Source organism: Nocardia elegans NBRC 108235, from assembly GCF_001612845.1.
In the GTDB taxonomy this organism is placed as follows: Bacteria; Actinomycetota; Actinomycetes; order Mycobacteriales; family Mycobacteriaceae; genus Nocardia; species Nocardia nova.
Genome location: NZ_BDBF01000006.1, coordinates 230,687 through 288,357, shown reverse-complemented (window position 1 = coordinate 288,357; position 57,671 = coordinate 230,687). Strand labels below are relative to the sequence as shown.

Below are 57,671 nucleotides of genomic sequence, written 5' to 3'. Positions count from 1 at the left end.
GTGCTCGACGACGCCGCATTCGACGACGAGACGATCGGCAGTCTCGTAACCGGCGTGATGGGCAACAACGGGCAGGTGTGCATGGCGCAGACCCGGATCCTGGTCCCAGCCACGCGCTACGCGGAGTTCGTCGACATCTTCGGCAAGGCCGTGTCGGCGCTGCGGGTCGGTGATCCCGCCGATTCCTCGACCGATGTCGGCCCGCTGATCAACCGGGCCGCGCTGGAACGGGTCGAATCGATGGTGTCCGCCGCGGTCGGTGAGGGTGCGCGAGTAGTCACCGGCGGCGCGCGAACCGACGGATTCGGCACCGGCTGGTACTACCAGCCGACCGTGCTGGCCGATGTGGACAACGACATGGCCATCGCCCGTGACGAGATCTTCGGACCCGTCGCGGTGGTCATTCCGTACACCGACGACAGCGATGCCGTGCGCATCGCCAACGATTCCGACTACGGCCTCGCCGCCGCGGTGTGGTCCGGCGATCGATCGCGCGCGGCCCGGGTCGCGGCCCGGCTGCGAGTCGGATCGGTCTCGGTGAACTCCGCGGCCCCGCTCGATCTCGGCAGCCCGTTCGGCGGTTTCAAGCAATCGGGAATCGGCCGCGAGGGCGGTCCGGAAGGGATCGCTGGTTTCTTGGAAACCCAGTCGATCATTCGCTGATCAAAAAAGTTGTCGCCGTTGTCGTTTCGGTCACGGCGGAAGAAGGGAACATGATGGAGACCACTGCCGCCGTGCTCTGGGAGCGCAACACGCCCTGGTCGGTCGAGACGATCGAACTCGATCCGCCGAAGGCCGAGGAGGTGCTGGTCGAGTTGCACGCCTCGGGAATGTGCCACTCCGACGAGCACATCGTCACCGGCGACATGCCGTTTCACCTGCCGTGTATCGGGGGCCACGAGGGCGCGGGCGTGGTGAAGCAGGTCGGTTCGAGTGTGTCCTGGCTGCGAGAGGGTGACCATGTGGTCTTCGGATTCATCCCCTCGTGCGGGCGGTGCCCGTCCTGCGCGACCGGCCATCAGAGCCTGTGCGATCTGGGCGCGAAGATCTATAGCGGTCGCCAGATCTTCGACGACACCGCGCGCCACCACGCGAGGGGCCAGGATCTCGCGCTGGCGTGCGGGGTCGGCTCGTTCGCGCACCACACCGTCGTGAACGAGGCCAGCTGTATCAAGATCGATCCGCAGCACCCGCTGGACCGGGCCTGCCTGCTGGGCTGCGGTTTCATCACCGGCTGGGGGTCAGCGGTCTACGCCGCCGGTATCCGGCCCGGCCACAACGTGGTGGTTGCCGGGGTGGGCGGCATCGGCGCCGCGGCGGTGCAGGGCGCGCGACTGTCCGGGGCACGAAACATCATCGCTATCGATCCGTCGGAGTCCAAACGGGAGGCTGCGCTGCGGATGGGGGCCACCCACGTGGCGGCGTCCTGGGACGAGGCTCCCGAGGTTGTGCGCGAGGCGACCTGGCACCGCGGCGCCGACCGGTTCATCTGCACGATGGGGGTAGGTGAGGGCCGCCTGATCGCGCAGGCGCTGGCGATGGTCGCCAAGCGCGGCGAATTGATCGTGACCAATATCCATCCCATGGCCGAGAACGAGGTTTCGGTCAACATGATGGATCTGACGCTGACCGAGAAGCGAATCATCGGCAGTCTCTACGGGTCGGCCAATCCGCGCGCGGACATCCCGAAGATCCTCGAACTCTGGAGCAACGGCCAGGTCGACCTGGACGCCGTGGTGAGCCGCGCCTATCCGCTGGAGAAGATCAACGACGGTTACGAGGACATGCGCGGCGGCCGCAACCTGCGCGGCGTACTGCGCTATCCGGCCGCCGACGCCGTGGCTTAGGCGACGCGGTGGGGGACTGCCCGCACGCGTCCCCCACGTTCGCCCCGGTCAGAAGTTCGTGCCGCCGTCGATATTGATCAGCGCGCCGGTGAGGAATCCGGCCCGCGGCGAGAGCAGAAAGGCGATGAGCTCGCCCACCTCGTGCGGCTGGCCCGGCCGGCCCAGTGCCGCGCTGAAGCCCCACTCCTCGACCATGACGCGTTCGAGTGCCTCCTCGCGGGGGTAGCCGCGCTCTGCGGCGAGGTAGTCGCGTATCGCGCTCAGCGCGTCGGTTTCGACCGCACCCGGGCAGATGCAGTTCGCCCGAATGCCCTGTTTCCCATACTCTTTCGCGATCCCCTTGGTGAATACCGCTACGGCGCCCTTGAGTCCGGCGAAAGGCAGGCGCGCGATCTCGGGTGACCTGATCGAATAGGCGGCCGTGGTGACGATGGTGCCCTTGGTCGCGATCAGATGCGGCAGTGCCGCCTCGACTGTGCGACTGGTGCCCAGTACGACATCGCGGAAGGCAGCGGTCCATTGCTCGTCGGTTGCCGAGATCGGATCGTGGCCGGTGGTGCCGGTGGTGATCGCGACACCGTCGAGCCGGCCCAGAAATTCCACCGCATGCTCCACCGCTTGCGCGGCCTGGCCCGGCTGCGCGGCGTCGAACGACAGACTGGTCACCCCGGCGGCCCCGGCCTCGCCCAGTTCGGCGGCCGCTTTCACGCCGCGTTCGCGATCGCGCCCGACGATCGCGATCCTCGCGCCGTCCTCGGCGAGTGATCGCGCGGTGGCCAGCCCGATGCCCGCGGTTCCCCCGAGCACCAGATAACCCTTGTCGCGCACTGCCAGATCCATGTGTCGATGTCCTTCCCGAAATGTTGTGGATAGTGACGATGATGTCAGAATAGTCTCTTTGGTGACCTGTTGGAGATCGATGCGTCACGGTCGCAAGCCCGAGGTATGCGGCTGAACGCCTCAATCGAACTGGTAGTTGACGGCTGTGACTGCAGTCACTAGATTACACAGTGTCAGATAGTGGACACGAACGGTGGCCTGCATACGCGGTCCGGGTCGGTCAGCCAGTTATTTCTCCGAGGAGGCGTTGTGCCGCTTCAAGATTCCATGCAGATGATTTCCGTCGATGACCATCTGATCGAGCCGCCATCGGTGTGGGTCGACCGGTTGCCGAAGAAGTTCGTCGAGGATGGTCCCCGAATCGTCGAGATGGATATGTCGCAGAACGCCGGCGACGAGGAACTGTCCAAGGCGCTGCTCGATGCGGCGCGGGGCGGAGGGCGGGGGGCCGAGCGGCTCGCCGAGGTCTGGGTCTACGAGGGGCGGGTGTATCCGAACATCGGCCTGAACGCCGTGGCGGGGAAGAAGCCGCAGGAATATGGCATGGACCCCACCCGCTACTCCGATATGCTGCCCGGCTGCTACGACCCGGTGGCCCGAATCGCCGATATGGATGTCGACGGCGTTCAGGCGGCGCTGTGCTTCCCGTCGTTCCCTCGCTTCTCCGGCACCGTGTTCCTCGAAGGCAAGGACAAGGAACTGGCGCTGTTGTCGGTGCGGGCGTGGAACGACTTCCACCTCGACGAGTGGGCGGCGGCAGCGCCGGATCGTTTCATTCCGCTGATCATCCTGCCGCTGTGGGATCCGGCCGCCGCGGCCGCCGAGATCTACCGCTGCGCCGCCAAGGGCGCAAAGGCTATTACTTTCCCGGAATGCACTGTGCCGCTAGGACTTCCGTCGTTCTACACCGATCACTGGGATCCGGTCTTCGCGGCCGCGCAGGAGACCGGCCTGCCGCTGTGCATGCACTTCGGCTCGTCGGGCCGCCCGCCGATCACCTCCCCGGAGGCCCCCATGGCGGTGATGATCTCGCTGTTCGGTACCAACTCGATGTATGCGACCGCGGATCTGCTGTTCTCCCCGGTGTTCTACAAGTTCCCCAACCTGAAGGTCGCCCTCTCCGAGGGGGGCGTCGGCTGGGTGCCGTATCTGCTCGAGCGCATCGACCAGGTCTGGGAGAAGCATCGCTGGTACCAGAACGTGAACAAGGAGGTGCGGCCGTCGGATCTGTTCCGCGAGCACATCTGGGGCTGCTTCATCGACGACAGCGAGGGCATTGTGCGCCGCGAGGCGATCGGCGTGGACAACATCCTGTGGGAGTGCGACTACCCGCACTCGGATTCGAACTGGCCCAACAGCCGCGAGTTCACCGGCAAGCTCCTGCAGAACGTTCCCGACGACGAGGCGCACAAGATCGTCGAGCTCAATGCCCGCAAACTCTTCAACTTCCCCCGCGCCAACTGAAGGGCGAAACATCGTGGCCGAGAAGGACATTGACGCCGCCGATTGGGTCGAGCAGGACTTGCTCACCAAGCAGGAGGCGGGCGAACGCCTGGCCGAGGAGATCGTCCGGGTGCGGGCACGTCTGGGCGAATTCCGGGCTGGGGCCGGGGACGTCGCTGCGATGACGATGGTCGCCCGGCGGCTGGCGGCGATGGAGGCGATCCGCGATTCGCTCCAGACCGCATCAAGTGGGGATTGACGCGGAATCATTCAGCTATACAACGTGTTGTGTGGCGGTTCCTGGCGCACCTGTGGGCTCCTGGAGGGGGTTGAGGGCGGCGGCCCGGCGGTGACTCGCCGCGATCTGGTCGAGGCTGCTCGGGCAGCCCTCGATCTCTTCTCGAAGTAGACCCACTTTAGTGACACTCATGGCCATTTATAGGCGAATCGTATGCCATATTTTTGCAGAATGTCCAGGTAGACGTAGTTGCAATATAGTGACACTAGTGCCAGAATCGGATGGCAATGGGGATTTCGGCCGCGTACCGGTGCCGTCCGGGGGCTGCTGAAGATGTGACGACGACGAGCGAGGAACAGCCGATGATCGGAGCCGATGAGGCCGCGGACGTGCTGGTTGATTTCGACTGGTGGCAACAGACCGGCCAGGCCGAACGAGACGCGCGATTCGACGCCCTGCGCAGGGAGAATCCGCGGCCGTTCGTCCCGCTCGGCGGCGGGCCGGACCGGAGCAGGGGGTTCTGGGCGTTGACACGCCATGCCGACATACTCGAGGTTAGCCGCCGTCCCGAGGATTTCGCCTCGGGGGAGGGCACGCAGATTTTCGACCAGCCGCGCGCGTTGCGTGACTATCGCGGGTCGATCATCGATATGGACAATCCCGAACATTCCCGGGTCCGCAAGATCGTATCCCGGGGGTTCACCAACAAGAGCCTCGAATCGATTCGCGGGCTGGTCGAATCGACCACTCACGAAATCCTCGATGCGATGCCGGCCACGGGTGAATGCGATTTCGTCGACAATTTCGCCGCGCTGCTCCCGCTGCGGATCATCAGCACCATGCTCGGCATTCCGCAGGAGCACGAGGCCGATATCCTCGCGGCGACGAACACGATTCTGGGTGCCTCGGACGCGGAATACATCCCCGACCAGTCCGGGGCGGGGATCGCGGGTGCGGTCACCGAGGCCAGCGAACGGCTCATCGGGCTGCTGCAGAATTTGTCCGAGGAGCGGATAGCCGATCCGCGCGACGATGTCATCAGCATGCTGGTCGCCGCGAAGGAGGGCGACAACCTGACTCCGCAGGAGATGGCGAAGTTCTTCATCCTGCTGGTCGGCGCCGGAAATGAGACCACGCGCAACGCCCTGACTCACGGGGTGTACGCCCTGAGTCGCCACCCCGATCAGCGCGAGGCCTGGCTGGCCGACTACCGCGCGTCGGCACCCACCGCGATCGAGGAAATCCTGCGCTGGGCGAGTCCGGTGATCCACATGCGCCGCACGGTGACCCATGACGGCGTTCAACTCGGTGATCAGGTGTTCTCTCGCGGCGAGAAGGTTGTGCTCTGGTACACCTCAGCCAATCGCGATGATGCCGTTTTCGAGGACCCCTACGTTTTCGATATCGCCCGAAATCCGAACCCGCACTTGGCATTCGGTGCGCCGGGGCCGCACTTCTGCCTGGGCGCGCATCTGGCGCGGCTGGAGCTGAATATCGCGTTCGAGGCACTGTATTCGCGTTTTCCCGACCTCGAGGCCGTCGGCGAGCCGACACTGCTGCGGTCGAATTTCGTGAACGGCATCAAACATCTCAACGTGAGGTATACGCACCGATGACCGATGCCCTCCTGCAGAAGATCGACAGCGGAATTCTCACGATCACGCTCAACCGGCCCGAGGCGGCCAATGCCATCCGGCCCGACGATCGCGACGCCCTGATCGAACTGTTCGCCGCGGCGGACGCCGACCCCGACGTCCGGGTGGTCCTCCTGCGGGCGAACGGCAAACATTTCTGCTCCGGCGCGGACGTGGTGAAGTTGGCGGACGGTCACGCGAAGAACGTCAAGCGGGTCACCGATCCGATGCGGCGCATCATGACCGGTGCACAGCGCCTCATCGCCGCGGTATTGGATTGCGGAAAGCCGGTCGTCAGCGTGGTGCACGGCGCCGCCGCCGGCATCGGCGCCCACCTGGCCTACGCCTCGGACCTGGTGATCGCGACCGAGGCGGCCTACTTCAGCGAGTCGTTCGTCAAACGCGGACTCGTGGTCGACGGCGGCGGCGCCTATCTGTTACCTCGGCTGATCGGCATGCAGCGCGCGAAGGAATTGGTGTTCTTCGGTGACAAGCTCCGGGCCTCGGAAGCCCTCGGTCTCGGTGTGGTGAATCGGGTTGTGGCCGAGGAGGACCTGGAATCGGTACTCACCGAACTGACCGGCCGGCTCGCGACCGCCCCGACCAGCTCGATCGCATTGACGAAACGATTGTTCAACAGCTCTCTCGACGGCGATCGTGCGGCCGCATTTCTCGCCGAGGCGATGGCGCAGGAGATCCAGTCGTATTCGGCCGATGCTAAAGAGGGCGTGCGCTCGTTCGTCGAACGCAGGCCCGCCGAATATCGCGGTTGGTGATGCGCCGAACATCCGTGCAGTCAGATCAGGAGGAGCGATAATGGCCGGCCGTGCCGATATTCCCGTCGTCGAAGGAAACAGCGCGCAGTATTGGGATGCCGCGCGCGACGGAAAACTGCTGATCGCGAAATGCCAGGACTGTGGACGCGTCCATCATTACCCGCGGATGTTCTGCCCGTTCTGCTGGAGCGAATCGGTCATCGCGGTCGAAGCCAAGGGCACCGGGTCGGTCTATTCGTTCTCCACGGTGTACGTCAACGACCTCGAGCCGTTCGCGGCGCGGTTGCCGTATATCGCCGCCCTCGTCGAGTTGGACGAGGGTCCGCGGGTGGTGACCAATATCGAGGGAATCAAGCCCGCCGATGTGCGTATCGGCATGCCGGTGCGGGCCGTATTCCGCGAAATCGTCGACCCGGCCTACGCGGTCGTGTTCACGCCGATCGAGGCATGACGACCATTATCGAACAATGAGGAGAGGATCGCCCAGATGAGCGGATTGCTCGACGGAAAGGTCGCGTTGGTGACCGGAGCCGGACACGGCATCGGGCGCGGGCACGCCCTGGAATTGGCCAAACACGGCGCCACGGTGATCATCAACGATCTGGGAACGTCGGTTTCCGGTGAGGGAACCGGCAAGGTGGCCGACGAGGTCGTGCGCCTGATCGAGGACCGGGGTGGCAAGGCGATCTCCGATTTCAGCGATGTCGGCGACGAGGAACAGATCGACCTGCTCGTCGAGCGGGCGTATTCCCAGCTCGGCCGGCTCGACATCGTGGTCAACAATGCCGGCATCGTCCGCGACCGCGCGATCTGGAATATGAGTGCCGACGACTTCGACTCGGTGATGCGAGTTCATGTGCGCGGCACCTGGCTCACCAGCCGGGCAGCGGCGCGCAAGTGGCGGGAGGAATCGAAGTCGACCGGCGCGAAGGTGTACGGCCGCATTATCAATACGACCTCCGGTGCGGGGTTGCACGGACACTTCGGCCAGACCAACTACAGCGCCGCCAAGGCGGCCATCGTGGGCCTCACCCAGACGCTGAGCCTCGAGCTCGCCTCGATCGGCGCCACGGTCAACGCGATCAGCCCCGGCGGCCGCACTCGCATGTCGGCGACCATGTCCGGGGCCGCGGCGCCGATCGAGCCGGGGGAACTCGGCGAGGACGAATTCGATCCCAAGGACCCGTCGCTGGGCTCGCCCGTGGTCGCGTGGCTGGCCAGTCCCGAGGCCGCCCACGTCAGCGGGCAGGTCGTGCGGGCGCTGGGTGACACCATCCAGCTGATGCGCGGCTGGACCTCGGCGGCGTCGGTGTCCAGTGACGGAAAACGCTGGGACGCAAATAGACTCGGCGTCGTCCTAGGTACCGACATCTTCGGCACCCGGGCTCCCGGCCTGCGCCTGGGCGGCTAGCGGTAATACGTCGGTAACGGCCGGAGGCCGGGACGCGGCTGGTGGTGTGGACCCCAGCTACCGTCCCGGCCTCCGGCCGTTGTGACGGAATCGGTGCTCGCGCCACCCGATCGTCAGTCCTCGCGCCAGCGGATGGCGCTCATCGGGCAGGCCTTGAGCCCGGAGTCGGCTTCGTCGACGAGTTGGGGCGCAACCTCGAAGTCGGCACGCAGGGCGAAGCCGTCGTCGTCGAGTTCGTAGAGCCGCGGCGCGACGGCGGCGCACTGACCGTGTCCTTCGCACTGGTCGAGAGCGATGTGAATGCGCTGGTGGATGCTCATGGTGCCTTCCTTCTCGGCGGGGGTGGATTGTCGGCGGCCAGCTGCCGCAGGCGATGGCGGTCGAGTTTGGACATCCCGGTGCGCGGCAGGTCGCCGACCACGATCAGATGGTCGGGCGCCTTGTAGTCGGCCAGCCTGGCCTTGGCCCAATCCCGAAGTTCGGCAAGGGGAATCGGTGCGTCCGGATCCTCCGGGACGATGAATGCCACCCCGATCTCGCCGATCACCTCGGCCGCGACGCCCACCACAGCGGCGGCGCGGACGCGGGGATGTTCGGCCAGGACCTGTTCGACCTCGACCGGGTGGATGTTGAACCCACCGCGGATGTACATATCCCCGGATCGACCCGCCAGGACCAGGTTCCCGTCGGCGTCGAAGCGTCCGAGATCGCCGCTGATGAGGTAGCCCCGCTCGTCGAACGCGGCCGCGGTGAGCTCGGGGTCGTTCCAGTACCCGCGCATCGAACAACCACTCTTGATACGCACCCGGCCGATCTGTCCGGTCGGTAGCGCCGCTCCGCCGGCATCGGTGATCGCGACGTCGACGCCGGTCTGCGGCCGCCCGACGGTGCGGTACAACACTTCTGGGGGATCGCCGGGCTCGGTCCCGCAGATCGTCGGCGATTCGGTCATCGCATACCGCACCACCAGCGGCGCCCCGATACGGTCGGTGGTCTGCCGGACCAGCGCCGGTGAAGCCGGTGCGGTCGCGACCACACCGATGCGCAGGTGCGGCAATGACTGTGGCGTGAGCGCGGGCAGTTCCAGCAGTTTCGCCCACTGCGTCGGGACCGCGCCCGCGACGGTGATCCGTTCCGCGCGAAGCACATCGAACATCGCCGCGGCCGACCAGGGCACCGGCGCGATCACCAGGGTGATGCCCCAGACCAGTTGGTCCCACAGTTTGGACATATATCCGACGTGCGCGAAGGGCGTGGAGGTCAGGCGCCGGTCATAGGGGGCGCTCATCGCGCCGGCCGCCTGTGCCGAGGCGGCCAGATTGTTCGCGTCGAACCAAGCGCCTTTCGGCAATCCTGTTGTGCCACTGCTGAAGACGATCGACACCGGGGCATCGCGGCCGATCGCCCGTGATGGTGTGGCGGCGTGCCGCAGCAGTTCGCGAGTCAGCTGGGAGGCGGCGAGTTCGGGAATGTCGCGACCCGTCGCGGGCATGGTGGCGGCGCGCACGACCAAGACCGGATCCGCCTGCCGCAGTACGGCATCGATCTCACGAGGCCCCAGGCGCGGATTCAATCCGGTGGTGACGGCGCCGAGCATCGCCGTGGCGGCGTAGCACACCGCGTAGTCGATCCCGGAGGGCAGCATCAGCGCGACCACATCGCCGCGCCCGACCCCGTGCGAGGACAGCTGGCGGGCCACGGCGCGGGCGCGCGCGACCCAGTCCGCGAAGCTGATGCGGGCGCCGTGGGCCTCGACGTAGGCGTCGCGGGATCCGTGCACGAGCGCCGCCGCCTCCAGCAATTCGACGGTATCGGCGAAGGCGCCGGCGTCCAGCGGCGCGAGGATCTCGGCGGCGGTCACGGTTTGTTCGCCCCCAGCAACACCGTCCCGCTGGAACAGAACCAGCCGCCGGTGCCGCTGACGCAGGCGATCTCGGCGCCGGGTACCTGGCGGGGCCCGGCCGCACCGCGCAGCTGCCTTGTCGCCTCGACCAGCAGGAACAGCCCGCGCTGGCCCGGATGACACGCGGACAGGCCGCCGCCGTCGGTATTGGTGGGCAGGGCGCCGCCCAGGCGCAGCGCTCCGCTCTCCGCGAACGCACCACCCTCGCCCTTACCGCAGAATCCGAGATCTTCGAGGGTGAGCAGCAGCATGTAGGTGAACGCGTCGTACAGTTCGGCGACGTCGACATCGGCCGGTGTCAGACCCGCGCGCCGGAACGCGAGCGGACCGGTGACCGCGGCCGGGCCGATGGTCACATCGTCCCACTGGCTGGTCAGCATGTGCGAGGTCGCCTCGGCCGAGCCGAGCACCCAGACCGGATCCGATTTCAGGTCCGCGACGCGGTCCTCGGCGACCAGGATAGCGGCCGCGCCGCCGTCGGAGCGGATGCAGCAGTGCAGTTTGGTGAACGGATCGGCGATCATCGGCCCGGACAGCACATCCTCGACGGTGATCGGATCGCGGTAGTACGCGTCCGGATTGTCGGCGGCGTTGAATCGCGCCGACACCGCCACCTCGGCGAGCTGTTCGATGGTGGTGCCGTACTGGAACATGTGCCGCCGCGCCGCCATGGCGTATTTCGACACCAGCGTGTGTCCGTAGGGCGCGTCCCACTGCAGCGGTCCCCGCGCGCCCCAGTTGATATTGGCGGTGCGCAACCCCTTGCGCAGATCCGCCCGGGCGGTGGAACCATAGGTCAGCAGCACCACGTCGGCGTGGCCGGCGGCGATGGCGTCTGCCGCATGGGAGACCATCACCTCCCAGGAGGCGCCGCCGACCGAGGTCGAATCGATCCAGCGCGGCCGCAGTCCGAGATATTCGCCTACATCGGTGGGCGGCAGCATACCCTGGCCGGTGGAGGCCAGGCCGTCGATGTCCTGCGGTGTGAGCCCGGTTTCTGCGAGTGCGCGCGCGCTGGCCTGAGCCATCAGTTCGTAGGCGTTCTTGTCCTCCACCCGGCCCACATCCGACAGGGCGACACCGGCGATGGCGACCTTGCGGCTCATGCGGCGACACCGTCCTGGGCGAGCAGTTCCGCCAGTACCTCCGACGGTTCGGCGAACAGGTGCCGGTAGACGTGCGCGCGTTCGAGGTACAGGTGCGCGTTGTGCTCGTAGGTGTAGCCCATGCCGCCGTGGACGTGAATTCCGGTGGCACCGTTGTCGATTGCCGCGTTCGCGGCGACCGTGCGGGCCGCCAGCGCCTGCGCCGGGGCATCGTGCCGGCGCGAGGCCAGGCATACCGCCGCGAAACAGACCTGAGTGAAGGCGGCCTCGGTGCGCACGGCCATATCGGAGCACATGTGCTTGATCGCCTGGTTGACACCGATCGGCCGGCCGAACTGAATCCGGGTCTTGGCATGTTCGATGGCCAGTGCCGCCGCGCCGTCGGCCAGGCCCGCGAGGAAGGCCGACGACAGCACCACCGCGCGCAGCCAGGTCGCATCGGCCTGTTCGGGCAGCCAGTGCGTCACCGTGCCCGCGGTGACGGTGGCGGTGGCCAGCCGGGTGCCGGGGTCGACGCAGTCCAGGACGGTCGCCTCGCCGAACTGCTCGGCCGCGACCAGTGCCGAACCGTGCCGGGTGACCAGCAGCAGATGGCTGCAACCTGCGGTATCGATGAGGTCGAAGGTGCCCTTGAATCCGTCCGAGGTGACCGATCCGTCGCCCCGCAACTGGGCCGTGCCCACGCGTGCCTGCCCGCTCGCGATCCGCCGGCACAGCTGTTCGTCGCCGGACAACGCGGCGATCCGGGCGCCGAGGGTCGAGGCCAGGAACGGGCCGGTGGCCAGGTGCCGGCCCAGCTCGACGAACAGCAGTGCCTCATCGTCGAAGGACTGGCCCGCACCGCCGTATTCCTCGGCCAGGCCCAGGCTCAGGAATCCGAGCCCGGCCCCTTCGGTCCATACCGAGGCATCGACCGCCGAGTCGGCGTCCGCGCGTCGGCGGATATCCTCGATGGGCATCCGCGACTCGAGGAAATCCGTTGCGGCAGTGACGAGTTCGAGTTGCTCGGCTGCTGGTAGAAGGTTCATGACTGGCTGCTTTCTGGTTACCGCGGCAGGCCGAGCACGCGCTCGCCGATGATGTTGCGCTGAATTTCGGAGGTGCCGCCGCCGATGGCCTGGGAGAACGAGTAGAAGTAGTTGCCGACCCAGCCGTGGCGATCCCAGCGCGAGCTGCGCCGCAGCGCGTCCGGGCCGACGATGTCCATGGCCAGCGCGCCGACCTGTTTGGCGAGGTCGCCGTAGAAGAGTTTCAGCATCGACCCCTTCGGCCCGGGCGTGTCGGACTGCATGGCACGGCAGATACCGGCATAGGTCATGGCCCGCAGTGCGGTGACCGAGGCGCGGAGGGTGGCGAGCCGACGGGCGATCTCGTCGTCGAGAATCGCCGGCCGCTTACCGTCGGGTCCGATGTGATCGCGGGCGAAATCGATCAGGTCCTCGACGACCTTGGCGAGGCGGACCTGATTGGCGGTGAATGCGGTGCCGCGCTCGAACGACAGCGTCGACATGGCCACGCTCCAGCCGTCCCCGACCGCGCCGACCACATTCGAGACGGGGATCCGCACGTTGTCGTAGAACACCTCGCAGAAGTCGGCGCCGCCCTCGATCGTCTCGATGGCGCGGACCTCGATGCCCGGGCTGTGCATATCGCAGATCAGCCACGTGATGCCCTGGTGTTTCGAGCCCGAGGCATCGGTGCGCACGAGAAGTTCCTGATAATCGGCACAGGCGGCGAAGCTGGTCCAGATCTTCTGGCCGCTGACCACGAACTCGTCGCCGTCGAGTACCGCCCTGGTGCGCAACGCCGCCAGGTCCGACCCCGCGTCGGGCTCGGAGAATCCCTGGCACCACACCACCTCGCCGCGCAGGATCTTGGGCAGATGGAACTGCTTGTGCTCTTCCGTGGCGCGGGTGATCAGGGTGGGGCCCGCGTGGCTGAGGCCGACGAAGTTGGCGTCGATGCCGGGCAGTCCCGCCGCGGCGTATTCCTCGTACCAGATGAGCTGTTGCAACAGCGTCAGGCCGCCGCCGCCGTATTCGCGGGGCCAGGCGATTCCGGCCCAGCCGCCGTCCCACTGGGTGCGCTGCCAGGCAAGATCGAATTCCCGGATGCCCGCGTGATCGCGGGGCCGCGGCTCGGTGGGTTTGTGCTCGCGCAGCCAGGTGCGGACCTCCTCGCGGAACTCCAGTTGTTCCTTCGTGAAGTCCAAATCCATCGGTAGACCTTTCCTCGTTGCCGCTCCGGCACGTCCAGTATAAGTGACATTACTGTCAGATGTGGTGCTCGGTCGGCAGTTCAGGTGTCATGACGGTAGGTGTCTGCCAACGCCTCGGCGCCGCGCGCGAGTAGGGTCACGTCGGCGCCCACGAGCACGAACGACGCACCCGCGGCGATGTATCGCCGAGCGGTGTCCGGGTCGAAGGCGTTCACGCCGGCGGCCACGCCCGCACCGTGAAGGGTCCGCAAAGCCTCCTCGATTGCCTCGACGACCGGCGGCGCCTGCGGCTTACCCAGATAGCCCAGCGAGGCCGCGAGATCGGCCGGGCCGATGAAGACCGCATCGACGCCCTCTACCCCGGCGATCTTGTCCAGTTCGGCCAGACCCGCCGCGGACTCGATCTGGACGGTGACCGAAATCGAGCTGTCCGCGGTGGTCAGATAGTCAGAAATGCGATTCCAGCGGGAGGCGCGGGCGAAAGCGCTGCCGACCCCGCGGATACCGGCGGGCGGGTAGCGGGTCGCCGCGACCACCGCCTGTGCGGCCGCGGCCGATTCGATCATCGGCACCACCAGATCGGTGACGCCGAGATCGAGCAACTGCTTGATCAGCACCGGATCGGCCGACGGCGGGCGGACCAGCACCTCGACCGGATAGCCCGAGACCGCTTGCAGCTGGCTCAATGTAGAGCGCAGATCGTTGGGCGCGTGCTCCTGGTCGATGAGCAGCCAGTCCAGTCCGGCGCCGGCGCAGATCTCGGCCGAATACGGGCTGGCGCCCACCACCCACATGCCGATCTGGGTCCGTCCGGTGGCCAGGGCCTGCCGCCAGCGATTGCGAATCATGGTGCGGGCCTTTCGAATGCGCACGACACCGTGCCGAGCGGGCCGAAATCGGCGACGAAACTGTCACCGGGTTCGGCGAAGACCGGCGTGGTGAAGGAACCGGACAGGATCACCTCGCCCGCGTGCAGCACCTCGCCGAAGGGCGCGAGCCGGTTCGCCAGCCACGCGACGCCGTTGCCCGGATGATTGAGCACCGCGGCCGCCACACCGGACTCCTCGATGGTTCCGTTGCGCAGCAGCAGCGCCGCGATCCAGCGCAGGTCGGTATCCAGCGGGCGGATCACCCGTCCGCCCAGGACGAGCCCCGCATCGGCGGCGTTGTCGGCGATGGTGTCGACGATGGTGCGGGTTCGCCCGGTGTCGGGATCGCTCATCTGCACCCGGGCATCGAGGATTTCCAGTGCGGGAGTGACGAATTCGGTGGCCCGCAGCACGTCGAACAGCGTGACGCCGGGGCCGGCGAGCTGCTCGCCGAGCACGAACGCCAATTCGACCTCGATGCGAGGACGGATGAACCGCCCCGCCGGCACCACCGCACCGTCGTCGACGAACATGTCGTCGAACAGCACGCCGTAATCGGGTTCGGAGATCGATACCGCGCGCTGCATCACTTTGGAGGTCAGGCCGATCTTGCGTCCCCGGACGGTCCGCCCGCCGGCCGTCTCCAGTCCGACGAGGGCGCGCTGCACGGCATACGCATCCTCGATCGTCATGTCCGGGTGGACGAGCGAGGGCTGGCGAATCGGCACCCGGGTGCGCGCGGCCTCATGCAGCTGCCGGGCGAGATCGGCTACGGAATCGGGTTCGAGCATCCTGTTCGTCACTTCCCGAGAAATTCGAGTGCCGCCCGGTTGAAGGTCTCCGGATCCTCGAAGTGCGGCCAATGCCGCACATCGGGCATTTCGAAAATCTGCGAGTCGGGGATCAGCTCGGCGATCTTGCGAGCGGTGTCCTGATAGACCCCGTGGTCGCGGCCGGAGGCGACGATCATCGCCGGCGCCGCGATCGCGGCCCACTGCTGCGGTGCGATCAGATTGCGATCACGCGCGGCGGGGTCCTGCAGGATCAGCAACCGATCGATCGTCTCCCGGGTGTCGGTGCGCTGGTAGATGGCGCGGCGCAGGGCGATCAGATCGGGAATTCGATTGTGCTCCTCGGCAATCAGATGCTCGAAGACCTTGTGGATCGACTCCCAGCTCGGGTCCTCGACCGCCTTGGTCCGCTCGGCGCGGATACGGGCCATATTGGATTCGGAGGCTTCGAAACCGGCCGGTGACATCAGGATCAATTTGCCGACCCGGCCGGGGTGGGCGACGGCGGTCGCGGAGGCGACCCAGGCCCCCAGCGACATCCCGATCAGATGTGCTCTGTCCATGCCGAAGTGGTCCATGGCGCTCACGATCTGGCGCACGTAGACCGCGATTTCGTAGTCGTAGTCGGGCTTGTCGGAGAAGCCGTTGCCGACCATGTCGATGGCCACGCAGTGGTACTCCGAGCTCAGTGCGGCCAGGTTGGGCGCGAAGGTCTCCCAGTGCCCGCCGGTGCCGTGCAGCAGGATCGCGTGCGGTTTGTCGGGGGAGCCGGCTTCGGCTGTCCGGGTGCGCACCCCGCCGATGTCGAGGAATGCCTGGCGGAATTCGAGTTCGCGCAGGTAGCCCCAGATGCTGCGGTAGTCCTGCGTGCTGGAAATGGTCGGTGTCTGCGTCATGCGAGCCCTCCGTCGATGCTGCGGCAATCGCCTAATCTGTCCATAGTGTTCATCTTCTTATCGTCCTACGTCAATGGCTCTGAGCTGCAAGCATCTGGAACCTAGCGATATCGTCAGGCGATCTAGCATCTCTTGTTTCTGACAGTCGTATACGCTAATACTTGAAGTGGCCGCCGGGCGAATGGGGCGGCGGAGACCGGCGCCGTCCGGTGCCGGACCAGCAACGATCGGGTTATCGAGGAACATGTCTGCAGCAGAGGAAGGCCGCACCATCAGGCGGCGGGAGTTGGCGGTCCTGGCCAACGAGTTCGCTGCCGCCCGGATCTCCCTGGATACCAGCGGCAACGGGCCGCGCCTGCTCGTGGAGGATCTCGACAGCGGGGCGCGGATCTTCCTGTCGCCATTGGAACTGGCCTGCTTCTGCCTGGCCACCAGCGAAGACCGTGACAACTGGCTGCGGGTGGGCAACTACCGCGACGAGCGCTCGCCGCATCGCGCGCCGGTGGGGGAGTCGCGGTGAGCGCGCCGAGCGTCGCCATCGCCGGTCTGGGCATGACCGAGATGTCGGTGCGGCCCGGCGGGACCCCGCTGCGCCTGGCCGTCGAGGCCACCGGCGCGGCGATCGCCGATGCCGGCATCGAACACCGTGATGTCGACGGCGTCCTGGTCGGTTCCTCGCAGGGGGTGCGCCCGGACCGCTTGAGCGTGGGCTTCGCCGCCCAAGCCGGATTCGGCGATCTGCGCCTGCTCGAGCACGTCGAGATCAAGGGCGCCACGACCATCGCCATGGTGCAGCGCGCGCAACTGGCGATCGAGACGGGCGCGGCCACCACTGTGCTCTGCGTCTTCGCCGACGCGCCGCTGGTCGCGGGCAAGGGCGCCGGATCGACCTATGCGCACAGCGGTGGGAACGCCGGCCCTCGGGGTCTGGAACGCGCCTCCGGTGTCCTGGGATCGGTGCCGACCTACGCCCTGTTGGCCCGGCGCTGGCTGCACACCACACACTGCTCGGAGGCCGATTTGTGCCGGGTGGTGACGACCGCCCGCGGCTGGGCGCTCGGTAATCCGGCCGCGGTCGTGCGGACCCCGCTCGACGAGCAGGGCTACTACGACAGCCCGATGGTGTCTGACCCGCTGCGGCGGCTGGACTGTGCCCGGCCGGTGAACGGTGCGGTCGCGGTGATCGTCAGCGCGGATCCGGCGGTCGGCGCCGGCGCGCGGCTCACCGTGCGTGGCATCGGCCGCCACCATCCGATCCGTCGCCGGCGCGCGGGGCGTGAGTCCTGGTTCGGCGGCGGCCGCCGCGCCGTCGACGACGCGCTCGAGCAATCGGGGATGTCGCGCGGCGACCTCGATATCGCCGAGCTCTACGACCCGTTTTCCGTCGTCACGCTGATCCTGCTCGACGAGTATCGGCTCACCGGCTCGCAGACCGTGGCCGAGTTCGTCCGTGGCGGAGGTATCGGTCCCGGCGGCGCGCTGCCGACCAATACCGGCGGTGGCCAATTGTCCGGCTTCTATCTACAGGGGATGACGCCGCTTGCCGAGGCGATCGTGCAGCTGCGCGGCGCGGGCGGCGAGCGTCAAGTACCCGGCGCCGCGACCGCGCTGGTGGGCGGGATCGGCGGCCGGGTCGACCACCACGCGGCATTGATTTTGGAGCGTGCGGCATGACCACGGCACTCGGACTCGACTGGCTGCTCGATCCCAGCCTGGCGCCGGACGCGGCGGACGCCATGCTCGAGCCGTTCTACACCGCCGCGTCCTACGACCAGCTCGCCATGCCCTTCTGCGCCGACTGCGGTATCCCGAAAGACCTCGATCAGCACATCTGCGATGACTGCGGATCGGCCCGACCCCTGTGGCGCACAGTCGAATCGAGCGGAACCGTGCACTCGGTTACGGTGATGCACCGGCTGGAGCCGGGACTGGTCCGCACCGACGCGCCCTACCCCATCCTCGACGTCGAACTGGCCAGCGGGCACCGGTTGATCATGACCACTCGCGACCGCACCGACGTCGCCTTCGGCATCGGCGACCCGGTCGCCATCGGATTCCGCCGGCTCGGCGGCGTCGCCGTTCCGGCCGCCGTCCCACTGCCGGCGCCGGCCCACGAATCCACCGCTCACCCCATTTCGGAGGAACCCTCATGACCACACTCGAACCGGCCGCGGTGACGGCGGACTTCGACGTCTCGACGGTCGTACGACACGATCGAGTGCACGGGTCGGTGTACACCTCACCCGAGATATTCCAGCGGGAGCTGGACACGATCTTCCGCCGCGGCTGGGTGTACGTGGCGCACGAAAGTGAGGTCAGCGAGCCGGGCGACTATCTGACTCGCCGGATCGGCACCGACCCCGTGGTCGTGGTGCACGGCCGCGACGGCGAGATCCGGGTGCTACTGAACCGGTGCACGCATCGGGCCAACAAACTGTGCAATGCCGAGAAGGGCAGTGCGTCCTCGTTCCGCTGCCCCTATCACGGCTGGACCTTCAGCAACACCGGTGCGCTGAGCGCGGTTCCGATGCGGGAGGGCTACGGTGAGACCTTCCGGCAGGTCCGTTCCGAACTGGGGCTCTCGGCGGCGCCGCGGGTCGAAAGCTACCGCGGATTCATCTTCGCTTCCCTTGCCGCCGAGGGTGTTTCGCTGACCGAACACCTCGGCCGGGCTACCACCGCGATCGACCGCCTGCTGGCGTTGTCGCCGACCGGCACCATCGACCTGCGCGCCAACTGGATGAAGCACCACCACCGGGCCAACTGGAAGATGGTGGTGGAGAACAACGTCGACGGCTATCACGCCCTGTTCACCCACGCCTCGGTCTATGACGCGATCCGCCCGGCCAAGGTGTCCCACATTCCCACCAAGGTCGACGTCGTGGTCCGCGATATGGGCAACGGCCATTCCGAGATCGACTACTCGGCCGAATACCGCAAGCTCGACGAGGAATTCGTCTGGTACGGCCGGATTCCGCGCGCCAAGCTGCCGAAATACGTCGCCGACCTGGAATCGGCCTACGGCCCCGAGAAGACCCACGACTCGCTGGTGGTCGGGCCGCCGCACACGTTGATCTGGCCGAATCTTTTCCTCGCCGAGATGAACATCATGTACGTCGAGCCGATCGCGCCCGACGAGACGATCGCCTACACGACCGCGGCGCTCTTCCCGGGCCAGCAGGAGATGAATCAGCGCATGCTCCGGCGCGCGGAGGGCGCGATGGGGCCGTCCGGATTCCTGATCGCCGACGACGGCGAAATCGGCATGCGCAACCAGGCCGGGCTCGCCGCCCGCAAGCCGGACTGGTTGGTCCTGGCCCGCGGCATCGAAACCGATACCGAGGACGAGACCGGAATCGTCAACAGCGACAAGAGCGCCGAGACCCCGCAGCGCGGTTTCTACCGGCAGTGGGCGGCCGTCGTCGGACAGGAGATCTAGGACATGAACACTGCTGAGGCAGCCGCGGACACCTCGGTCGCGGCCCCGCAACCGTTGCGCGTGCCCGATCCAGAGATCGAGGCATTCCTCTATCTGGAGGCGCGCCTGGCCGACGAGGCCCGCTATTCCGAATGGGAAGCGCTGTGGGCCGACGACGCGCTCTACTGGGTCCCGATGCGCCCCGAGGACGATCCGGCGGTCAATCTGGCCTATATCTACGACAACCGCCGCCGCATCAAAAGTCGTGTGGCGCAGTTGAATACCGGTCACCGGCATTCGCAGACACCGCCCTCGGTGATGCGCCGGATGCTGTCCAATATGGAGGTCACCGACGAATCGGATGGTGTGGTGACGGTCGCGTCGAATTTCGCGCTGTTCGAATACCGCTATACCCAGCGGGTCTGGGCCGGTCGCGTCGTGCACCGAATCCGCCGGACCGAGGAGGGCTTGCGACTGGTCGGCAAGACCGTCCACCTGGTCAACGCCGCGGGCCCGGTCGAGACCCTGGCCTTTCTCATCTAGTGATCCGCTGAGCCACAACATATTTGCGAGGAACAGTGCTCGTAGGCGATATCCCTACCAACAACGCCCGCCGGTATCCGGAGAAGGCCGCGGTCGTCGAGTCCGGCTGCGTGCGGACGTGGTCGCAGGTCGACGAACGCGCGCGGCGATTGGCGAACCATCTGCGCGCGCAGGGACTGGTCACCGGTGACCGAGTTCTGGTCATCGCCCGCAACTGCGCCGAATGGCCGGAGATCGTCTTCGCGATCGCCAAGGCCGGACTCGTCGTGGTTCCGGTCAATATCCGGCTCGCGCCCGACGAACTCGCCTACTTGCGCGACGACTGCTCGGCGCGGGCGGCGGTGATCCACACCGACCAGGTGGAGCGCTTCGGCGCCGAACTCGCCGCGCTCGACACCGTGCTCGAGATCGGGGCGGCGGGCGCGAGCGGGCGTCCGGACTACGAGACCGCGCTGGCGCAGGCCGCGCCCGCCGATCCGGCAGTCGCGGACCTGCACCCCGACGCCATCTTGAACATTCTTTACACCAGCGGTACCACGGGACGCGCCAAGGGCGTGGTGAACACCCACCGCAACCTGCTGGCCCAGGCGGTCGACACCACGCTGGTCACCGAGAGCAACCGGTCGGACATCTTCCTGGCGACCACGCCGTTCTTCACTGCCGGGGGCAGTGTGCGCACCCTGTCGTGGACCTATCTGGGGCAGACGATGGTGATCCACCGCAAGTTCGACCCGCAGGCCGTCATCGACGAAATCGAGCGCAGCCGGGTCACGTTCACGACCTTCATCCCGACCATGCTGCAGCGCACCCTGCGCATCCTCGAGGAAGGCCCGGCGCGCGACATGTCGAGCCTGCGGCGCATCAGTTACGGATCGGCGCCGGTGCCGCCCGGGCTGGCGCGCAAGGCCATGGATCTGCTCGGCTGCGATCTGCAGCAGCGCTACGGCCTCACCGAATGTGGCGGGCAGGCAACGATTTTCACCCCGCAGGACCACCGCGACATGGTGGCGGGCAAGACCTCGATCCTGACCTCCTGCGGTCAGGAGACGCCGATGTGCTCGATCCGCATCGTCGACGCCGACGGCAACGAGCTGCCCGCCGGGGAGATCGGTGAGATCGTGATCCGCAGCGACGCCAATGCCATCGGGTATTGGAATCGGCCGGAGCAGACCGCCGAAACGTTCCGGCCCACCGGCCTGTGGTCGGGCGACCTCGGATATCTGGATTCCGAACGCTACCTGCACATCACCGGTCGCAAGACCGACATGATCATTTCCGGCGGCTTCAACGTCTACCCCGCCGAGATCGAGCGGGTGATCGGCGAACATCCCGGTGTCGAACTGGTCGCCGTGGTGGGCGTACCCGATCCGGAATGGGGGGAGACGCCGGTCGCGGCGGTCATCGCCCGCCACGGATTCGATCCGGACGTGCTGACCGCCGAACTACAGGCGTTGTGCCGGTCCGAATTGGCCGGATACAAACAGCCCCGCCGTTTCGTCTACCGGTCGGAATTCCCCCTCGGCCCGGCGGGCAAGATCCTCAAGCGCCGGATCGCCGACGATCTTCGAATCGTGGCGGGGTAGGTCATGGAAACAACAAAATCCCCGCGACTCACGGCCGAGGCGATCGGCGAGCTCGTGCGCCGGCGGGCCGCCGCCACACCGCAGGCGCCCCTGCTCGTCGACGAGGACCGGCGCCGCTTCACCGCCGGGCAGTTCGGCGACCTCGTCTCCTCCTATGCCGAGATCCTGCGCCGCGCCGGCGTTCGGGCCGGTGACGTGGTGTCCTGGCAGCTACCGAATACGGTGGAGGCGATGGCGCTGTCGATGGCGCTTGCCCAGCTCGCGGCGGTGCAAAATCCGCTGATCATGATGTTGCGGGCCGAGGAGGTCGCGCACATCACCGGCCGCCTGCACAGCCGATTGCTCATCGTCACAGAGGTTTTCGCGGCCGAGGCGTTCGCCGCCGCGCTCGGGTCCGAGGAGCAGCCGCCCGCGATCCACGTACTGCCCGCCGATCCCGCGGCCGGTGAGCTGCCGGAGCTGCCGCCGCGGCCACCGGCCGACTTAGGCTCCGAGGTGCGGTGGGTCTTCTACACCTCGGGTACCACGGGAGTTCCCAAGGGTGTCAAGCACACCGACCGCACGCTGCTGGCCGCGGCCGATACGTTCATCGCCAATGTCGGCCCGCGGCCGGAGGACCGGTGTGCGGCGCTGGCGCCGTTCGCCCATATCGGCGGGGTGGCCCATTTGCTGCACGCGCTGATCATCGGGCATGTGCTGGTGGTCGGGGCGCGGAAATTCGTTCCCGAGCGGCTGGCGGATCTGCTCATCGACGAGAACGTCACGCTGGTCGGATCCGGCCTGCCGTTCACCAACGAGTATCTACGGATCGCACGCGAACGCGGTGTGGCCCCGCTGTTCCCGAAGTCGCGCGCGACGCTCGCCGGTGGGTCGCCCCGCCCGCGCGATCAGCACGAACAGGCCCGCGCACTGCTCGGTGGTGTCGGCGTCATCTCCGGGTACGGAATGACCGAATGTCCCTACATCACGTGGGGCTCGCCGTCGGACACCGATGAACAGCACGCCGTCGCCGAGGGCCGGCCGGGCCCCGGCGGGTCGGTGCGGATCGTGCGCGCCGACGAGACCGCCGCCGCGGTCGGCGAGATCGGCGAGATCAGGGTGCGCGGGCCTCAATTGTTCTGCGGCTATGTCGATTCCACCCGCGACGCGGAGGCGCTCGACGCCGACGGCTACTTCCGCACCGGCGATCTGGGATATCTGGACTCCGACGGCTGCCTGGCCGTGACCGGCCGGCTCAAGGACATCATCGTCCGCAAGATGGAGAACATCCCCGCCCGAGAGGTCGAGGAGGCGCTGATCACGGATCCCGCGATCGCCGACGTGTGCGTCATCGGCGTGCCCGACGCCGGGTCCGGGGAACGGGTCTGCGCGGTCGTGGTGCCCCGCGATGCGAGCGCGCCGCCGACTCTGGAATCCGTGCGCGCCTTTCTCGGCGGTACGCCGCTGAACAAGCGCAAGTACCCCGAACAGGTCGAGATTGTGACCGAACTGCCGCGCAACTCGCTCGGCAAGATCGCCAAACCCGCACTGCGCGAAAGGTTTTCCGGCACGATGCCAGCGACTGACACGACGCCCGCGACGGCTGCGACGCCGGGAAACGGGCAGACGGCCCAGGGGGCGGTCGCCGAATCGTTCACCACGATCGAGTTCGAGGTCAGCGGCCATGTCGCGACCGTCACGCTGAACCGCCCGCAGCGCCTCAACAGCTTCGACCAGGTGATGGCCGAGGAGATGGTGCGGGTGTGGCAGCGGGTGCGCGACGACGACGATATTCGCGTGGCGGTCCTGCAGGCCAATGGTGAGCGTGCCTTCTGCACTGGTATCGATCTGGAGGGCGGCGCCTGGTGGAAGCACAAAAGTCGGTGGAATCAGGAGGATCCCGGGGTGTCGCTGGGACCGCGCCAGCATCGGGTGTGGAAGCCGGTGATCTGCGCGGTGCACGGTATGGCCGCCGGTGGCGCGATGTACTTCATCAACGAATGCGACATCGTGATCTGCTCCTCGGAGGCCACCTTCTTCGATCCGCACGCCAACGGCGGCATGGTCTCGGCCCTCGAGCCGATCGGCATGCTGGCGCGCGGGATTCCGCTCGGCGAGGTGCTGCGCTGGGCGCTGCTGGGCAGCGACGAACGGATGACCGCGCAGACGGCGTTGCGGTCCGGCATCGTCACCGAGATCATCGAACCGGATCACTTGCGTTCGCGCGCAAGGCAACTCGCCGATGAGATCGCCGCGCGGCGCCCGGAGGCGATCCAGGGCACGGTGCGCGCCATCTGGGAAGCGCTGGAGATGAACCCGTCGATCGCACTGCGAAACGGCCTGTCCTACACCCAGATCGGAAATCCGGGTGAGGGGCGCACCGACTCGCGCGTCAACAAGCGCACCCCTCGTCTGCGCTGAACCGAGAAATCAGGAGACCGTCGTGACCAGTGCCGGAACAGACAAGATCAGCAGTTTGCCGCTCGTGATCGGTGGCGTCGAGGGCGGCGCCGAGTCGGGCCGCAGCTACGAATCGATCGACCCCTATACCGGCTCGCCGTGGATCCGGGTCCCCGACGGCGGGCCCGAGGACGTGGACCGCGCGGTGCGCGCCGCGCGGGCGGCACTGGAGGGGCCGTGGGGGGCGTTGACCGGTGCCGCGCGCGGGAAACTGTTGTGGCGCTTGGCCGATCTCATCGAGCGCGAGGTCGACCGGCTGGCCGAACTCGAGGTGCGCGACGGCGGAAAACTGCTGCGTGAGATGTCCGGGCAGATGCGGTCGCTGCCCGACTACTACCGCTTCTACGCCGGGCTGGCCGACAAGGTCCAGGGTGAGGTCATCCCGACCGACAAGCCGGACTACTTCGTCTACACCCGGCACGAACCGGTCGGCGTGGTCGGCGCGATCACCCCGTGGAATTCGCCGCTGCTGCTGCTGACCTGGAAGCTGGCGGCCGGGCTCGCGGCGGGCTGCACCTTCGTGATCAAGCCGAGCGACTATACCCCGGCCTCTACCTTGGCCTTCGCGCGGCTGTTCGACGAGGCCGGATTCCCGCCGGGAGTCGTCAATGTGGTGACCGGGTGGGGGCCCGAAACCGGTGCGGCACTGGCCGCTCACCCGGGGGTGGACAAGATCGCCTTCACCGGCTCGACCGCCACCGGAGTCAAGGTGGGGCAGGCCGCGATCGCGAATATGACCCGGCTCAGCCTCGAATTGGGCGGCAAATCCGCACAACTGGTGTTTCCGGACGCCGACCTGGACGCGGCCGCCAACGGCATCGTCGCGGGGATCTTCGCCGCCACCGGGCAGACCTGCCTGGCCGGCTCCCGGCTGCTGGTGCACGCGAGCGTGGCCGCCGAGCTGGTCGGCAAACTCGTCGCCCGCGCCGAGCGGATCGTTCTGGGCGATCCGCGCGACCCCGCCACCGAGATGGGGCCGGTGTCCAATGAGCCGCAGTACCGGAAGGTGTTGTCCTACTTCGACAGTGCGCGCGCCGAGGGGGCCACGGTCGCCAGCGGCGGTACGCCGGTCCCCGAACTCGGCGGCTACTTCGTGCGGCCGACCATCCTGACCGATGTCACGCCGCGGATGAGTGTGGTCGCCGAGGAGATCTTCGGTCCGGTCCTCGCGGTGGCCACCTTCGCCGACGAGGCTGAGGCCGTCGCGGCGGCCAACGGCACCAGATTCGGTCTGGCGGGATCGGTCTGGACCAAGGATGTGCATCGTGCGCACCGCGTCGCGGCGGCCCTGCGAGCCGGCACGGTCTGGGTCAACGCCTATCGCGCGGTTGCCCCGAGTGTGCCCTTCGGCGGCATCGGCGAAAGCGGTATCGGCCGCGAGAACGGAATCGACGCCGTCAAGGACTTCACCGAGACGAAGGCCGTCTGGGTGGAACTCACCGGCCGGACCCGTGATCCGTTCACCCTCGGCTGAGCACAAGCCACCCCTGCAACCAGAAGGACGATCAACAGTGACAGATTCGAACAAGACCGAGGCCGTCATCGTCGCCGGTGTGCGCACCCCGATCGGGACCTCGTTCAAGGGCACGCTGCGCGACACCACCGCGATGGAACTGGCCGAGACCGTCGTCAAGGAGGCGCTGCGGCGCTCCACCCTGGCTCCGGAGCAGGTCGACGACATCATCCTGGCGGAGTCCAACTACGGCGGCGGCGATATCGCCCGCCATGCGGCGGTGACCGCGGGTTTGCCGCAGGTGCCCGGACAGGCGGTGAACCGTCACTGCGCGGGGAGCCTCACCGCCATCGGCAACGCCGCCGCGCAGATCATGTCGGGCGCCGAGCGGGTGATCATCGCCGGTGGCGCGAATTCGCAGTCCACGGCGCCGTTGCAGCAATTCCGCACTCCCGGGACGACCGACGAGTTCACCGATCGGTGGATGCCGCCCTCGCACCCCGATACCGCCGAGGCGCCGAACCAGGACATGTCCATCACGGTCGGCTGGAACACCGCCAAGGCCGTGGGCATCACCCGCGAGGAAATGGACGCCTGGGCGCTGCGTTCGCATCAGCGCGCGGTCAAGGCCATCGATTCCGGGGTCTTCGATGACGAGATCGTGCCGGTGCAGGCATTGCAGGCCGACGGCTCGCGCATCGAATTCGCCGTCGACGAGCATCCGCGCCGCGACACCACGCTGGAGAAACTGTCGGGCCTGAAGGTGCTGCACCCGGAGATCGAAGGCTTCTCGGTCACCGCGGGCACCGCCAGCGGGATCAACGACGCCGCCGCCGCGGTGGTGGTCACCAGCGCCGAGGTGGCGAAGGCACAGGGCGTCGAGGTGCTGGCGACGGTGCGGGCGTGGGCGTCCACCGCGATCGACCCGGCCAATACCGGGCTGGCCGTGCTGGATGTGATCCCGAAGGTGCTCGAGCGGGGCCGGATCGCCGCATCCGATGTCGCGCTGTGGGAGATCAACGAGGCATTCGCCTCCGTGCCGGTGGCCGCCTGCAAGAAACTCGGTATAGATGACGAACTAGTCAACACTGCGGGCAGTGGGTGCAGCCTCGGCCATCCGGTCGCCGCGAGCGGTGCCCGCATGATTGTCACCCTGATGTATGAGCTGCGGCGTCGCGGCGGTGGATACGGTGTGGCGGCAATGTGTGCGGGCGGTGGTCAGGCCGGAGCGGTACTGATCGAGGTGCCGAGGGTGTCGTGATGGACTGCCGATTGACATATCTGTCAGATATGTTTGGCAAACCCGTCGCCAGATGCGAGCGCCCGAACAGGGCGGTCGGCTCGCGGCGATCGTCGGTGGTACGGAAGGGAGCAGTCTCGGTGCGTCATCTCGAGCACAGTTTGCCGGGCGCGGGAGTGCGCCTGGCCGCCGATCGCTGGGCCGGCGATCATGCCGACGGACGCGGCGTGGTGGTGTTGCTGCACGGTGGTGGCCAGACGCGGCACTCTTGGCGGCGCACCGGAATCCGGTTGGCCGAGGCCGGTTGGGTCTCGTACGCGATCGATCTGCGCGGGCACGGCGACAGCGACTGGCATTCCGGCGGTGACTACAGCGTGGGCGCCCTGGTCGAGGACCTGCGTGCGGTGCTCGCCCATATCCGGCAGGAGAATCCCGGACTGCCCGTCGCCCTGGTCGGCGCATCGATGGGCGGCAAGATCTCCCTGATCGCGGCAGGCGAGGACGCATCGCTCGCGCAGGCACTCGTTCTGGTCGACATCGCAGTCCGCGTCGAGGTCAGCGGCGGTCGCCGGGTTCGCGAGTTCATGCAGAGTGCACCGGACGGCTTCGCGTCGCTCGAGGAGGCCTCCGCGCGAATCGCGGCCTACAACCCCCATCGCCCGCGGCCGTCGCGTGTCGACGGGCTGCGCAAGAATCTGCGGCTGCGCGAGGGCCGCTGGTACTGGCATTGGGACCCGGCGATGATGCGATCGGCCGACGGTGACGACGACCGGCCGGTGAGCCCGCAGGTCTACGAGCGGGCCAAGGCGGCCGCGCAACGCATCACCTGCCCGGTGCTGCTGGTGCGAGGTCAACTGTCCGACGTCGTTTCGGACGAGGGGGTCGCCGAATTGCGGGAGCTGATCCCGCATTCGGAGGTGATCGATGTCCGCGAAGTCGGCCACATGGTCGCCGGCGACGACAACGACGTGTTCACCGCGAACCTCCTCGGCTATCTGGATTCATCACTGTCCGCACGCCCGTAGCGCGCCGGACATCCCGAAAGGAAACAACGACATGACTATCGACGTCGATGCGGCGAACAAGGTCCTCGGTGGCCTGCGTCCGTTTCCGGTCGCGGTCACCACGATCGACGGCGGATTCGCCAACGGCCTGATGAGCCTGTCCGCGGGCTCGATGAGCATCGTGCCGGAGCTGCCCCGGGCCACGGTCAGCCTGACCAAGTACAACAAGACCCACGACATGGTGCTCAGCTCCGGCATCTTCGTGATGCATCTGCTGAGCGCCGTGCCGGAGCAGCTCGACGCGTCGCTCGACATTCTGATGACGCTTGGCGGCAGCTCTGGTCGCGACGGTGACAAGATCTCGAAACTGCGCACCAAGACCGGCGTCACAGGCGCACCGATTCTGCTCGACGCGCACAGCTACGTCGAGGCACGGGTGATGGCCACCTTGGACGTCGAGGAGAGCACCATCTTCGTCGGCGACGTGGTCGCCTCGGAAATCCTCAACCCTGGCGAGCGGCTGCGCATCGGCGAGGCGTGGGGGAAGTTGCCGACCGAGTGGATCGAGCGGTACGAGACCAACCACGTGCCGCAGCTCGAGAGCGCTCGCGCCTATCGTGCCGCCGCGCGGGGCTGAGTATCCGATGTCCGCACCGACCTCCGACCGGATCGACGATCCCCAGGTGACCGGCGCCTGGGAGCTGCCCGAGGAGTTCCGGCTGTTGCGCGAGACCGTGCGCCGCTTCATGGATTCCGAGGTGCGACCCCTCGAGCAACAGCTTCCACACGATGCCGCGGGACTGCCGCGCGAGCAGTTGATCGCATTGCAGGACAAGGCCCGTCGACTGGGGTTGTGGGCTTTGCAGACGCCGGAGCAATTCGGCGGCGCCGGACTGAGCGTCCTCGGACAGGTCGTGGTGGCCGAGGAGGCCGCCAAATGCCGTATGGGCGCGTTCTTTCCGGCGCTGGGCGCCTTCGGCGGCAACCCGCCGAACGTGATGTTCAAGGCGACTCCGGAACAGTTCGCGAAATATGCCCAGCCCATCATCGATGGCACCGCCACCAAGGCATATACGGCGATCAGCGAGGCTTCGGGCGGTTCGGACCCGGCGCGCGCGATCACCCTCAAGGCCGTGCGCGAGGGCGACCACTATGTGCTCAATGGCACGAAGATGTGGACCAGCCATGCCGAGAACGCCGACTGGGGTGTGGTCTACGCCCGCACCGGCGAAGGGCGGCAAGGCATTTCGTGCTTCATCGTCGAGAAGGACACGCCGGGACTGTCGTTCCGCCGCATCGGTGTCATGGCCTCCTTCGCGCCCTACGAACTGCATTTCGACAATGCGGTGATCCCGGCCGAGAATCTGATCGGGGCCGAAGGCAAGGGCTTCGCGCTGGCCAGTGACTTCCTGATCCATGGCCGCATCCTCTATCCGGCCGGGCCGATCGGCATCGCCCAGAGCGCACTGGAGATGGCCTGTGCCTGGGCCAAGGACCGAGATGTGTTCGGCGGCAAGCTCGCCGACAAGCAGGGCATCCAATGGATGCTGGTCGACAGCGAAGTCGAGCTGCGCGCGGCGCGGCTGCTGATGTATCAGGCCGCCTGGAACGCCGATCTCGGCAAGGACGTCAAGGTGGACGCGTCGATCGCGAAACTGTACGGCACCGAGGCCGCGTTCCGCGTGGTCGACCGGTGCATCCAGATTCACGGTGCGCTCGGCCTGGCCGACGAACTGCCGCTCGAGCGGTGGTTCCGGGATCTACGCGTCAAACGTCTGGGGGAGGGGGCGACCGAGGTACAGCGGGTCGTCGTCGCCCGGAAACTGCTCGAGTGAAAGCGATACCGTGAGCCTGAAATTCAATCTGATGTTCCCGATGCGGGCGGTCAAGCACTACCCGCGCTGGATCGGCGAATCCGACTTCGGCGCCGTGGCGAAGTTCGTGGAGGATGCCGGATTCGACGGTCTGTCCGTCAGCGAGCACCCGTATCCGGACAAGAAATGGCTGGCCAACGGCGGCCATCACGCCTTCGACCCGTTCGTGGCGCTCAGCATCGCCGCCCAGGCCACGACCCGGCTGCGCCTGATCACCTATGTGATGGTCGCGGGATATCGCAGTCCGTATCTGGGCGCGAAATCGGCGGCGTCACTGGATCTGCTATCGGGCGGGCGGCTGACACTCGGCCTGGCCGCCGGCTATCTGAAGTCCGAATTCGAGGCGCTCGGAGCCGATTTCCCGCACCGTGGCGCACTGCTCGACGAGGCCATCGCGGCGATGCGGGCAACATGGGCGGGAGTCGACCACGAGGGTCCGCAATTCGGTGCGGCAGGCCATATTTCGCTGCCTGCCCCGCAGCAGCAGGGCGGGCCACCGATCTGGATCGGCGGTAACAGCGCCGCGGCGCGGCGTCGCGCGGTCGAACTCGGCGACGGCTGGCTGCCCATGGGGCAGTCCGCGGAGATGGCCGCGATCACCCGGACGCCGCCGTTGGAGGATATCGGCACGTTGCGCACGATGATCGGCGAGCAGAACGCCCGGCGCGCGGAGCTGGGGAAGTCCGTGCTCGATGTCTCCTTTGTGCCGTTCGAGGCCACCCTTTTGCACAGCGGGAACAGCACCGCATTCTGCGACGCGGTGCAGCCGCTGCTGCCCGAGTACGCCGATGCCGGGGTCACCTGGATCACCATCGAGCCGGCCAGCCGCAGTATCGACGACTTCCGGGCCGACATCTCAATGATCGCCGACCGGCTGATCAAGCAGAATCAGTAAGCGCCGCAGATGGTTTCGCAACTTCCTGAAACCCACGAGCGCGCGACGTCGGACTACGCCGAACTGGCAGAGACCGTCCGCAGGTTGCAGGCCGCCGTCTGTGCGGCGGACCCGCCCCCGGACCTGATACGTCGTGTGGTTCGCGAATTGGGATGCACCGCAGCGGAATTGGAAGGCTTCCGGGTGCCGGAGCAGCAACGCCCGGCACATCAGCGTCCGACCCCGGCGGTGACGCATCCGTCGCTGATCCCGTACGTCATCACCGAGGTCGACGCGACCCGGCTGGTGGCTGCCACCCACTTCACCGATGCTCACCTGGGCGGCAACGGTGCGGTACACGGCGGTCAGATCCCGCTGCTGTTCGACGATCTGCTCGGCATATTCGTCGGGATGAAGGCTCAGCCGGGTTCGCGCACCGCTTATCTGAAGGTCGATTACCGCCGCATTACACCGATCAACCGACCCCTGCACGTGGAGGCGTCCATCGATCGGGTCGAAGGCCGCAAGACATTCGTCAATGGCCGGCTGCTCGACGGTGCGCACGTGTGCGCGGTGGCCGAGGCCCTGTTCGTGCGGTTACTGCCCGGACAACCGTAGGTCTCGGCAGTTGGTCGGCACTGCGCGGCGAGAGCCATGCTCGATCAACGCGGGGGCGGAACGTAAGCGGCGGAACTGGGTTCGGTGGCGGAGTTCGCGCGCGACGGGCGTGCCGGTGCAGCGGAGACAGCACCGCTGATGGTTTCGCAACTCGCCGATATCGACGAGCGCACGCCGTCGGAGTACGTCGGGCCGGGCACCTTCCCTGGGGTGCGGGCTGTGTGGGCGGCGGCCGGCCGCGGACGTGATCCGCCGACCCATCTGTCGCTGATCCCAGATGTGATCAGCGAGGTTGGTTGGTGGCTGCCCTCGGTTCGCCGCGGCTCAGAAGGCGGAACGGTGGTGGGCTCCGTCCACGCAGATGTAGTGGCCGTTGAGATAGCCGGCCTGATCCGAACAAAGGTAAGCAATCGTCGAGGCGATTTCTTCGGGCTCGCCGGCGCGTCCCGCTGGGACTCCCGCCTTCTCGATCAGCCATTTTTTGCGCGCGGCTTCATCGGCGAGTCCCTCGTGGGTGGAGAGATACCAATTGGTCGTCTTGGTCGCGATCCATCCGGGGGCCACGGTGTTGATGGTGATGCCGAATTGGGCGTACTCGTCGGCCACGCTCTTGAGAAGGCCGACAGTAGCAGGGCGGGTGGCGTTGGCGACCGTGTGCGGGGGCAGACTCTGCGGTTCTTTGGCGGTCGCCGATCCGATGTGGACAAAACGTCCCCAGCCTGCCTCTCGCATGGCAGGCAGCACGGCACGCAGCATATACACCTGGCTGAGGGTGTACGCCCGGTATGAATCGACGTAATCCTCTGCGTGGGTGACCTCTTCGAAAAAGCCACGCGTGTGAAAATCGGCCTGTGTCACCACGATGAGTGGGGTTCCGAGTTGCTCGGTGACCGTGGCGACCGCGGTTTCGATACCTTCCTTCGACGTCATATCGGAGGACACACCGACGGCCGCGCCGCCTGCCTCGGTGATTTCCGCGACCGCGCGGTCGATGTGTTTTCGGGTACGTGCGACGATCGCGACCGAGCTGCCTTCTGCGGCCAGCATTCTCGCCGCCTCCTTGCCGATACCCCGGCTTCCTCCGACGACGAGCGCTACTCGTCCTCTGATTCGGTAGTCCATGGATGTGTCCTCTTCTCGATGCCCGGCTCGTCGGCAGATGCGCGCCGTGCCGAGCCGACCGCCTGGTGCGGAATCGGCCTCGTGACGCGGGTTGAGTCGACAACGGCAGAGGCGGTCCGCGCACGGGGGGCGGACCCCTCTTACCGCTGTGCTGCGGCGTGAATGCCGATCGTCGTCAGGCGCGGGGGAAGTTGAGCATGCGGCGAGCGTTGGTCTCGGTAATCATTTCGACTTCGTGATCGGGGACATCGGCCAGGACTTCGGCGGCGCGTTTGCGGCTGTTGGGCCAGTTGGAGTCGGAGTGGGGGTAGTCGATTTCGAGCATGATGCGGTCGATCCCGGCCTTGTGGCGGTTTTCGACGCCGAATTGATCGTCGATGAAGCAGCCCCAGAAGTGCTTGAAGTAGAGGTCCGAGGGGCGGGTGTCGAAGTCGATGGGCTGGTAATGGCGGTGGCGTTCCCAGACGAAGTCGGCGCGTTCGAGGATGTAGGGAATCCAGCCGATGCCGCCTTCGGCGAGAGAGAATTGGAGTTTCGGGTGGCGTTGCACGACGCCGGAGAACAAGAGGTCGGTCAGTGACCACATCAGGTTCGTGGAGAAGATGGTGATGGCCACGGCGAAGGGTGCGTCGGGCAGGACGACCTGACCCGGGATTGCCTTGGTTCCGGAGAAGGAGAATCCGGGAACGTAGGAACCGGAGCCGAAATGCAGGGACAGGACCTGTCCGGTCTCTTCGCAGGCGTCCCAGACAGGTTCCCAGTAGGTTTTGTCGTGGAACGAGGGCAATCCGAGGGGCACGGGGGAGTCGGGGAAAGTGATCGTGCGTGAGCCCTTGGCAGCGGTGCGACGGATCTCCCGGGCGGCTAGCGTGGGGTCCCAGGTGGGGATGAGGGACATGGGGATGAGCCGGGTGGGTGCGGTCGCGCACCATTCGTCGACGTGATAGTCGTTCCAGGCTTTGACGGCGAGCAGGGCAAGCTCTTTGTCCTTGGCGCGGTGGAAGACTCCGCCGCCGAAGCCGGGGAAGGAGGGGAAGCAGAGCGCGGCTTCGACTCCGTCGACGTCCATGTCCTTGATCCTGGCCGCGGGGTCGTAGCAGCCGGGGATCATGTCTTCGTAGCGGACGGGGTCCAGTCCCCACTGGTCCGGGGGTTTGCCGGCGACGGCGTTGAGTCCGACGGTGGGGAAGATGTCGCCGTCGTAGTGCCAGACGTGCTTGTTGTCGACTTCGACGATTTTGGGGCCGCGGTCTTTCCACTTCTCCGGGAGGCGGTCCTGCCACACGCGGGGGTGTTCGATGAGGTGGTCGTCGACCGAGACGATCTGATGGTGGTCCTGCAAGGGCATGGGGGGCTTCTCCTCTGACGAGGTTCTAGGCTGCTCGTCTGATACCAAAATTAGCTAACTCATTGATCTTTTTGGTCAGTTCTAGTGAATCAGATCATAGGCTCGAATGTGCGACTATCGCCGGAGTCTTTCCTGGCGGTATCACGCCATGAGGTTGGGGTTCTGGGTGAAGTGCCAGTTCAAACCCATGCGAACCTGTGTCGGATATGCTAAGAGGGTATTTATTCAGCTGATTATGAGTGTCTTGCGTAGAGTGCTCATCGGATACGCGGTTCGAGACGATGGAGGTCGCGATGACGGTGCAGGGCGGTAACCCCCCGGAGCGTGCGGACAAGGACGACCATGACCTGCTCACATACAGTGAGGTGGCCGTACGGTTGTACGAAGAGGTGGAGTCCCTCGCGCGGCGGGCGCGCGAACTCGCCGCGGCCGGTGAATCGGAAGAGCTGACGAGGGTGGAACAGCGGCTCGCCGTGCTGGAAGCCGCTCGCGACCGCAACAGCCGCCAGCCCATCAACGATGACAACTTCGAGAAGTTCTTCGGATACAAGGGTTTCGCGAGAAGGAACGTCTGAGTGCGGCGGTCTGCCACACCGGGTCGCTACAGGGGTCGGTGGCGACCCGGCGTGACCGCCGAGAGGATTACTGCGTCAGGCCGCAGTGATGTCGGATGTAGCTGTGCTCGTTCATAATTCGACCCATCCCGCGCCCGCCGAACTCCGGCGGGCGGCGGTGATGATGCGCTGGACTCGCAATCCGTCCGCGAGGCCGGGGACGTCCGGGGTCGGTTTTCCGTCGAATGCCGGAAGCCAATCCTCGAGCAGCAGCGCCAGTTGCCGTGCGGCGCCGTTCCGTGCTCCGCCCTCGAAGGACAACGCGCCCGAGCGTGGGATGCGGGACGAGCCGGGTGTGGTGCTCAGTGCGGGCTCGTCGGCGGTACCGGCGAGCAGCGTGCGTTCGAACAGTGTGCCGTCGATGGCCACCGCACCGGCGCTGCCGGTGATATCGAGGTGGTAGGAGGCGCCCGCGTGCAGGCCCATCGCGGTCAGTGTGTGGGTGGCCACGACCCCCGACTCGAAGCGGATCAGCACGGATGCGGTGTCGTCGGCGTCGATCTCGAGCAGGGAGCCGTCGGGGCGCTGGCGGGTCGGCACGGTGGTGCGCACATCGGCGCACACCGCGGCGGGCTCTCCGAACAGCCAGCACAGGTAGTCCAGGTCGTGGGCGCCCAGACCCAGCAGATAGCCGCCGCCGTCGGCACTGCGGTACATCCATTCCGATTGCAGCGGATGGGCCGGATGCCAGTAGTCGACCCGGGCGCTGACGCGTGCCGAATAGGGGGTGCCGAGATAGCCGCCGGAGATCAATTCGCGCGCCGCGTACTTCTCCGGTGACCAGCGGTCCTCGAAACACACCGCGTGGGCGACGCTCTTGTCCTCGGCGCGAGCGAGCATATCGCGCGCATCGTCGTCGGTGAGTGCCAGCGGCTTCTCGCACAGCACATGCTTGCCCGCCTCGATCGCGGCCAGCACCTGATCGTGATGGGCCACCGTCGGCGTCGCGATGGAGATGACGTCGAGGTCGTCACGCCGGACGAAGGTGTGCCAATCGGTGCTCAGATCCGTGATCCCGGTACGACCACCGGCCTTGTCCACACTGGCCTCGGTGCGCGCGCACAGGGCCACCACTTCGAATTCGGGGACCGCCCGGAATGCGGGCACCTGCACGTGCACACCCCATCCGACGCCGACGATCCCCACTCGCAATCGATCAGACACCACTTCTTCTCCTGTATCCGGACTTCGTTGTTCCGATATGTGTTGTGCGCCAGCCTATTTCGGCATGCCGAGCACGCGCTCGGCGAGAATGTTGCGCATGATCTCGGTGGTGCCGCCGGCGATCGTGGCAGAGCGCGACATCAGGTAGTCCTGCTGTGCGGCGGCACCGGTCGCGGTGGTGATCGCGGCCGTACCGAGCACCCGCAGATGGGTGTCGCCGATCGCTTGCATCGTGGTACTCCAGACCAGTTTGATCACCGAATGTTCGGCGCCCGGCGCACCACCGGCGGCGATCCGGCCCAGTGCGCGCTTGCCCAGCAGTCCGACCGCGCGGGCCTCGCTCAGTCGGTCGGTGAGCTCGGCGCGGGCGTGTGCGGGAAGTTCGTGGCCGGCCAGGGTGGTCACCAAATCCAGGACGGTCTGTTCCAGACGCCCGGCCATCATGATCACTCCGGCGCGTTCGAAGCCGAGCGTGGTCATGGTGACCTTCCACCCCTCGTGCAGTGGGCCCAGCAACGCACTGCGCGGCACCCGGACGTCATCGAAGAACACCTCGGCGAATCCGCCCTCGCCGGTGATCTGAGTGATCGGGCGGCGGGTGATTCCGGGGGTGTCCATCGGGACCAGCAAGGCCGAGATCCCCTTGTGCGGGGGCGCCTGCGGGTCGGTGCGCACCAGCAGCAGGCAGTGTGTGCCCTCCATCCCCTCCGAGGTCCAGATCTTCTGGCCGTTGATGACGAATTCGTCGCCGTCCAGCGTCGCGCGGGTACGCAGACTGGCGAGATCACTCCCCGAGCCGGGCTCGGAGAAGCCCTGACACCACACCTCGGTACCGGCCTGGATGGCGGCCAGATGCTCGCGCTGCTCCGCGGTGCCGTAGTGCATCAGGGTCGGCGCCACGTTGTTCACGCCCAGGACTCCGGCCAGCATGGGCGCACGCGAGCCCGCCAGCACCTGGTCGCAGGCGACCTGATCGACGATCGAGAGCCCGCGCCCGCCGAATTCCGTCGGCCAGTGCGGTGCGATCCAGCCGGCCTGGTGCAGGCGCTGCTGCCAGGACAGCCGGGCAGGGAACGAATCGTCGGCACCCCATTGCTCGTGATGCAGCGGCAGCAGTGATTCGACGGCGGCGGCGAGTTCGGCGGCAGGGCTGCCGGGGGCGATCTCGGCGGCTACGGTCGACGCGGCCGCGTCCCGGGTGGGGTCGAGGCGCTCGCGGGCGGCGCTCGCGCCGCCGAACAGCGGGGCGGAGGCGCCGGCCCGGCGATAGTAGAGGTGTGCCTCGTGCTCCCACGTGAAGCCGACTCCGGCCAGCACCTGGATATAGTCCGCAGTGACATGCTGTGCGGCCGTGACGGATTCGAGCAACGCCAAGGCGACCGCCTGATCCAGGGCGGCGGCCCCGGCGCCGGAATCCAGCAGCCCGGCAACTTCGCGGGCGGTGGCTCGCGCCAATTCGACATGGGCCAGCATGTCGGCACACTTGTGCTTGACGGCCTGGAATGCGCCGATCGGCTTGCCGAATTGTTCGCGAGTGGCCGCGTAATCGACCGCCGCCCACAGACAGTGGCTCGCGACGCCGGTCAGGTCACCGGCCAGGGCCAGCCCCGCGGTGACCAGGCTGCGGCGGATCGCCGCCACCGCGTCGTCACCGGTGGCCAGAACGGTGCCCGCAGCTTGCCGCAGATGCACAGCGCCGAGCGGGCGTAGCAGATCCAGGCTCTGGGTTCGCTCGGTAAGCACCGCGTCGGTATCGGAGGTCGGCACCGCGATCAGCAGCGGGCCGGATTCGCCCTCGGCGAGCACGAGGACGACGTCGGCCTCCGGCGTCAGGATCAAATCCGCGGTGCCGGAGACCAGCGCGCGATCGGAGTGGTCACCGGCCACGGCCTCGAATCGCCCTGCGACCGCAGGCATTCCGGTGTCTTCAGTCCACGCCACGGCCGGGATGACGCGTCCGGAGGCAATCTGCGCCGATAGGTCGCCGCCCACGACATTCGGTGCGCTCAGTGCGCCGAGCGCGCCCGCGACGGCGATGACCGGCGTCGGTGCCACGACCGAACCCAGCGCCTCGGCGGCCACGGCGAAATCGGCCCAGCCGCCGCCGGATCCACCCTGGGATTCGGGGATTGGCAGTCCCGCGACGCCCACCTCCGCGAGCTGCGACCACAGCGATACCTCGCTGACCCGGTCCGGGTCCTGGATCAGCTTGTGTGCGGAGCCGGGACCCCAGTGGCGGTCGAGCAGCTGCGCGATCGCTTCCACCAGCGACTGCTGCTCTTCGGTGTCGGCAACGACTACGGACGAGTTGATCACAGGCTGTCCCCTCCGGCATACGCGGAAAACAGAATCATATAAATAATTATGCCATGTCAGATTTGTTTCATGCCAGCAGTGCGGCGAAGCGCCAGTCCAGCACCTGCCGGTCCGTGGTGGCAGAGTTGTGGGCGAACACGCGCGAGCGCAGCTGCAATACGCCACCGTCGCCGCCCAGCGCCGTGGCACTGTCCACGGTGAGCTCGCTGGACAGGGTGTCACCCTCGTGCACGGGGCCGGTGTGATCACACGAATGCCAGCCCAGCACCGTGACGAGGTTGGGCAACGCGCGGGTGGCCTGTGCCAGCGCGACGCCGATGGCGTGCCCGCCGTAAACGAGCCGACCCTGTTCGCCGACCCGGTAATCATGGTGTGTCGTGGCGATATTCAGGCTCAGGCGAGCGAATTCGGGCGCGTTCGAGACGACATCACCACTCGATTGCCGGATCTGCCCGGCCAGCGCCGGATCGAAGTGGGTGCCCGGCACGGCCGCGCGGAACGCGCGCAGATCCCACGGCGGGGGTGTGATCCGCGCCGGCTCCGCGTCGGTGCCGATGCGCGACAGGTCGTCGCCGGGCACGGCCCTGGTGGGGTCCGGATGCTCGCTCAGCGGCAGCATCGCACAGCGGTGAAAATCGAGCACCGTGCGTTGCAGATGGTCGGTGCAGGTGATCCGCAGCGCGGCCAAGCCGGTGGGATGGCGGCCGGGTTTGGCGGAGTTCTGCCGAAGTCCGACGACTTCGGTTCGGGTGCGCAGCGTATCGCCGAGGGCGGGGAAGCGGTGGAAATTCAGCCCGCGGTAGAACAGGTTGGCTTTCACTCGCCGGGTCACGATCGTGGATTGGCCGATTGCGACATCCCAGACCACGGCAGGGTGGGCGAGCGCCGCTCCGGTGACCGCGGTGGACAGGTGTCGGTCCAGTGCCAGCCGCAGGCGATCGCCCGCGATGGCCTGGTGTGCGGCGGCGAGGCCGTCGGTCAGCGTGATCGAGGGCGCGTCGTCGAAGATCTGGCCGACCCGCAGATCGTCGAAGTAGGGCCCGTCGCTGGGTGTCGTCGTCACTGTTGTCCTCCGATTCGTGTCAGCACCCGCCGGGCGGCGATCGCGACGGCTTCGTCCAGCATGCGGTCGCCGAGCCGGGCGACCCCGGCGCCGGCTCGGGCAGCCTCGTCGAGCGCGGCGAGGACGGCGCGGGCGTGTTCGACCGCATCCTGGTCGGGAGTGAATTGTGCTGTGGCCGTGGCAATCTGGGCGGGGTGTAGAACCCATTTGCCGTCGAATCCGGCGTCGTGCGTCCACCGGACGCGGCTGCGGAAATCGTCGTCGTCGGCGACGGCGAGATGTGGTCCATCGATCGCGGCGACGTCGTTGGCCCGCGCCGCCAGCAGGATGCGATCCTGGATCGCCGCCCATCGCCCGGGCGGCAGGTCCGCGCTGCGGCCGAGTGCGGCGCCGAGATCGGCGTATCCGATCACGACGGCGGCCAGGGGAGCGGTGGTCCGGCAGATGTCGTCGGCGGCCAGCACGCCGCGCGGTGTTTCGATCAGCGCCTGCAGGCTCGCCGGATGGCCGTCGAGCAGTTCATGTGCGCGCTCGAGCGTCGCGGGGTCTTCGACCTTGGGTATCACGATGCTGTCCACGGTGCTCGTCGCGGCGAGCGCGCGCAGATCGTCGGCGGCCCACGCGGTCGCGAACCCGTTCACCCGCACCGCGACCGAACGTGCCGGATCGCGTTCGATTCCGCGCAGCAGATTCGCGACGAGTTCGCGCGCCGATTCCTTGGCGTCGACGGCGATCGCGTCCTCCAGGTCGATCACCACCTCGTCGGCACCGGCGTGCAGCGCCTTGACGATCCTGTGTTCGGCTGCGCCCGGGACGACCAGTACGGCGCGCCGCCGGACCGAATTCTGCTCTGACGGCATAGACGTGCTCCTGAGATGGGTCATAAATGTACGGACATTTGACCCGGTGGCCGACTTGCGGGTCCCGGGCGGTAGATCGGCACGTTAGCAATGCAACTGGCGCATGTCGACCTTTCGGCACGGCGTATGCTCAGCCAGCGAACCAACATTTTCGGAAAATGGCCGTACAAATTATCCACGGCCTGGAGGAGACGACGTGAACCACGGATGGCTGAACAGTGAGGAGGTCTTGCTCGTCGAGACCGTCAGGGCCTTCATCGACCGGGAGGTCAAGCCGAAGGTACAGGAGTTCGAGCACGCCAACCGCTATCCGGAAGAGTGGGTCGAGCAGATGAAGCGGATCGGCATCTACGGCTTGGCGGTGCCCGAGGAATACGGCGGCACTCCGGTGTCGATGCCCTGCTACGTCCAGGTCACCGAGGAATTGGCGCGTGGCTGGATGAGCCTGGCCGGGGCGATGGGCGGACATACCGTGGTCGCGAAACTACTGACCCTCTTCGGCACCGAGGCACAGCGGCAGGCCTACCTGCCACGGATGGCCACCGGTGAGCTACGCGCGACGATGGCGCTGACCGAACCGGGCGGCGGCTCGGACCTGCAGGCGATGACCACCCAGGCCAGACGCGACGGCGACGAGCTGGTCATTACCGGAGCCAAGACCTGGATCAGCAACGCGCGCCGGTCCGGGCTGATCGCGCTGCTGTGCAAGACCGATCCGGCGGCGGTACCACGGCATTCGGGTATCTCGATCGTCCTGGTCGAGCACGGTCCCGGCCTGACCGTCTCGCGCGATCTGCCCAAGCTCGGCTATAAGGGCGTGGAGAGCTGCGAGCTGTCGTTCGACAACTATCGTGCGCCGGTGTCGGCGATCCTCGGCGGGGCGCCCGGTCAGGGATTCGCGCAGATGATGAAGGGGCTCGAGACGGGCCGCATCCAGGTCGCCTCGCGGGCGCTGGGTGTGGCCGCGGCGGCGCTCGAGGATGCGCTGGCCTACTCCCAGGATCGGGAGAGCTTCGGTAAGCCGATCTGGAAGCATCAGTCGATCGGCAACTATCTGGCGGATATGGCGACCAAACTGACCGCGGCGCGGCAACTGACTCGCTATGCGGCCGAACAGTTCGACCGCGGGGAGCGCTGCGATATGGAAGCGGGAATGGCCAAGTTGTTCGCCTCCGAGGTCGCCATGGACATCGCGTTGAACGCGGTGCGGATCCACGGCGGATACGGTTACTCGACCGAATACGACGCCGAGCGCTACTTCCGCGACGCTCCGCTGATGATTGTCGGCGAGGGCACCAACGAGATCCAGCGCAATGTCATCGCCGGTCAGCTCGTCGCGCGCGGTGGTATCTGAGCCTCCGGCGGTCCGTAGGATCTGTTGCCCATGAGGCGGGACAGGGTGGAGTCGGAACCGGCGTACCAGGCGGTGGCGCGCAGTGTGCGGGCGGAGATCGCGGCCGGCCGCTACGCCGGTGGAGCGGCGCTGCCGACCGAAATGGAACTGGCACAGCGACATCGGGTCAGCCGCCACACCGTGCGCCGCGCGTTCCAGGATCTGGTCGCGGCGGGGGAGGTGTACCGGGTGGCCGGGCGCGGTACCTTCGCCACCGCCGCCGAACAGCGGTACCTGCGGCAGTTCGGTTCGATCGAAGACCTCATGCAATTGTCGTCGGACACCACCATGCAGGTGCGGTCGGGGCTGCGCCGCCGGGTCGACATCGAGGCGGCCAGCCGGCTCCGGCTCGACACCGATGTGGTGTACACGGTGGTCTTCGTCCGCCTGCACGACGGCGTGCCGTTTGTGTGCACGACCGTGCATCTACCCGAGCCTATCGCCCGTTCGGTGGCCGCGGCGCCCGAGCTGGCCGACGGCGCATCCAGTCCCTACACCGTGATCGGACTGCTGGAACCGCACCTGAACAGCCCGATCGTCGAAGCCGCGCAATCGATCACGGTGGCCGCGGCCACCCCGGCGACCGCCGCCGAACTCGGCTGCGCACCCGGACATCCGATGTTGCGCGTGGACCGGCTGTACTCCGATGCCGGCGGGGCGGCGGTGGAATTGTCGGTGAGCCAATTTCTGCCCGAGCACTACACCTATCGCGTGACACTGCGGCGATCGGGTGTCACCCCGGCTTGACCGCCCCGCGAAATATAGCTCAAAACGATCAATCATCTACCTATTCGATGATACCGTGACCTGCAGCCGGAACCATCAAGCATCATCCGCGCCGGCTCGACAGTGCCCCGGAGGATCGTTCTGGAATGACTCAACATGTGGTGTTTCTGTTGCTCGGCCTGGGCAACGGCGCGGTATTCGGGGCCCTGGCCCTGGCCGTTGTCCTGACCTACCGCAGCTCGGGTGTGGTGAACTTCGCCTCCGGTGCGATCGCGCTCTACACGGCCTATATCTACGCATACCTGCGCGAGGGCAAGTTCCTGCTGCTGGTGCCGGGGCTGCCGACCTCGATCACATTCGGTGACGGGCTGGCGATGTGGCCGGCACTGCTGCTGTCCATCGTGATCGCCGCGGTGCTGGGTGCGGTGCTGTACGTAGTGATCTTCCGGCCGCTGCGGTCCGCGCCCGCGGTTGCACGCGCCGTGGCTGCGCTCGGAGTCTCGCTGGTGCCCGCCGGTCTGGTGGCCGTCGAACTCGGCACCGATCCGATCAATGTGGACCCGATATTCCCGGCGACCATCTGGCGCAACGGCGATCTGCGGATCTCGACGGATCGGCTGTATTTCGCGGTCGCGATTCTGGTCCTCGCGATCGTGCTGTCGCTGATCTTCAAGTACACGAAGTTCGGCCTGGCCACCCGCGCCTGCGCCGAGACCGAGCGCGGCGCCTACGTCAGCGGTATCTCACCCGATCGCGTCGCGGTCTACAACTGGATGCTCAGCTCGGCCGTGGCCGGGCTCTCCGGCATCCTGATCGCCCCGATCGTGCCGTTGGTGCCCGTCGCCTACACGCTGTTCATCGTGCCGGCGCTGGCCGCGGCCGTGGTGGCCCGCTTCGAATACGTCGTGGTGGCGGTGATCGCCGGACTGGCGGTCGGCGCCCTGCAATCGGAGGCGCAGTATCTCGCCTCCAAACATTCCGCGCTGCCCTCGAGTGGGCTTCCCGAGCTGGTGCCGCTGGTATTGATTCTGGTCGTACTCCTCATCAGATCGCGGCCGCTCCCGGCACGGGGGGCGATCATTCTGCGAAGTCTGGGCAAAGCGCCGCGACCCCAGCGCATCCTGCCGACGACCGTACTGATGGTGGTGATCGCCGCGGTGGCGCTGGTGGTTCTGCACGACCGCTACCGCTCCGGCCTGATCATCAGCCTGATCATGGCGATCATCGCGTTGTCGACCGTGGTCGTCACCGGCTATGCGGGCCAGGTGTCGCTGGCGCAGTTGACGATCGCCGGTGTCGCCGGATTCATCCTCGGCCCGATCAGCACCTCGTGGCATATTCCGTTCCCGCTCGCCCCGCTGTGCGCGGCGCTCGTGGCCACCGCGCTCGGCGTGCTGGTCGGCCTGCCGGCGCTGCGCATCCGCGGACTCACCGTGGCGGTGGCGACACTGGCCATGGCCTATGCGGTGGAAGCACTCTGGTTCCGGAATGTGGATCTGGTCGGCTCGTCGGGTGTCGCGATCGGCTCGCCCTCGTTGTTCGGCTGGGATCTGGGAATCGGTTCCGGGCACGGGTATCCGCGGTTGAGTTTCGCGTTCCTGTGCCTGTTCGTGCTCGTAGTGGTCGCGCTCGGCGTGGCCTATCTGCGCAGGAGTTCACTGGGGTCGCAGATGCTGGCCGTGCGGGCCAACGAACGCGCCGCCGCGGCCGCGGGGGTCAGCGTGGTGCGGGTCAAGATCATCGCCTTCGCCATCGCGGCGTTCATCGCCGGAATCGGCGGTGCGATGCTGGCCTATCAGGAGCAGACCGTCACCTTCGACGCGTTCTCGGCATTGAACAGCCTCGTGCTGTTCGGCACCGTGTACTTGGCGGGGACGACGTCGGTTGCCGGTGGCCTGCTCGCGGGCGTACTGGCGGCCAACGGCCTGGTGTTCATCGTCGTCGACGAAGTCTTCTCCGCACACGGCTGGTATCCGGTGGTGGCGAGCATCCTGCTGATCTTCACCGTGATCCTCAATCCGGACGGAATCGTCGGGCCCTTCCACACGCTCGTGGCCCGCCGACGAGGCGGCGCGGGGGCCGAGAAGGCCGGGGCCGCAGTCGGTTCCGTGCCACCGCGGGCGGCCGCGCCGGTCGTGGCGATCGATCCCGGCGCGCCCACGGCTCTGGAATTGCATGATGTGTCGGTGCATTACGGCGGTGTGGTCGCGATCGACGACATCTGCTTGTCGATTCCCCGCGGCGCGATCGTGGGGCTCATCGGACCCAACGGCGCCGGCAAGACCACGCTGATCGACGCGATCAGCGGCTTTGCCGATCATAAGGGCGCGGTACTGCTGGGCACCGAGAACATCGACGCGCTGCCCCCGCACCAGCGCATCCGGGCCGGATTGGGCCGGACCTTCCAAGCCGTCGAACTATACGACGACCTGGATGTGCGGGAGAACGTGCGCGTCGGATTGACCGCGGGCCGCCGGCGTGGCGGCGGTGACGATCAGAAGCTGAGCCGCGTACTGGATCTGCTCGGCCTGTCCGAGGTGGGCGCCCGCCTGGCGGGTGAGCTCTCCCAAGGGCAGCGCCAGCTGGTGTCGATCGCGCGAGCGCTGGTCGGATCGCCGGAGGTGCTGTTGCTCGACGAACCGGCCGGCGGGCTGGACACCAATGAGAGCCAGTGGCTGGGCGATCGTCTTCGCGATGTCCGCGACAGCGGGGTCACCATCGTCATGGTCGATCACGACATGGGATTGGTACTCGGACTCTGCGACCGCATCCATGTGCTCGACTTCGGCAAGGTCATCGCCTCGGGCGGTGCCGAGGACATCCGCGCCGATCGTGTCGTCGCACAAGCTTACCTGGGCAGCGCACACACCAGTGGATTGGCGATATGATGACTGAAACCGCTTCTGCCGCAACGGCATTCGAATGCAGTGGACTGGTCGCCGGACACGGTTCGGTCGCCGTGGTCCGCGATTTCGGACTGCGCCTGGACGCCGGGACGGTGCTGGCCGTTCTCGGCCCGAACGGCGCCGGCAAGACCACGATGATGGAGACGATCGCCGGTCTGCTGCCGCGCTTGGGCGGGGAGGTCCGCGTCGGCGGCACCGCATTGCCCAGTGGGAAGCCCGCCGCCGCCAACCGGGCCGGACTGGCCCTGGTACCCGACTGCCGGGACCTGTTCACCAGCCTGACGGTGGCACAGAATCTGCAGCTTGCGCACCGGCGCGGCGGCCCCGGCGTCGACGCGTGCCTGGAGATATTCCCGGCCTTGGCGAAACGGCTGAACGTGGCCGCGGGCGCGCTGTCCGGAGGCGAGCAGCAGATGCTCGCGGTGGCCCGGGCGCTGGCGCAGAACCCCGCGGTGCTGCTGATCGACGAGATGAGCATGGGATTGGCGCCGGTCATCGTCGAGAATCTGCTCCCCGTGGTGCGCCGCGTCGCCGAGGAAACCTCGGCGGTGGTGATTCTGGTGGAGCAACATGTGCGGCTGGCGCTCGAGGTGGCCGACGAGGCGATCGTACTGGTACACGGTGATGTGCGGCTGCGAGGACCGGCCACGGAGTTGATCGCCGATCCCGACCGGATCGAAGCCGCCTACCTCGGCGAGATCGGAACGGCGCCGGCGTAAGCGCAACCGGAAATAGTTCGGCCGCCTCCGGATTCGGAGGCGGCCGAAGTCGTGTTCGGGAATGGGGTCAGCGGCCGGGCATCGAATACAGCTTGGCGTCCGCGGCGACGCGGCGGTAGTTCGACAGGGTTCCGGCCTTGTCGGCGGTCGCCATGATGCCGTCGGTGCTGCAGATATTGGGCGACAGTGCGATCTGCTTACCGTTGCACTGGAACATGACGCCGCCCGAGAGCGGGTATTCCGTCGCCGGCGCCGATTGCAGCGTGCTGGTGACGGTCGCAGGGGTTACTTCCGAAATCTTGGCGGCATTCAGCGCATCGACCATGCCCAGCACCGGCGAGTAGCCGAAGGCCGCGGTGGAGCCGAATTTCGCGCCGTCGCCGTATTTGCCCAGGACGCTCGCGAAGAGTTTGCCGTCGGGCCGGTCCTTGCTGAGGTCGGTGGTGGTGACCACGTTGATGTCCTGATACCCGCCGGGGATGGCGCTCGCGCCTCCCGGCGTGATGCAGCGGTCGATGATGGTGGTCTTCACGCTCGGGTTGACGGTCTTGATCGCCTTGAGGGCGCTGGTGCAGAAGGTGTCGTTGCCGACGACGGTGTAGAGGTCGGGGTGTTCGCCATCGGCGGCGGCGATCTGCGGGGTCATATCGGCGGTGCCCGGAGGCACCGCGGTCACGTTCAGGCCCACGCCGGCGTTGCCGTAGAGCAGCGCGCCGATCTGGCGGGCGGGCCCCTCCGCGGCCGGCACGCCGATGACGACGAGGTCGGCCTTCTTCACACCGTCGGCCTTGGCCTGTGCGGCGGGCGTCCCGAAGTAGGACAGCCCGTTCAACAGCATGAACACCCCTGGCGTCTGCAACGCGGCCTGAGTGCTCGCGGTGTGGGTGACCAACGGGATTTTGGCCGCGGCCAGTGGCGCTATCGTCGCATCGATCTGACCTTCGACACCTTCGACCACAGCCGCCACGTTGGCCGCCACCATCTGATTCGCGCAGTCGGTCGCGGTCGCGGGCTGGCCGAGGCTCTCGCACACCTCGAGCGTGATCGGATGCCCGCCGAGACCGCCGAGATAATCGTTGGCGTAGGCCACCGCCGCGCGGGCCCCCTTGATCTCGTCGGTGTTGTCGATCGCCGGCGATTTTCCCTCGCTGATGAAGCCGATGGTGACCGGCGTGCCGGCGGCTTTGTTCGGTGAACCTGCGATCGGCTCGGCCGAGGGGGTCGAATCCGACGTCGACGACGAGTTACACGCGGTGGCCACCGCGAGGGCCGCGGCGATCATCAGTGGCGCTGCGATGCGCCCGGGGGTCCGTGGAAAGTGCACTTCAATCTCCAATCGTGATCCTGGCGAGCCCGTGCGGCCGGGCGGATGAACAGATGCGGCACGGACGTGCCTCTGCCAGGAAATATGATGCTATCCGATAGATGATTGAACTGATCGCGCTTTTCGAATCAGAGCCCAAAATATAGTTGAATAATTTTGTTCGAATTGCTTCGGGTGGGTCAGTGCTCCCGCGATGCGGCCAGCATCTCGGTCACCGAGACGAATTTGACCCGGGGGCGGCCTTGCCGCTTGCCGCGTTCGCGCTCCGCGGCGTCGATGGCGCGCCAGCCGGTGCCGTCGACCAGCTCGGGGCGGCGCTCTGCCAGCAGGGCGTGCAGGGTCCGGCGGTCGTGGCGGGGTGCGGGCAGTCTGCCGGCGGTGAAGTCGTCCAGCAGACCGGCCACCGTCTCCTGGGCACACGCCTTGTTCGTGCCGATCACTCCGCGCGGCCCGCGTTTGATCCAGCCGGTCACGTAGACGCCGGTCACGGGATCGCCCTCGGCGGTGACCACCCGGCCCTGTTCGTTCGGTACGATATGCCGAGATTCGTCGAAGGGCAGGTCCGGTACGGGCTGCCCGCGGTACCCGACCGAGCGCAGCACCAGCGAGGTCGCGATCGTCTCGGTGCAATCGGTCGGCCGGGAGGTCAGCTCGCCGCCGGATTCGACCAGCTCGTTGCGCACAATCGTAAGCCCGTCGACCCGGTCGGTCCCGAGGATCTCCATCGGTGAGGTCAGATACCGGAACACGATCCGTTTGTGGCCGGGGTGCTGTGGCTGCTGCGAGTATTCCCGGGCCAGTTCGACCTTGAGCAGGGTCGACGGCTCGGTGCCGGGATCGTCGAGGACGGCCTGGCTGGCCGAATCGAGTTTGAGCTCGGATTCGTCGATGATCACATCGACGCCTGGCAACCGTTGCAGGGCAAGAAATTCCGGCGAGGTGTAGGCCGCCTGGACCGGGCCGCGACGGCCCAGCAGAACCACCTCGCGGATCGTACTGTCACGCAGGGCTGCCAGGGCGTGATCGGCGATATCGGTGCGGGCGAGCTCCTCGGAGTCGAGTGTGAGCACGCGCGCGATATCGAGTGCCACATTGCCGTTCCCGACGATGACAGCGCGCTCACCCGACAGGTCGAAGACGCGATCCGCGTAGTCGGGATGGCCGTTGTACCAGGCCACGAACTCGCCGGCGGAATGGCTGCCGGGCAGCGATTCGCCAGGGATGCCGAGACTGCGGTCGGCCGACGCTCCCACCGCGTAGATCACCGCATGATGGTGATCCATCAACTCGGCATGCGAAATATGTTCGCCCACTTCGACATTGAGTAGATAGCGGAAGCCGGCGTGGCGGGCCGCGGCCTCGAACGTCATGGTGATCGCCTTGGTGCCCGCGTGGTCGGGGGCGACACCGGCTCGCACCAGTCCGTGTGGCGAGGGTAGCCGGTCGATTACCTCCACCTCGGCGTCGGCGCGGCGCATCAGCTCCTCGGCGGCATAGGCCGCGGCCGGTCCCGCTCCGACGATCGCTACGCGCAGGGTGCCGAGTTCCTTGGCGACCCGGCCGGGGGGCGCCGGCTGGATCATCTTCGCGTCCAGCGGGTGCCGCTCGAAGTAGCCGGCGTTGATGTCGGTGTAGCGTTGCAGGCCCTCGGGTAGCTCGTCTTCGGAATAGATCGCGTCGACCGGGCACGCGTCGGCGCACGCGCCACAGTCGATACACGTCTGCGGGTCGATGTAGAGCATCTCCGCGGTGGCGAAATCGGGGTCCTCGGGCCGCGGCCGGATGCAGTCGACCGGGCACTCCGACAAGCAGCTCGCATCATTGCAGCATCTCTGCGTCACTACGAAGGCCATGGTTGCGAGGTCCTCACATTCCCTGTGTCACAACAACTTCGGTACGCCAGCAGGCTATCTGCCAAATCGTCCGGATATGGTTCGCGACTAGTCCATACGGTTTATTGAGTCAACCTATTGTACTATATAGTGCAGAGCTGTCGGCTCGCGGGCGGTGCGCGCAGGAGCCACCGCGACATGTGCCGTGCGTCGACGAGCCGGAATCGACAGGCGGTGTGCTCACGTGGACGTGGCGACAATCTGGACCACCCGGTGGTCCCCTTCGGTGTGGACCGGTGCCATGCGGCTGATGATCGAACTGGGCCGTCAGGTCTGTGCGCTGGACATGCCCTCGGGGATCGGCGGGACGATCGAGTCGGCGGCGCGGTCGAAAGGGTGGACCGTCCCGGTGTTCGAGTACCGGCCCGGTCAGTGGTTGATGTTCGCCACACCGGACCGGCCGGTCGCGGAATCGGAGCGGCGCGATTTGCGACAGGCGGGGGTGACCGCGCTGGACACCGGGACGCTGGAGTTGCCAATGCCGGGAGTCAACAGCCCGTATTGGCACCGGCACCTGCATTCGGTCCGGCCGGTGCCCTCACGCTCGCAGCTGGTGACCCTGGTTCTCAGCGAAACGACCGACAGTCGGCCCGAATAATCGCCGTGGAGTATCGACCTCTGAGCCCCCGGGCCGCCGACCCTCACGGGGTGCCGGTGGCCCGGTCGAATGCCAGGGGAGCGTGCGGGGCCGGGACGCCGGTGGCCCGCGCGGGCCCGCCGATGAGGTACTCCATCAACGTGATGAGCATGGCCTTGGCGGACTCGCGACGGCGGGCGTCGCACAGCATGACAGGCACATGGTCGGCGAGGTCGAGGGCGTCGCGGACATCCTCGGTCGTGTAGCGAGGTGCGCCGTCGAAGCAGTTGACACCGACGACGAACGGCAGGCTGCGGCGCTCGAAGAAGTCGACGGCGGCGAAACTACTGTCGAGCCGCCGGGTATCGGCCAGCACGACCGCCCCCAGGGCGCCGAGGGCCAGTTCGTCCCACATGAACCAGAACCGGTCCTGTCCGGGCGTGCCGAATACGTAGAGCACCAACTCGGGGGAGATGGTGATGCGACCGAAGTCCATGGCGACGGTCGTGGTCGTTTTCGACTCGACCCCGGACAGATCGTCGATATCGCGCGAGAGTTCGGTGACGACTTCTTCGGTGCGCAAGGGGACGATCTCGCTGACGGCACCGACCATGGTGGTCTTGCCGACACCGAAACCGCCGGCGACGAGGATCTTCACCGAGGCGGCCAGAGCGGGCCGTTCGTCGGGGTCAAAGGTTGCGGATGCCATCCAATACCGTTCGCAGAAGGTCGAGGTTGTGGAGTCCGGTGTCGGTCACGAGGGACACCGACCGGCAGATGAGGTGGCCGTCGGCGAGCAGATCGCTGAGCAGGATTTTCGTCACCATCAGCGGAAGACGCAGTGCAGCAGAGACTTCGGCGACCGACTGCGGTGCTCGGCACAGGCGCACGATGTCGAGGTATTCCGGTTCGCGCCGGCGCAGGTCCGCCGCGGTGTCGACGGCCAGGACGAGGGTGATCATGTCCAGGTCTGGCCGAGGACTGTGGGTGCGTCCGCGAGTCAGAGCATAAGAACGTATGAGGGGGCCGGCCTCGTCCTCGTACCACGAGGCACGCCGACCGGTCATGAGCTCGGGTCGCCCATGCGGCCGAAGCCCTGGCGGGGTGCGGCGGAAAGAAAGGTGCCCACCCGGTGCACGGTCTGGTTGATCTCGTAGGCGACCATGCCCATGTTGGCAGTCTCGTCGGTGAGCAACGCCAGACAGGCATTGGGCCCCGCCGCCGTGGCGAACATGACGGCATGGTCGAGTTCGATGACGGTTTGGCGGACAGTGCCGCCGGTGAAGCGGTGCCCGGCGCTGCGCGCCAGTCCGTGCAGGGTCGCGGCCATCGCGGCGAAGTGCTCGGCGTCCTCGACCGGCATGATGGTGGAGCGGCCGAGCAGCAGACCGTCGGTGGACAGCACCACGGCGTGGCGCACGCCGGGAATGTGCGCGACGAGGTCATCGAGGAGCCAGTCGAGGTTGCGGGTGGGCGTCGTCATTGGGGGCCTTCGGGTTCGTAGGGGGCGGTGTCGGGACGCCGCCGCCGGCCTTGGCGCGTGCCGTTCTCGATGGCCGACATCAGATTTCGTGCTTGGGCGGCAGACCGCGGGCGCGGCGGTGCGTCGGCGGCGTGCGAGGTGGACGGGGCCTGGGCCAGCTCCGGCGCCAGGCTCTGCTGGCGGCGTCGGCGCGGTAGCGGCGGCTTGTCGGCGCCGTGTGGGCGGGCGGAGGACGGATCGTGGAACGACGGCGACACCGTGCTCGGTCCGGGGCCGGGATCCGGCGCCGGGTAGGCCGCGGCGTATCGGTCCGGGGATGCCGGGCGGTGCGCTGGTACCTGAGGGGGCGGTGCGAGATCGGCGCGCGCGGTCGCGGCCGGTCGCACCGGAACGTCGGCCCAGGTATCACCGTGCCCCGCTGCGGTGGGCGGCGCGACCGGCCCGGCCGGCCGATGATCGTTGTGCGCCGCCTCGGTGGCGATCAGCTGGGACGGGATGATCACGATGGCTCGAATGCCGCCGTAGTGCGATTCGGCCAGGCGCACCGAGATGTTGTGCCTGGCGGCCAGCAGTGCGACCACGAACAGTCCGAGCCGGGAATCGTCCGACAGGCTCGTCACACTGAAATCCGGTGGGTTGGAGAGGGTTTCGTTCACCCGCTGGATATCATCGGCCGCCATGCCCAGACCTCGGTCGGAGACCTCGACCAGGATGCCCTTACCCACGACATTGCCGGTGACCTCGACGGTGGATCCGGGCGGCGAGAACGACGTCGCATTGTCCATCAGCTCAGCCAGCAGGTGGACGAGGTCGGCGACGGCGGTGCCGGCCACCGATCCGTCGGGGACACGGCCGACCTGCACGCGGGCGTAGTCCTCGGTTTCGGCGACCGCGCTGCGCACCAGGTCGAGTAGCGGGACCGGGTTGCGCCACTGGCGGCCGGGCTGACCCCCGCCCAGAATAATGAGATTCTCCGCGTTGCGCCGCTCCCGGGTGGCCAGGTGGTCGAGTTTGAACAGCAGCTCCAACTGGACGGGATCTTCGAGTTCGCGTTCGGCTTGGTCGAGTACTTCCAGCTGGCGGTGGATCACCAGCTGGCTGCGATAGGCGATATTCAGGAACAGCGCGTTGACGGCAGTCCGGGTTCTGGCCTCCGAGACTGCTGCGGTGACCGCCGCCATCTGCGCGCGGTTGAACGCATCGGCGACCTGACCCACCTCGTCGGTGCCGAAATCGAGCCGTAGGACGTCGGTGTCGAGGTCGACCGTGCTGCCCGTATGGAGCTGTTCGGTGATCCGGGGGAGTTGGTCGTCGGCGAGCGCGAGTGTCTCCTGGCGAAGTCGGCGCAAGCGCCGGATGGTGCGGGTCGCCAGCCCGGCCGCGATCAGGAAGGCGACCACGGAGATCACCAGCACCGCCCCGCCGCCCAGCAGCGAGTTGCGGGCGGTGACTTTGCCGTGATCGGTCGCCGACCGCAAGGCGTAGTGGTTCTGGTTCTGCCACAGGTCGATCAGCGTATTGCCGACCTGCGCGGCCGCATCTTGCCAGTCGGCCACGCTCAGAGGAAGCGGAGCGGGCTCGCTCGTGTCGTGGGCCTTGGCGCTGGTTGCGGATGGCGATTGTTGGGAGACGCCGCGTTGTATGAGGGCGTCCTCCATCGCCGCGAGCCGTCGCCACGGATCGCTCTTGGTCAGAGCCCGCAAGGTTGCTTGCGCCCCGGGGTTGAGCTGCGGTTCGAGATTAGCGATCTCGCTTCGGTAGAAGCCGATCTGGCGGCCGTATTCGAGGAGCTGTTCGGCCGACAGGCCGTTGCCGATGACCGCGGCCGCGGCGAGCGCGTTACCTTTCGACATCGCCTCGGCGGTGTGAAAGAGCCTGGCCGCGTTGGATTCCTCGGCCGCTGTCTCCGAAGTCGGTGCCGCTCTGGTCAGTAGTTCCATACCACCCGCCGCCACCTGGGTGAGCCGGTTGAAATAGGAGTACGCCTCGTCGGCGGACAGTGTTCCGGCATCGGCGCGCTGGCGAACAGTCGGTAGCTGGGAGGTGAGCGACCTGGCCGCGTCCAGGGCGCCGTCGAAGCTGCCGTCCATGCTGCTGATGCGCTGACCGGCGGCGATGATCGTCTGGATCGCGCCGTCCACGCGCGCCCGCTGGGCCGTGAGCTCGCCGGCGTGCTGTGTGTCGCCGCCGATCTCGAGCAATGTCAATCGCCGTTCGTTCTGCGCCTGGACGGCGAACTCCATACCGGGCGCGGTATTGCGGTCGATCTCCGCTGCCCAGTTTTCGGCGTGGCGACCCTGTATCAGGAGCGAGGTGGCAACCCACATCCCGACGAGTAACAGTGCCAGGCTCGGCACCAATGCGATCGACAGAATTTGGCCTCGGACACCGAGTTTGGCCTTGAACACCGGCACAGACTAACTCAACCACCCGCGTTTATCAGTAAGAGGAGCATAATTATCTTACTAAAAGCTCGGGGTTGAAGGTGATCCCGAGGCGACCTGGTTCGGCTCAGGAATCTGCCGCGGCGACGTCTGCTGCCGCGTTGTCCGGCGGTGCGGGCCGGTAGCACAGCGTCAGCAGCGCCCCGGCCGCCGCGGAGCCCAGCGCCGCAGCCACCACGGCGGGCCGCAGCCCGCTACGCCGGCGGCCGCGGAGCCCGTCGACGGAGAACCTGCCGTGGCCCAAGCCGGCAAGCGCCACCGCCGTCCCGGCGACCACGCCGACGTATTCCCATCCGCCTTTGAATACGAAGAATCCTTTGCCCCGGTGATCGGTCGCGGCGGCGACCGACATGAGGCCGACCGTCGCCGCCGCCGGCAGCGGATTAGCCAGTCCGAGAACGAGTCCCGTGCCCGCGGCGATCTCCCCGGCAGCAGCCATCCGGGCGTGTGCGGCGGCCGGTCGCAGGCCGAGGGAGCCGAACCAGCGTGTCGTGCCTTCGATGCCGCCGGGACCGGCGATCTTGTTCCAGCCGTGTGCAATGAGCATCGGTCCGAGCGTGGCGCGCAGCGCGATCGCGGCGATATCCGCGGACCGATCGGAGCTGGTGCGAGACAGTGTGGTCATATGCTTCCTCGTCGATATAGCGTGCGGACTCGGGCTACCGGATGCGCGCTCACACCGGCGCGGCGGCGGAGCTCGGATCGGCGTGCGCCGTTTCGGGATAGAAACGGGTCGCCCAGGTGCGCAGGCGCCGGAAGCCCGCGGCTTCGGAGGGGGCCAGGCCCGGAGGGTCCATGTACTTCTGGTGTTCCCAGATCGCGATGTCGTCGGGCAGAGCCAGTTTGGCTTGGGCCAGCCGCTCGTCGTATCGTCCGTTGTCCTTGTCGATCCAGTACGTGGCGAAGATGTCGGTGGTGGTGTCGTCGACCGGTGTGGGGCAGATTGCGATAACCCGGATTCCGTCGGCGGTGACCTCACCGCTGAAGCTCAGCCCGATGCCCGACCACAGAATTTCGATCGTATTCGACGTATCTTCGGCCCTGTCCACGCCGTCGCTCCAGCGCCGGCCGAATCCGACCTTGGACTGCCAGCGCGCGCCCTGGACGGTCTCGCGGAGAACGGCCGGTGCGTGGGGAGTATGGTGTACGAACCTGAAATGCCAAGGGTCGACGGCATTTTCGGCGATCACCTGAGGGTGGACGTGAATTCCGGGGTGGCGCGACCGAGCCAGTTCGGTGAGCGGAAAATAGTCGACCCGGGCAATGTGGTCGCCGAGCGCGGGGAATGCGTCGGGGACCTCCCAGCTCGGCGGCCTGCCCTCGGAATCGTGCCAGATGTAGATCGACTCGTTGCGCTCGGTGACCGGCCACGCCCGCACGCGGCGGACCCGGTTGGGCTTGTCGTGGTACGGAATGTGTGTATTGCGCCCGTCGCCGTTCCATCTCCACCCGTGGAAGGGGCACTGAATATCGTTGCCCACCACGCACCCACCGTGGCCCAGATGAGCGCCCAGATGCCGACAGTGGGCGTCGAGAACCCGGACGTGTCCATCGTTTCCGCGGAATGCCACGAGTTCGGTGTCGAAATAATGCAGGGCCTTGACCTCGCCGTCCCTGAGGTCTGCAGACCAAGCGACCTGGAACCAGCCCGTGGGCCGAGCCGACGGAAGTTCGGTCATCTCGGACTCCTTTCGAATACCCCTACCATGTCATCGTTTGACAATATAGTCAAAAAGTCGACTTCCGGCGGTGTATCCGACAGGCTCGTTTGGTCGATTCTTCACTGTTAGCTGGGTATAGACTCGTCCGGCTGACTTTGACTACTCTGACAAATATGGCTGAGAGAGTCGGTCGCTGAGGGTCGAGCGGCCCGAGTGTCGAACGAAGCCCACTGTGCTCGCGGCGCGACAAACTCTGTGCCGCGCCGCATTTCGGTCACAGTCGTCGGTTCGCGCCGCGACGGCTCGAGAACTTCGGCGATGGCTGCTAAATGCCGATCCGCTGGGCCAATCTCGCGCGGTGCGTGCCGGCGTCGCCGAGCAGTAGTTCCGAGGATCGCGCGCGCTTGAAATACAGATGGGCGGGCACTTCCCAGGTGAAGCCCATGCCCCCGTGGAATTGGATGTTCTGGTGCGCCGCGGTGACGAACGCTTCGCTGCAATAGGCTCGGGCCAGCGACGCCGCCGCGGGCAGTTCCTCGTTGTCCGCAGCTGCTGCGGCCAGCGCGTAGTACGCGGCCGACTTCGCGGACTCGACTTCGATCAGGACGTCGGCGGCCATGTGCTTGAGGGCTTGAAATGCGCCGATCACCTGCCCGAACTGCACGCGTGTCTTGAGGTAGGCGGTCGACATGTCCAACGCGGCCTCGGCGCCGCCCACCTGCTCGGCGGCCAGTGCGACGGCGGCGAAATCCAGCACCCGTTCCAGCACCTGCCGGCCGCCGCCTTCGGCGCCGATCAGGCGTGCCGGGGTCGAGTCCAGTTCCACGACCGCGAGCTTGCGGGTCTGGTCGAGGGTGATGGACGGCGTTCGGACGATCGCACTGTCGGTGGTATCGATCGCGAACAGTGAAATGCCGGTTGCGCTGCGGGCGGGCACGATGATCAGCTGAGCGTGCGCACCGTCGAGGACGTACTGCTGGGTGCCGTTCAAGGTCCAGCCGTCGGGGTCGTGTGTCGCGCGCACCGTGACGTCGTCGGGGTTCCAGCATCCGTGATCCACGATCAGAGCCACCGTGGCGATCAGCGACCCGTCGGCGATCGCGGGAAGGTACTGCTCCTTGGCTTCTTCGTCGCCCGACTCGAGTAGGGTGGTGGCGGCCAGCACCACCGTCGAGAAGAAGGGGGCGCACAGCAGCGCGCGTCCGGTCTCCTCGAGCACGATGCCCAGTTCGATCCAGCCGGCGCCCTGACCGCCGTACTGCTCCGGAATTGCGAGACCCTGCAGTCCGAGATCGCGTGCCATCTGGGTCCATATCACGGGGTCGTACCCCTCGTCGGTGGCCATGAGCCGGCGCACCTCCGTCTCGGGCGACTTTTCCCGCACGTAGTCGCGAACGAGCGTGCGCAACTGGTTCTGCTCGTCGGTGAATGTTGCGAACAACGTCATTCTCCTAGTTCCCGTCCTGCATGGCGGTGCCGCCCTTGCGTACGTCCCGGAACGGCACGCCCCGGTCGGGCTCGTGGCCCTTCGGCAGCCCGAGGATGCGCTCGCCGATGATGTTGCGTTGAATCTGGTCGGTGCCGCCGCCGATCGAATTGATGAACGACCACATCATTTGATGGTCGACCTCGTAGCCTTGTTTGTCGCTCTCGTCGTAGAGAAGTCCGCGCGCACCCAGCAACCGGAAGCGAAGGCCCCAGGCGGAGTGCAGAATCCGTGATTTCGCGAGCTTGCCCAGTGAGGCCAACGAGGAACCTCCGCCCGCTTCGATCTCTCTTTTCGCCCGAACGGCGTTCCAGTCGTTCACCAGCCGCCAGGAGTGGATGCGCATGATCTCCTGCCGGACGGCCTCGTCGCCGAGTTTGCCGGCCGCCCGAGCCGCGGCGACCAGGTCATCGGATGCGGTGAAGATCGCGGGTCGAGCATTGTCATCGCGTGTGGGCGCTCCGATCTCGAATCCCATCGTGCGGCGCTCTTCTTTGAGTGCTGTCTGCAGCACTCGCCAGCCGTCGTTCAGTTCGCCGATGAGCGCGGTTGCCGGAACACGGACGTCGGTGAGGAAGACTTCGTTGAAATCCGATTCGCCGGTCATCTGCTTGATCGGGCGAACCTCGATCCCGGGCAGGTCCATGGGAATGATGAAGAAGCTGATGCCGGCGTGCTTGGGCCGGTCCCAGTCGGTGCGGGCGAGCAGCAGCGCGCAATCAGCCTCATGGCCGCCGGTGGTCCAGATCTTCTGACCATTGACGATGAACACATCGTCGTGCCGTTCGGCGCGGGTCTGTAGCCCGGCCAGGTCCGACCCGTTGCTCGGCTCGCTGTACAGCAGGCAACCGCGGCTCCATTCCCCGGACAGGAGTTTCGGCAGAATGTCGCGCTTCATCTGCGCCGAGCCGAACTCGACGATCGTGTTTCCCGCGAGTGCGGTGAAACCCCGGTGCTCGACTCCGGCCCCGCGTGCGCCGGCGGCACGGAATTCGTCGCGTACCGTCTTCGCGTCCGGCCGGGACAGACCGCGGCCGAACGAATCGCTGGGCCAGGTCGGCGCCGCCCACCCCGACTCGACGACGCGGGCGCGCCAGGCGCTGTCGTCGGTGCCGTGCCAATTGTCCGCCAGCCAGGAACGGACCTCCTCGGCAAGGGTGTGTGGTGTTGTCGGTGGCCCTTCGGCTTTCGTCATGCTGACCTCTCGAATTCGTCACTTCGTCGTGCTGCTCGTCCTCGACGCTCTCACCATCCGAGCGAGCCGTAAACGACCGGCCCGCTCACGGACAGATGAGCCGACGGGACACGTGCCGGTGTCCTTATCTGTGATGTACAACTCGGTTCTCCGGCACCAGCATCGGTAGTACAGCCCGTGGCTGCCGCATCGGAAGCCATCGCCGAACAGGCTCTCGGGCAACACATCTCGTACGAACCGACATGGGAGTTGGCCTTGAGCGACATCACCCCCAGCTACGATCCGCCACTGCTCGGAGTCCGAGTCGTGGACCTCGTGTCCGGGCCGATGCAGGGCGTCGGCCGCCTCCTCCTCGATCTG

54 protein-coding genes and 1 pseudogene (2 of these 55 running past the window's edge) are annotated in these 57,671 nt (G+C 66.9%); 30 read left to right on the top strand and 25 right to left on the bottom strand.

The window, feature by feature from the left end; translation table 11 throughout:
- Together NE2_RS06050 and NE2_RS06045 are read left to right on the top strand one after the other, a co-directional pair.
- A protein-coding gene (locus NE2_RS06050; protein ID WP_063024589.1) for an aldehyde dehydrogenase crosses the window boundary here: on the top strand, positions 1-663 show its end. It extends 774 nt beyond the left edge of the window; only the last 663 of its 1,437 coding nucleotides appear in the window; its start codon lies off the left edge, out of view; its stop codon occupies positions 661-663.
- A gap of 53 nt (positions 664-716) precedes the next feature.
- The gene (locus NE2_RS06045) at positions 717-1,847 is read left to right on the top strand and encodes an NDMA-dependent alcohol dehydrogenase (RefSeq protein WP_063024587.1); all 1,131 of its coding nucleotides are present in this window, start codon (positions 717-719) and stop codon (positions 1,845-1,847) included.
- A 48-nt stretch (positions 1,848-1,895) separates the two neighbouring features.
- Here the strand turns inward: NE2_RS06045 and NE2_RS06040 are convergent, their stop codons facing one another.
- Positions 1,896-2,687: an SDR family NAD(P)-dependent oxidoreductase gene (locus NE2_RS06040; RefSeq protein ID WP_063024582.1), complete on the bottom strand. Its 792-nt coding sequence runs from the start codon at positions 2,685-2,687 to the stop codon at positions 1,896-1,898.
- A 249-nt stretch (positions 2,688-2,936) separates the two neighbouring features.
- Here NE2_RS06040 and NE2_RS06035 point away from each other — a divergent pair, with 249 nt between their 5' ends.
- The 6 genes from NE2_RS06035 (at position 2,937) to NE2_RS06010 (ending at position 8,189) form a co-directional block, all read left to right on the top strand.
- Positions 2,937-4,151, top strand: a complete 1,215-nt coding sequence (locus tag NE2_RS06035) for an amidohydrolase family protein (RefSeq protein ID WP_233429683.1) — start codon at positions 2,937-2,939, stop codon at positions 4,149-4,151.
- Positions 4,152-4,164: 13 nt separating this feature from the next.
- A complete protein-coding gene (locus tag NE2_RS06030) occupies positions 4,165-4,389 on the top strand; it encodes a hypothetical protein (RefSeq protein ID WP_307617237.1) in 225 nt (74 codons plus the stop codon).
- A gap of 341 nt (positions 4,390-4,730) precedes the next feature.
- Complete coding sequence (locus NE2_RS06025; protein ID WP_063024667.1) at positions 4,731-5,984, top strand: cytochrome P450; 1,254 nt, start codon at positions 4,731-4,733, stop codon at positions 5,982-5,984.
- On the top strand, positions 5,981-6,778 hold the full coding sequence (locus tag NE2_RS06020) for an enoyl-CoA hydratase/isomerase family protein (protein WP_063024577.1): 798 nt from the start codon (positions 5,981-5,983) through the stop codon (positions 6,776-6,778). The genes NE2_RS06025 and NE2_RS06020 overlap by 4 nt, the downstream gene beginning before the upstream one ends.
- Before the next feature lie 40 nt (positions 6,779-6,818).
- A complete protein-coding gene (locus tag NE2_RS06015) occupies positions 6,819-7,229 on the top strand; it encodes a Zn-ribbon domain-containing OB-fold protein (RefSeq protein WP_063024575.1) in 411 nt (136 codons plus the stop codon).
- Positions 7,230-7,265: 36 nt separating this feature from the next.
- A complete protein-coding gene (locus tag NE2_RS06010) occupies positions 7,266-8,189 on the top strand; it encodes an SDR family NAD(P)-dependent oxidoreductase (protein ID WP_063024573.1) in 924 nt (307 codons plus the stop codon).
- A gap of 113 nt (positions 8,190-8,302) precedes the next feature.
- On the opposite strand, the gene NE2_RS06005 is transcribed toward NE2_RS06010, so the two are convergent.
- The 8 genes from NE2_RS06005 to NE2_RS05970 form a co-directional block, all read right to left on the bottom strand.
- Positions 8,303-8,509 (bottom strand): ferredoxin, encoded by a 207-nt coding sequence (locus NE2_RS06005; RefSeq protein ID WP_063024571.1) that lies wholly within the window; start codon positions 8,507-8,509, stop codon positions 8,303-8,305.
- Positions 8,506-10,050 carry a class I adenylate-forming enzyme family protein gene (locus tag NE2_RS06000; RefSeq protein ID WP_233429682.1) on the bottom strand — a complete coding sequence of 515 codons (1,545 nt, stop codon included), beginning with the start codon at positions 10,048-10,050 and terminating at the stop codon, positions 8,506-8,508. Before NE2_RS06000 ends, NE2_RS06005 begins: the two co-directional genes overlap by 4 nt.
- A complete protein-coding gene (locus NE2_RS05995) occupies positions 10,047-11,198 on the bottom strand; it encodes an acetyl-CoA acetyltransferase (protein WP_063024569.1) in 1,152 nt (383 codons plus the stop codon). The genes NE2_RS06000 and NE2_RS05995 overlap by 4 nt, the downstream gene beginning before the upstream one ends.
- The gene (locus tag NE2_RS05990; protein ID WP_063024567.1) at positions 11,195-12,226 is read right to left on the bottom strand and encodes an acyl-CoA dehydrogenase family protein; all 1,032 of its coding nucleotides are present in this window, start codon (positions 12,224-12,226) and stop codon (positions 11,195-11,197) included. Before NE2_RS05990 ends, NE2_RS05995 begins: the two co-directional genes overlap by 4 nt.
- A 17-nt stretch (positions 12,227-12,243) precedes the next feature.
- The gene (locus NE2_RS05985; protein WP_063024565.1) at positions 12,244-13,416 is read right to left on the bottom strand and encodes an acyl-CoA dehydrogenase family protein; all 1,173 of its coding nucleotides are present in this window, start codon (positions 13,414-13,416) and stop codon (positions 12,244-12,246) included.
- Positions 13,417-13,496: 80 nt separating this feature from the next.
- Positions 13,497-14,261, bottom strand: coding sequence for an aldolase/citrate lyase family protein (locus tag NE2_RS05980; RefSeq protein WP_106958384.1), 765 nt, complete (start codon positions 14,259-14,261; stop codon positions 13,497-13,499).
- Positions 14,261-15,076: a 2-oxo-hept-4-ene-1,7-dioate hydratase gene (gene hpaH / locus NE2_RS05975; RefSeq protein WP_063024561.1), complete on the bottom strand. Its 816-nt coding sequence runs from the start codon at positions 15,074-15,076 to the stop codon at positions 14,261-14,263. Before hpaH ends, NE2_RS05980 begins: the two co-directional genes overlap by 1 nt.
- An 8-nt stretch (positions 15,077-15,084) precedes the next feature.
- Positions 15,085-15,972: an alpha/beta fold hydrolase gene (locus NE2_RS05970; RefSeq protein ID WP_063024560.1), complete on the bottom strand. Its 888-nt coding sequence runs from the start codon at positions 15,970-15,972 to the stop codon at positions 15,085-15,087.
- 244 nt (positions 15,973-16,216) lie between these two features.
- Here NE2_RS05970 and NE2_RS05965 point away from each other — a divergent pair, with 244 nt between their 5' ends.
- The 15 genes and pseudogenes from NE2_RS05965 (at position 16,217) to NE2_RS05900 (ending at position 31,018) form a co-directional block, all read left to right on the top strand.
- On the top strand, positions 16,217-16,492 hold the full coding sequence (locus NE2_RS05965) for a hypothetical protein (RefSeq protein ID WP_063024559.1): 276 nt from the start codon (positions 16,217-16,219) through the stop codon (positions 16,490-16,492).
- Positions 16,493-16,524: 32 nt separating this feature from the next.
- A complete protein-coding gene (locus NE2_RS05960; protein ID WP_063024663.1) occupies positions 16,525-17,646 on the top strand; it encodes a thiolase family protein in 1,122 nt (373 codons plus the stop codon).
- Positions 17,643-18,125: a Zn-ribbon domain-containing OB-fold protein gene (locus tag NE2_RS05955; protein WP_063024558.1), complete on the top strand. Its 483-nt coding sequence runs from the start codon at positions 17,643-17,645 to the stop codon at positions 18,123-18,125. Before NE2_RS05960 ends, NE2_RS05955 begins: the two co-directional genes overlap by 4 nt.
- The gene (locus NE2_RS05950) at positions 18,122-19,411 is read left to right on the top strand and encodes an aromatic ring-hydroxylating oxygenase subunit alpha (protein ID WP_084493832.1); all 1,290 of its coding nucleotides are present in this window, start codon (positions 18,122-18,124) and stop codon (positions 19,409-19,411) included. The genes NE2_RS05955 and NE2_RS05950 overlap by 4 nt, the downstream gene beginning before the upstream one ends.
- Before the next feature lie 3 nt (positions 19,412-19,414).
- Positions 19,415-19,933, top strand: coding sequence for an aromatic-ring-hydroxylating dioxygenase subunit beta (locus tag NE2_RS05945; protein ID WP_063024557.1), 519 nt, complete (start codon positions 19,415-19,417; stop codon positions 19,931-19,933).
- Between the two features lie 35 nt (positions 19,934-19,968).
- A complete protein-coding gene (locus tag NE2_RS05940) occupies positions 19,969-21,516 on the top strand; it encodes a class I adenylate-forming enzyme family protein (protein WP_063024555.1) in 1,548 nt (515 codons plus the stop codon).
- A gap of 3 nt (positions 21,517-21,519) precedes the next feature.
- Positions 21,520-22,968, top strand: a pseudogene (locus tag NE2_RS36940) (class I adenylate-forming enzyme family protein); the annotation flags it as partial.
- Positions 22,969-23,157: 189 nt separating this feature from the next.
- Entirely contained in the window at positions 23,158-23,916 is a 759-nt protein-coding gene (locus NE2_RS36935; protein WP_233429689.1) for an enoyl-CoA hydratase/isomerase family protein, read from the top strand.
- Between the two features lie 22 nt (positions 23,917-23,938).
- Positions 23,939-25,429 carry an aldehyde dehydrogenase gene (locus tag NE2_RS05930; RefSeq protein WP_063024551.1) on the top strand — a complete coding sequence of 497 codons (1,491 nt, stop codon included), beginning with the start codon at positions 23,939-23,941 and terminating at the stop codon, positions 25,427-25,429.
- A 37-nt stretch (positions 25,430-25,466) separates the two neighbouring features.
- Complete coding sequence (locus NE2_RS05925; RefSeq protein WP_063024549.1) at positions 25,467-26,669, top strand: thiolase family protein; 1,203 nt, start codon at positions 25,467-25,469, stop codon at positions 26,667-26,669.
- A gap of 119 nt (positions 26,670-26,788) precedes the next feature.
- Positions 26,789-27,673, top strand: coding sequence for an alpha/beta fold hydrolase (locus NE2_RS05920; RefSeq protein ID WP_063024547.1), 885 nt, complete (start codon positions 26,789-26,791; stop codon positions 27,671-27,673).
- A 31-nt stretch (positions 27,674-27,704) separates the two neighbouring features.
- Positions 27,705-28,289, top strand: a complete 585-nt coding sequence (locus NE2_RS05915) for a flavin reductase family protein (protein WP_063024545.1) — start codon at positions 27,705-27,707, stop codon at positions 28,287-28,289.
- A 7-nt stretch (positions 28,290-28,296) separates the two neighbouring features.
- A complete protein-coding gene (locus NE2_RS05910) occupies positions 28,297-29,487 on the top strand; it encodes an acyl-CoA dehydrogenase family protein (RefSeq protein WP_063024658.1) in 1,191 nt (396 codons plus the stop codon).
- A gap of 10 nt (positions 29,488-29,497) precedes the next feature.
- Entirely contained in the window at positions 29,498-30,421 is a 924-nt protein-coding gene (locus tag NE2_RS05905) for an LLM class F420-dependent oxidoreductase (RefSeq protein ID WP_174553913.1), read from the top strand.
- 9 nt (positions 30,422-30,430) lie between these two features.
- Positions 30,431-31,018 carry a PaaI family thioesterase gene (locus NE2_RS05900; RefSeq protein ID WP_063024543.1) on the top strand — a complete coding sequence of 196 codons (588 nt, stop codon included), beginning with the start codon at positions 30,431-30,433 and terminating at the stop codon, positions 31,016-31,018.
- 324 nt (positions 31,019-31,342) lie between these two features.
- Here NE2_RS05900 and NE2_RS05895 read toward each other — a convergent pair whose 3' ends face one another.
- Both NE2_RS05895 and NE2_RS05890 read right to left on the bottom strand, forming a co-directional pair.
- A complete protein-coding gene (locus NE2_RS05895; RefSeq protein ID WP_063024541.1) occupies positions 31,343-32,140 on the bottom strand; it encodes an SDR family oxidoreductase in 798 nt (265 codons plus the stop codon).
- A 175-nt stretch (positions 32,141-32,315) separates the two neighbouring features.
- Positions 32,316-33,488 carry an amidohydrolase family protein gene (locus tag NE2_RS05890; protein ID WP_063024539.1) on the bottom strand — a complete coding sequence of 391 codons (1,173 nt, stop codon included), beginning with the start codon at positions 33,486-33,488 and terminating at the stop codon, positions 32,316-32,318.
- 293 nt (positions 33,489-33,781) lie between these two features.
- On the opposite strand from NE2_RS05890, the gene NE2_RS05885 reads away from it, so the two are divergent.
- Positions 33,782-34,063, top strand: a complete 282-nt coding sequence (locus NE2_RS05885) for a hypothetical protein (protein ID WP_063024653.1) — start codon at positions 33,782-33,784, stop codon at positions 34,061-34,063.
- A gap of 111 nt (positions 34,064-34,174) precedes the next feature.
- Here NE2_RS05885 and NE2_RS05880 read toward each other — a convergent pair whose 3' ends face one another.
- From NE2_RS05880 to NE2_RS05865, 4 genes are all read right to left on the bottom strand, one after another.
- Positions 34,175-35,269, bottom strand: coding sequence for a Gfo/Idh/MocA family protein (locus NE2_RS05880; protein WP_233429681.1), 1,095 nt, complete (start codon positions 35,267-35,269; stop codon positions 34,175-34,177).
- Between the two features lie 51 nt (positions 35,270-35,320).
- Positions 35,321-37,582 carry an acyl-CoA dehydrogenase family protein gene (locus NE2_RS05875; protein WP_218018562.1) on the bottom strand — a complete coding sequence of 754 codons (2,262 nt, stop codon included), beginning with the start codon at positions 37,580-37,582 and terminating at the stop codon, positions 35,321-35,323.
- Positions 37,583-37,649: 67 nt separating this feature from the next.
- Positions 37,650-38,645, bottom strand: coding sequence for a MaoC family dehydratase (locus NE2_RS05870; RefSeq protein ID WP_063024537.1), 996 nt, complete (start codon positions 38,643-38,645; stop codon positions 37,650-37,652).
- Positions 38,642-39,505, bottom strand: a complete 864-nt coding sequence (locus NE2_RS05865; protein ID WP_063024535.1) for an HpcH/HpaI aldolase/citrate lyase family protein — start codon at positions 39,503-39,505, stop codon at positions 38,642-38,644. Before NE2_RS05865 ends, NE2_RS05870 begins: the two co-directional genes overlap by 4 nt.
- A gap of 196 nt (positions 39,506-39,701) precedes the next feature.
- On the opposite strand from NE2_RS05865, the gene NE2_RS05860 reads away from it, so the two are divergent.
- The 4 genes from NE2_RS05860 to NE2_RS05845 all read left to right on the top strand — a co-directional run bounded on the left by NE2_RS05860 (position 39,702) and on the right by NE2_RS05845 (position 45,249).
- A complete protein-coding gene (locus NE2_RS05860; protein ID WP_063024533.1) occupies positions 39,702-40,859 on the top strand; it encodes an acyl-CoA dehydrogenase family protein in 1,158 nt (385 codons plus the stop codon).
- Between the two features lie 30 nt (positions 40,860-40,889).
- Complete coding sequence (locus NE2_RS05855; protein WP_063024531.1) at positions 40,890-41,645, top strand: GntR family transcriptional regulator; 756 nt, start codon at positions 40,890-40,892, stop codon at positions 41,643-41,645.
- A gap of 125 nt (positions 41,646-41,770) precedes the next feature.
- Entirely contained in the window at positions 41,771-44,512 is a 2,742-nt protein-coding gene (locus tag NE2_RS05850) for a branched-chain amino acid ABC transporter permease/ATP-binding protein (RefSeq protein ID WP_063024528.1), read from the top strand.
- Complete coding sequence (locus tag NE2_RS05845) at positions 44,509-45,249, top strand: ABC transporter ATP-binding protein (RefSeq protein ID WP_084493829.1); 741 nt, start codon at positions 44,509-44,511, stop codon at positions 45,247-45,249. Before NE2_RS05850 ends, NE2_RS05845 begins: the two co-directional genes overlap by 4 nt.
- Before the next feature lie 67 nt (positions 45,250-45,316).
- Here the strand turns inward: NE2_RS05845 and NE2_RS05840 are convergent, their stop codons facing one another.
- Entirely contained in the window at positions 45,317-46,585 is a 1,269-nt protein-coding gene (locus NE2_RS05840) for an ABC transporter substrate-binding protein (protein WP_181320963.1), read from the bottom strand.
- A 167-nt stretch (positions 46,586-46,752) separates the two neighbouring features.
- Positions 46,753-48,426: an FAD-dependent oxidoreductase gene (locus NE2_RS05835; protein ID WP_063024523.1), complete on the bottom strand. Its 1,674-nt coding sequence runs from the start codon at positions 48,424-48,426 to the stop codon at positions 46,753-46,755.
- Between the two features lie 223 nt (positions 48,427-48,649).
- Here NE2_RS05835 and NE2_RS05830 point away from each other — a divergent pair, with 223 nt between their 5' ends.
- Positions 48,650-49,063 carry a hypothetical protein gene (locus NE2_RS05830; RefSeq protein WP_063024521.1) on the top strand — a complete coding sequence of 138 codons (414 nt, stop codon included), beginning with the start codon at positions 48,650-48,652 and terminating at the stop codon, positions 49,061-49,063.
- A gap of 43 nt (positions 49,064-49,106) precedes the next feature.
- Here the strand turns inward: NE2_RS05830 and NE2_RS05825 are convergent, their stop codons facing one another.
- The 8 genes from NE2_RS05825 to NE2_RS05790 form a co-directional block, all read right to left on the bottom strand.
- The gene (locus tag NE2_RS05825) at positions 49,107-49,751 is read right to left on the bottom strand and encodes a GTP-binding protein (protein ID WP_063024520.1); all 645 of its coding nucleotides are present in this window, start codon (positions 49,749-49,751) and stop codon (positions 49,107-49,109) included.
- On the bottom strand, positions 49,732-50,109 hold the full coding sequence (locus tag NE2_RS05820) for a DUF742 domain-containing protein (RefSeq protein WP_063024518.1): 378 nt from the start codon (positions 50,107-50,109) through the stop codon (positions 49,732-49,734). The genes NE2_RS05825 and NE2_RS05820 overlap by 20 nt, the downstream gene beginning before the upstream one ends.
- Positions 50,106-50,525, bottom strand: coding sequence for a roadblock/LC7 domain-containing protein (locus tag NE2_RS05815; RefSeq protein ID WP_063024516.1), 420 nt, complete (start codon positions 50,523-50,525; stop codon positions 50,106-50,108). Before NE2_RS05815 ends, NE2_RS05820 begins: the two co-directional genes overlap by 4 nt.
- Positions 50,522-52,933 (bottom strand): sensor histidine kinase, encoded by a 2,412-nt coding sequence (locus NE2_RS05810; protein WP_233429680.1) that lies wholly within the window; start codon positions 52,931-52,933, stop codon positions 50,522-50,524. The genes NE2_RS05815 and NE2_RS05810 overlap by 4 nt, the downstream gene beginning before the upstream one ends.
- Positions 52,934-53,036: 103 nt before the next feature.
- Entirely contained in the window at positions 53,037-53,594 is a 558-nt protein-coding gene (locus NE2_RS05805) for a DoxX family protein (RefSeq protein ID WP_063024512.1), read from the bottom strand.
- Positions 53,595-53,643: 49 nt separating this feature from the next.
- A complete protein-coding gene (locus NE2_RS05800; RefSeq protein WP_063024510.1) occupies positions 53,644-54,648 on the bottom strand; it encodes an aromatic ring-hydroxylating dioxygenase subunit alpha in 1,005 nt (334 codons plus the stop codon).
- A 307-nt stretch (positions 54,649-54,955) separates the two neighbouring features.
- Positions 54,956-56,077 (bottom strand): acyl-CoA dehydrogenase family protein, encoded by a 1,122-nt coding sequence (locus NE2_RS05795; RefSeq protein WP_063024509.1) that lies wholly within the window; start codon positions 56,075-56,077, stop codon positions 54,956-54,958.
- Positions 56,078-56,081: 4 nt separating this feature from the next.
- Entirely contained in the window at positions 56,082-57,311 is a 1,230-nt protein-coding gene (locus NE2_RS05790) for an acyl-CoA dehydrogenase family protein (RefSeq protein WP_063024507.1), read from the bottom strand.
- 264 nt (positions 57,312-57,575) lie between these two features.
- Here NE2_RS05790 and NE2_RS05785 point away from each other — a divergent pair, with 264 nt between their 5' ends.
- On the top strand, positions 57,576-57,671 hold the 5' portion of the coding sequence (locus NE2_RS05785) for a CaiB/BaiF CoA-transferase family protein (RefSeq protein ID WP_063024648.1). 2,289 nt of this gene lie beyond the right edge of the window; only the first 96 of its 2,385 coding nucleotides appear in the window; its start codon is at positions 57,576-57,578; its stop codon lies beyond the right edge, outside the window.

Coding starts and splice junctions, on each gene's coding strand:
- NE2_RS05995 (WP_063024569.1), bottom strand. CDS start 11,198: ATGAGCCGCAAGGTCGCCATCGCCGGTGTCGCCCTGTCGGATGTGGGC.
- NE2_RS05805 (WP_063024512.1), bottom strand. CDS start 53,594: ATGACCACACTGTCTCGCACCAGCTCCGATCGGTCCGCGGATATCGCC.
- NE2_RS05865 (WP_063024535.1), bottom strand. CDS start 39,505: ATGCCGTCAGAGCAGAATTCGGTCCGGCGGCGCGCCGTACTGGTCGTC.
- NE2_RS06045 (WP_063024587.1), top strand. CDS start 717: ATGGAGACCACTGCCGCCGTGCTCTGGGAGCGCAACACGCCCTGGTCG.
- NE2_RS05835 (WP_063024523.1), bottom strand. CDS start 48,426: ATGGCCTTCGTAGTGACGCAGAGATGCTGCAATGATGCGAGCTGCTTG.
- NE2_RS05885 (WP_063024653.1), top strand. CDS start 33,782: ATGACGGTGCAGGGCGGTAACCCCCCGGAGCGTGCGGACAAGGACGAC.
- NE2_RS05960 (WP_063024663.1), top strand. CDS start 16,525: ATGACCGAGATGTCGGTGCGGCCCGGCGGGACCCCGCTGCGCCTGGCC.
- NE2_RS05825 (WP_063024520.1), bottom strand. CDS start 49,751: ATGGCATCCGCAACCTTTGACCCCGACGAACGGCCCGCTCTGGCCGCC.
- NE2_RS05955 (WP_063024558.1), top strand. CDS start 17,643: ATGACCACGGCACTCGGACTCGACTGGCTGCTCGATCCCAGCCTGGCG.
- NE2_RS05945 (WP_063024557.1), top strand. CDS start 19,415: ATGAACACTGCTGAGGCAGCCGCGGACACCTCGGTCGCGGCCCCGCAA.
- NE2_RS05900 (WP_063024543.1), top strand. CDS start 30,431: ATGGTTTCGCAACTTCCTGAAACCCACGAGCGCGCGACGTCGGACTAC.
- NE2_RS06015 (WP_063024575.1), top strand. CDS start 6,819: ATGGCCGGCCGTGCCGATATTCCCGTCGTCGAAGGAAACAGCGCGCAG.
- NE2_RS05915 (WP_063024545.1), top strand. CDS start 27,705: ATGACTATCGACGTCGATGCGGCGAACAAGGTCCTCGGTGGCCTGCGT.
- NE2_RS05910 (WP_063024658.1), top strand. CDS start 28,297: ATGTCCGCACCGACCTCCGACCGGATCGACGATCCCCAGGTGACCGGC.
- NE2_RS05850 (WP_063024528.1), top strand. CDS start 41,771: ATGACTCAACATGTGGTGTTTCTGTTGCTCGGCCTGGGCAACGGCGCG.
- NE2_RS05895 (WP_063024541.1), bottom strand. CDS start 32,140: ATGGACTACCGAATCAGAGGACGAGTAGCGCTCGTCGTCGGAGGAAGC.
- NE2_RS05815 (WP_063024516.1), bottom strand. CDS start 50,525: ATGACGACGCCCACCCGCAACCTCGACTGGCTCCTCGATGACCTCGTC.
- NE2_RS05800 (WP_063024510.1), bottom strand. CDS start 54,648: ATGACCGAACTTCCGTCGGCTCGGCCCACGGGCTGGTTCCAGGTCGCT.
- NE2_RS06025 (WP_063024667.1), top strand. CDS start 4,731: ATGATCGGAGCCGATGAGGCCGCGGACGTGCTGGTTGATTTCGACTGG.
- NE2_RS05790 (WP_063024507.1), bottom strand. CDS start 57,311: ATGACGAAAGCCGAAGGGCCACCGACAACACCACACACCCTTGCCGAG.
- NE2_RS05890 (WP_063024539.1), bottom strand. CDS start 33,488: ATGCCCTTGCAGGACCACCATCAGATCGTCTCGGTCGACGACCACCTC.
- NE2_RS05820 (WP_063024518.1), bottom strand. CDS start 50,109: ATGACCGGTCGGCGTGCCTCGTGGTACGAGGACGAGGCCGGCCCCCTC.
- NE2_RS06040 (WP_063024582.1), bottom strand. CDS start 2,687: ATGGATCTGGCAGTGCGCGACAAGGGTTATCTGGTGCTCGGGGGAACC.
- NE2_RS06005 (WP_063024571.1), bottom strand. CDS start 8,509: ATGAGCATCCACCAGCGCATTCACATCGCTCTCGACCAGTGCGAAGGA.
- NE2_RS05970 (WP_063024560.1), bottom strand. CDS start 15,972: ATGACGCAGACACCGACCATTTCCAGCACGCAGGACTACCGCAGCATC.
- NE2_RS06010 (WP_063024573.1), top strand. CDS start 7,266: ATGAGCGGATTGCTCGACGGAAAGGTCGCGTTGGTGACCGGAGCCGGA.
- NE2_RS05985 (WP_063024565.1), bottom strand. CDS start 13,416: ATGGATTTGGACTTCACGAAGGAACAACTGGAGTTCCGCGAGGAGGTC.
- NE2_RS06020 (WP_063024577.1), top strand. CDS start 5,981: ATGACCGATGCCCTCCTGCAGAAGATCGACAGCGGAATTCTCACGATC.
- NE2_RS05965 (WP_063024559.1), top strand. CDS start 16,217: ATGTCTGCAGCAGAGGAAGGCCGCACCATCAGGCGGCGGGAGTTGGCG.
- NE2_RS05795 (WP_063024509.1), bottom strand. CDS start 56,077: ATGACGTTGTTCGCAACATTCACCGACGAGCAGAACCAGTTGCGCACG.
- NE2_RS05950 (WP_084493832.1), top strand. CDS start 18,122: ATGACCACACTCGAACCGGCCGCGGTGACGGCGGACTTCGACGTCTCG.
- NE2_RS05845 (WP_084493829.1), top strand. CDS start 44,509: ATGATGACTGAAACCGCTTCTGCCGCAACGGCATTCGAATGCAGTGGA.
- NE2_RS05990 (WP_063024567.1), bottom strand. CDS start 12,226: ATGAACCTTCTACCAGCAGCCGAGCAACTCGAACTCGTCACTGCCGCA.
- hpaH (WP_063024561.1), bottom strand. CDS start 15,076: ATGCTCGAACCCGATTCCGTAGCCGATCTCGCCCGGCAGCTGCATGAG.
- NE2_RS05855 (WP_063024531.1), top strand. CDS start 40,890: ATGAGGCGGGACAGGGTGGAGTCGGAACCGGCGTACCAGGCGGTGGCG.